The sequence below is a fragment of the Vibrio sp. 10N.286.51.C3 genome, assembly GCF_003050065.1.
GTDB classification, from domain to species: domain Bacteria; phylum Pseudomonadota; class Gammaproteobacteria; order Enterobacterales; family Vibrionaceae; genus Vibrio; species Vibrio crassostreae.
Genome location: NZ_PIGC01000023.1, coordinates 1 through 57671 on the forward strand (window position 1 = coordinate 1; position 57671 = coordinate 57671).

General features: G+C 45.8%; 52 protein-coding genes and 1 rRNA gene (1 of these 53 running past the window's edge). 33 read left to right on the plus strand and 20 right to left on the minus strand.

Features of this window, described 5'->3' with window-relative positions:
* The 4 genes from CWO27_RS20295 to CWO27_RS20310 all read right to left on the minus strand — a co-directional run.
* A 16S ribosomal RNA gene (locus CWO27_RS20295) occupies positions 1-867 on the minus strand; the annotation flags it as partial.
* A gap of 530 nt (positions 868-1397) precedes the next feature.
* Complete coding sequence (gene hemG / locus CWO27_RS20300) at positions 1398-1925, minus strand: menaquinone-dependent protoporphyrinogen IX dehydrogenase (protein WP_102432948.1); 528 nt, start codon at positions 1923-1925, stop codon at positions 1398-1400.
* Positions 1926-1934: 9 nt separating this feature from the next.
* Complete coding sequence (locus CWO27_RS20305; protein WP_012602960.1) at positions 1935-3392, minus strand: TrkH family potassium uptake protein; 1458 nt, start codon at positions 3390-3392, stop codon at positions 1935-1937.
* A gap of 34 nt (positions 3393-3426) precedes the next feature.
* A complete protein-coding gene (locus CWO27_RS20310; protein WP_102432947.1) occupies positions 3427-4050 on the minus strand; it encodes a YigZ family protein in 624 nt (207 codons plus the stop codon).
* A 227-nt stretch (positions 4051-4277) separates the two neighbouring features.
* On the opposite strand from CWO27_RS20310, the gene fadB reads away from it, so the two are divergent.
* The 3 genes from fadB to acuI all read left to right on the plus strand — a co-directional run bounded on the left by fadB (position 4278) and on the right by acuI (position 8860).
* Entirely contained in the window at positions 4278-6449 is a 2172-nt protein-coding gene (gene fadB, locus CWO27_RS20315) for a fatty acid oxidation complex subunit alpha FadB (protein ID WP_102432946.1), read from the plus strand.
* A 26-nt stretch (positions 6450-6475) separates the two neighbouring features.
* Complete coding sequence (fadA, locus tag CWO27_RS20320; protein ID WP_017058821.1) at positions 6476-7639, plus strand: acetyl-CoA C-acyltransferase FadA; 1164 nt, start codon at positions 6476-6478, stop codon at positions 7637-7639.
* 240 nt (positions 7640-7879) lie between these two features.
* Entirely contained in the window at positions 7880-8860 is a 981-nt protein-coding gene (gene acuI, locus CWO27_RS20325; protein ID WP_019825590.1) for an acrylyl-CoA reductase (NADPH), read from the plus strand.
* 135 nt (positions 8861-8995) lie between these two features.
* Here acuI and CWO27_RS20330 read toward each other — a convergent pair whose 3' ends face one another.
* Together CWO27_RS20330 and CWO27_RS20335 are read right to left on the minus strand one after the other, a co-directional pair.
* Positions 8996-9937: a LysR family transcriptional regulator gene (locus CWO27_RS20330; protein ID WP_048657790.1), complete on the minus strand. Its 942-nt coding sequence runs from the start codon at positions 9935-9937 to the stop codon at positions 8996-8998.
* A 156-nt stretch (positions 9938-10093) separates the two neighbouring features.
* Positions 10094-10279, minus strand: coding sequence for a hypothetical protein (locus CWO27_RS20335; protein ID WP_048657791.1), 186 nt, complete (start codon positions 10277-10279; stop codon positions 10094-10096).
* Positions 10280-10428: 149 nt separating this feature from the next.
* Here CWO27_RS20335 and tusA point away from each other — a divergent pair, with 149 nt between their 5' ends.
* Positions 10429-10680: a sulfurtransferase TusA gene (gene tusA / locus CWO27_RS20340; RefSeq protein WP_004736675.1), complete on the plus strand. Its 252-nt coding sequence runs from the start codon at positions 10429-10431 to the stop codon at positions 10678-10680.
* An 83-nt stretch (positions 10681-10763) separates the two neighbouring features.
* Here the strand turns inward: tusA and CWO27_RS20345 are convergent, their stop codons facing one another.
* A complete protein-coding gene (locus CWO27_RS20345) occupies positions 10764-11018 on the minus strand; it encodes a hypothetical protein (RefSeq protein ID WP_017058818.1) in 255 nt (84 codons plus the stop codon).
* A gap of 151 nt (positions 11019-11169) precedes the next feature.
* Positions 11170-11724: a TMEM165/GDT1 family protein gene (locus CWO27_RS20350; RefSeq protein WP_017058817.1), complete on the minus strand. Its 555-nt coding sequence runs from the start codon at positions 11722-11724 to the stop codon at positions 11170-11172.
* A gap of 420 nt (positions 11725-12144) precedes the next feature.
* On the opposite strand from CWO27_RS20350, the gene glyQ reads away from it, so the two are divergent.
* The 4 genes from glyQ (at position 12145) to CWO27_RS20370 (ending at position 18922) form a co-directional block, all read left to right on the plus strand.
* Positions 12145-13059 carry a glycine--tRNA ligase subunit alpha gene (gene glyQ / locus CWO27_RS20355; RefSeq protein WP_017632669.1) on the plus strand — a complete coding sequence of 305 codons (915 nt, stop codon included), beginning with the start codon at positions 12145-12147 and terminating at the stop codon, positions 13057-13059.
* Positions 13060-13061: 2 nt separating this feature from the next.
* The gene (glyS, locus tag CWO27_RS20360) at positions 13062-15128 is read left to right on the plus strand and encodes a glycine--tRNA ligase subunit beta (protein WP_102432944.1); all 2067 of its coding nucleotides are present in this window, start codon (positions 13062-13064) and stop codon (positions 15126-15128) included.
* A 202-nt stretch (positions 15129-15330) separates the two neighbouring features.
* Positions 15331-17418: an alpha-amylase gene (locus CWO27_RS20365; RefSeq protein WP_102432943.1), complete on the plus strand. Its 2088-nt coding sequence runs from the start codon at positions 15331-15333 to the stop codon at positions 17416-17418.
* 253 nt (positions 17419-17671) lie between these two features.
* Positions 17672-18922: a valine--pyruvate transaminase gene (locus tag CWO27_RS20370; RefSeq protein WP_102432942.1), complete on the plus strand. Its 1251-nt coding sequence runs from the start codon at positions 17672-17674 to the stop codon at positions 18920-18922.
* A gap of 106 nt (positions 18923-19028) precedes the next feature.
* Here the strand turns inward: CWO27_RS20370 and CWO27_RS20375 are convergent, their stop codons facing one another.
* The 5 genes from CWO27_RS20375 to dnaA all read right to left on the minus strand — a co-directional run bounded on the left by CWO27_RS20375 (position 19029) and on the right by dnaA (position 26038).
* Positions 19029-19463, minus strand: coding sequence for an Hsp20 family protein (locus tag CWO27_RS20375; RefSeq protein ID WP_009848140.1), 435 nt, complete (start codon positions 19461-19463; stop codon positions 19029-19031).
* Between the two features lie 403 nt (positions 19464-19866).
* Positions 19867-22284, minus strand: coding sequence for a DNA topoisomerase (ATP-hydrolyzing) subunit B (gyrB, locus tag CWO27_RS20380; protein WP_017058811.1), 2418 nt, complete (start codon positions 22282-22284; stop codon positions 19867-19869).
* A 17-nt stretch (positions 22285-22301) separates the two neighbouring features.
* A complete protein-coding gene (gene recF, locus CWO27_RS20385) occupies positions 22302-23381 on the minus strand; it encodes a DNA replication/repair protein RecF (protein ID WP_019825571.1) in 1080 nt (359 codons plus the stop codon).
* Between the two features lie 53 nt (positions 23382-23434).
* Positions 23435-24535, minus strand: a complete 1101-nt coding sequence (gene dnaN, locus CWO27_RS20390; protein ID WP_017058809.1) for a DNA polymerase III subunit beta — start codon at positions 24533-24535, stop codon at positions 23435-23437.
* Positions 24536-24616: 81 nt separating this feature from the next.
* Complete coding sequence (gene dnaA / locus CWO27_RS20395; RefSeq protein WP_019825569.1) at positions 24617-26038, minus strand: chromosomal replication initiator protein DnaA; 1422 nt, start codon at positions 26036-26038, stop codon at positions 24617-24619.
* A 310-nt stretch (positions 26039-26348) separates the two neighbouring features.
* Here dnaA and CWO27_RS20400 point away from each other — a divergent pair, with 310 nt between their 5' ends.
* The 23 genes from CWO27_RS20400 to glmU all read left to right on the plus strand — a co-directional run bounded on the left by CWO27_RS20400 (position 26349) and on the right by glmU (position 46548).
* Positions 26349-27098 (plus strand): amino acid ABC transporter substrate-binding protein, encoded by a 750-nt coding sequence (locus CWO27_RS20400; protein ID WP_009848135.1) that lies wholly within the window; start codon positions 26349-26351, stop codon positions 27096-27098.
* Between the two features lie 135 nt (positions 27099-27233).
* Complete coding sequence (locus CWO27_RS20405) at positions 27234-27905, plus strand: amino acid ABC transporter permease (protein ID WP_009848134.1); 672 nt, start codon at positions 27234-27236, stop codon at positions 27903-27905.
* Positions 27902-28639, plus strand: coding sequence for an amino acid ABC transporter ATP-binding protein (locus tag CWO27_RS20410; RefSeq protein ID WP_048657813.1), 738 nt, complete (start codon positions 27902-27904; stop codon positions 28637-28639). Before CWO27_RS20405 ends, CWO27_RS20410 begins: the two co-directional genes overlap by 4 nt.
* Positions 28640-28846: 207 nt before the next feature.
* Entirely contained in the window at positions 28847-28981 is a 135-nt protein-coding gene (gene rpmH, locus CWO27_RS20415; RefSeq protein ID WP_004735800.1) for a 50S ribosomal protein L34, read from the plus strand.
* 45 nt (positions 28982-29026) lie between these two features.
* Positions 29027-29350 carry a ribonuclease P protein component gene (gene rnpA, locus CWO27_RS20420; protein ID WP_017055478.1) on the plus strand — a complete coding sequence of 108 codons (324 nt, stop codon included), beginning with the start codon at positions 29027-29029 and terminating at the stop codon, positions 29348-29350.
* Positions 29317-29574 (plus strand): membrane protein insertion efficiency factor YidD, encoded by a 258-nt coding sequence (gene yidD, locus CWO27_RS20425; RefSeq protein ID WP_004735802.1) that lies wholly within the window; start codon positions 29317-29319, stop codon positions 29572-29574. Before rnpA ends, yidD begins: the two co-directional genes overlap by 34 nt.
* Positions 29575-29576: 2 nt before the next feature.
* Positions 29577-31199: a membrane protein insertase YidC gene (gene yidC / locus CWO27_RS20430; RefSeq protein ID WP_048657814.1), complete on the plus strand. Its 1623-nt coding sequence runs from the start codon at positions 29577-29579 to the stop codon at positions 31197-31199.
* 130 nt (positions 31200-31329) lie between these two features.
* Positions 31330-32691: a tRNA uridine-5-carboxymethylaminomethyl(34) synthesis GTPase MnmE gene (mnmE, locus tag CWO27_RS20435; RefSeq protein WP_048657844.1), complete on the plus strand. Its 1362-nt coding sequence runs from the start codon at positions 31330-31332 to the stop codon at positions 32689-32691.
* A 50-nt stretch (positions 32692-32741) separates the two neighbouring features.
* Positions 32742-33176: an FMN-binding protein MioC gene (gene mioC / locus CWO27_RS20440; protein ID WP_102432941.1), complete on the plus strand. Its 435-nt coding sequence runs from the start codon at positions 32742-32744 to the stop codon at positions 33174-33176.
* Positions 33177-33658: 482 nt separating this feature from the next.
* Positions 33659-35554 carry a tRNA uridine-5-carboxymethylaminomethyl(34) synthesis enzyme MnmG gene (gene mnmG / locus CWO27_RS20450; RefSeq protein ID WP_102432389.1) on the plus strand — a complete coding sequence of 632 codons (1896 nt, stop codon included), beginning with the start codon at positions 33659-33661 and terminating at the stop codon, positions 35552-35554.
* Positions 35554-36186 (plus strand): 16S rRNA (guanine(527)-N(7))-methyltransferase RsmG, encoded by a 633-nt coding sequence (gene rsmG / locus CWO27_RS20455; RefSeq protein WP_017107525.1) that lies wholly within the window; start codon positions 35554-35556, stop codon positions 36184-36186. Before mnmG ends, rsmG begins: the two co-directional genes overlap by 1 nt.
* Before the next feature lie 14 nt (positions 36187-36200).
* The gene (locus CWO27_RS20460; RefSeq protein WP_019825554.1) at positions 36201-36974 is read left to right on the plus strand and encodes a ParA family protein; all 774 of its coding nucleotides are present in this window, start codon (positions 36201-36203) and stop codon (positions 36972-36974) included.
* Positions 36975-36997: 23 nt separating this feature from the next.
* A complete protein-coding gene (locus CWO27_RS20465) occupies positions 36998-37879 on the plus strand; it encodes a ParB/RepB/Spo0J family partition protein (protein ID WP_048662696.1) in 882 nt (293 codons plus the stop codon).
* 192 nt (positions 37880-38071) lie between these two features.
* Positions 38072-38461, plus strand: coding sequence for a F0F1 ATP synthase subunit I (locus tag CWO27_RS20470; RefSeq protein WP_017058798.1), 390 nt, complete (start codon positions 38072-38074; stop codon positions 38459-38461).
* A gap of 8 nt (positions 38462-38469) precedes the next feature.
* Positions 38470-39267: a F0F1 ATP synthase subunit A gene (gene atpB, locus CWO27_RS20475; RefSeq protein ID WP_017632650.1), complete on the plus strand. Its 798-nt coding sequence runs from the start codon at positions 38470-38472 to the stop codon at positions 39265-39267.
* Between the two features lie 51 nt (positions 39268-39318).
* Positions 39319-39576: a F0F1 ATP synthase subunit C gene (gene atpE, locus CWO27_RS20480; RefSeq protein ID WP_004411110.1), complete on the plus strand. Its 258-nt coding sequence runs from the start codon at positions 39319-39321 to the stop codon at positions 39574-39576.
* A gap of 58 nt (positions 39577-39634) precedes the next feature.
* Entirely contained in the window at positions 39635-40105 is a 471-nt protein-coding gene (gene atpF, locus CWO27_RS20485; RefSeq protein ID WP_010433231.1) for a F0F1 ATP synthase subunit B, read from the plus strand.
* 15 nt (positions 40106-40120) lie between these two features.
* Complete coding sequence (atpH, locus tag CWO27_RS20490) at positions 40121-40654, plus strand: F0F1 ATP synthase subunit delta (RefSeq protein ID WP_048618352.1); 534 nt, start codon at positions 40121-40123, stop codon at positions 40652-40654.
* Positions 40655-40667: 13 nt separating this feature from the next.
* Positions 40668-42209 carry a F0F1 ATP synthase subunit alpha gene (gene atpA / locus CWO27_RS20495; RefSeq protein WP_010433235.1) on the plus strand — a complete coding sequence of 514 codons (1542 nt, stop codon included), beginning with the start codon at positions 40668-40670 and terminating at the stop codon, positions 42207-42209.
* A gap of 48 nt (positions 42210-42257) precedes the next feature.
* Positions 42258-43124, plus strand: a complete 867-nt coding sequence (gene atpG / locus CWO27_RS20500; RefSeq protein ID WP_016794171.1) for a F0F1 ATP synthase subunit gamma — start codon at positions 42258-42260, stop codon at positions 43122-43124.
* 34 nt (positions 43125-43158) lie between these two features.
* The gene (atpD, locus tag CWO27_RS20505; RefSeq protein ID WP_048610850.1) at positions 43159-44562 is read left to right on the plus strand and encodes a F0F1 ATP synthase subunit beta; all 1404 of its coding nucleotides are present in this window, start codon (positions 43159-43161) and stop codon (positions 44560-44562) included.
* Between the two features lie 18 nt (positions 44563-44580).
* Entirely contained in the window at positions 44581-45003 is a 423-nt protein-coding gene (locus CWO27_RS20510) for a F0F1 ATP synthase subunit epsilon (protein ID WP_004735742.1), read from the plus strand.
* A 183-nt stretch (positions 45004-45186) separates the two neighbouring features.
* Complete coding sequence (gene glmU / locus CWO27_RS20515; protein ID WP_048662695.1) at positions 45187-46548, plus strand: bifunctional UDP-N-acetylglucosamine diphosphorylase/glucosamine-1-phosphate N-acetyltransferase GlmU; 1362 nt, start codon at positions 45187-45189, stop codon at positions 46546-46548.
* A gap of 112 nt (positions 46549-46660) precedes the next feature.
* Here the strand turns inward: glmU and punC are convergent, their stop codons facing one another.
* Complete coding sequence (gene punC, locus CWO27_RS20520) at positions 46661-47872, minus strand: purine nucleoside transporter PunC (protein WP_102480826.1); 1212 nt, start codon at positions 47870-47872, stop codon at positions 46661-46663.
* A gap of 163 nt (positions 47873-48035) precedes the next feature.
* Between punC and punR the strand changes: the two genes are divergently transcribed.
* Positions 48036-48950, plus strand: a complete 915-nt coding sequence (gene punR, locus CWO27_RS20525) for a DNA-binding transcriptional activator PunR (RefSeq protein WP_048657821.1) — start codon at positions 48036-48038, stop codon at positions 48948-48950.
* 99 nt (positions 48951-49049) lie between these two features.
* Here punR and ilvA read toward each other — a convergent pair whose 3' ends face one another.
* Genes ilvA through ilvG form a run of 5 tightly spaced genes read right to left on the minus strand, consistent with a single transcriptional unit; the run spans position 49050 to position 55385 of the window.
* Complete coding sequence (ilvA, locus tag CWO27_RS20530) at positions 49050-50594, minus strand: threonine ammonia-lyase, biosynthetic (RefSeq protein WP_107899435.1); 1545 nt, start codon at positions 50592-50594, stop codon at positions 49050-49052.
* Between the two features lie 2 nt (positions 50595-50596).
* Positions 50597-52438 carry a dihydroxy-acid dehydratase gene (gene ilvD, locus CWO27_RS20535; RefSeq protein WP_048610861.1) on the minus strand — a complete coding sequence of 614 codons (1842 nt, stop codon included), beginning with the start codon at positions 52436-52438 and terminating at the stop codon, positions 50597-50599.
* Between the two features lie 33 nt (positions 52439-52471).
* Positions 52472-53440 carry a branched-chain amino acid transaminase gene (locus tag CWO27_RS20540; protein ID WP_048657823.1) on the minus strand — a complete coding sequence of 323 codons (969 nt, stop codon included), beginning with the start codon at positions 53438-53440 and terminating at the stop codon, positions 52472-52474.
* A gap of 12 nt (positions 53441-53452) precedes the next feature.
* Entirely contained in the window at positions 53453-53737 is a 285-nt protein-coding gene (gene ilvM, locus CWO27_RS20545; RefSeq protein ID WP_017055442.1) for an acetolactate synthase 2 small subunit, read from the minus strand.
* A 1-nt stretch (position 53738) separates the two neighbouring features.
* On the minus strand, positions 53739-55385 hold the full coding sequence (ilvG, locus tag CWO27_RS20550; RefSeq protein ID WP_048657824.1) for an acetolactate synthase 2 catalytic subunit: 1647 nt from the start codon (positions 55383-55385) through the stop codon (positions 53739-53741).
* A 472-nt stretch (positions 55386-55857) separates the two neighbouring features.
* Here ilvG and CWO27_RS20555 point away from each other — a divergent pair, with 472 nt between their 5' ends.
* Entirely contained in the window at positions 55858-57381 is a 1524-nt protein-coding gene (locus tag CWO27_RS20555; protein WP_107899436.1) for a YifB family Mg chelatase-like AAA ATPase, read from the plus strand.
* Positions 57382-57496: 115 nt separating this feature from the next.
* On the opposite strand, the gene CWO27_RS20560 is transcribed toward CWO27_RS20555, so the two are convergent.
* Positions 57497-57671, minus strand: the end of a protein-coding gene (locus tag CWO27_RS20560; RefSeq protein WP_107899437.1) for a DUF2860 domain-containing protein. 779 nt of this gene lie beyond the right edge of the window; 175 of the gene's 954 nt are visible here — the last part of the coding sequence; its start codon lies off the right edge, out of view; the stop codon is at positions 57497-57499.

Genomic DNA, 57671 nt, shown 5'->3' on the forward strand with positions numbered 1-57671 from the left:
GAAAGCCACGGCTCAAGGCCACAACCTCCAAGTAGACATCGTTTACGGCGTGGACTACCAGGGTATCTAATCCTGTTTGCTCCCCACGCTTTCGCATCTGAGTGTCAGTGTCTGTCCAGGGGGCCGCCTTCGCCACTGGTATTCCTTCAGATCTCTACGCATTTCACCGCTACACCTGAAATTCTACCCCCCTCTACAGCACTCTAGTTCACCAGTTTCAAATGCAGTTCCGAGGTTGAGCCCCGGGCTTTCACATCTGACTTAATGAACCACCTGCATGCGCTTTACGCCCAGTAATTCCGATTAACGCTCGCACCCTCCGTATTACCGCGGCTGCTGGCACGGAGTTAGCCGGTGCTTCTTCTGTTGCTAACGTCAAGAGATGCAGCTATTAACTACACCCCCTTCCTCACAACTGAAAGTACTTTACAACCCGAAGGCCTTCTTCATACACGCGGCATGGCTGCATCAGGCTTTCGCCCATTGTGCAATATTCCCCACTGCTGCCTCCCGTAGGAGTCTGGACCGTGTCTCAGTTCCAGTGTGGCTGATCATCCTCTCAGACCAGCTAGGGATCGTCGCCTTGGTGAGCCATTACCTCACCAACTAGCTAATCCCACCTAGGCATATCTTGACGCGAGAGGCCCGAAGGTCCCCCTCTTTGGCCCGCAGGCATTATGCGGTATTAGCCATCGTTTCCAATGGTTATCCCCCACATCAAGGCAATTTCCTAGGCATTACTCACCCGTCCGCCGCTCGACGCCCATTAACGCACCCGAAGGATTGTTAGTGTCGTTTCCGCTCGACTTGCATGTGTTAGGCCTGCCGCCAGCGTTCAATCTGAGCCATGATCAAACTCTTCAATTTAAGATTTTGTGACTCAACGAATACTGACTTCAAAACTAATATTTACCGAAGTAAACATGTAATTCTAAAGCTATTACCATTCCAACAGAATGGTAATGAATTGACTGTGCCGAATAACTACAAATAGTTAAACGTATTGGTCACTCAGTTCATTGAAATCAATTTTGATTCCGAAGAATCTGTTTTATCTAACGATAAAACGTTTTGATATTCATCAACGAGTGCCCACACAGATTGATAGGTTTAAATTGTTAAAGAGCTTTTCCTTTTTGAGCTTCGCTCAAATCGGACGGCCATTTTAGCGATTTAAGTTTTAGTGTCAACCACTATTTTCAAAACTTTTTTCAAGCGCTTAGCTTGGCTAATTTGACCTGCTGATTCGTTTTGGTTTCTTACGAAGCCTTCCCGTTTCAACGAGGTCGCATTATAGAGATTTCGATCACACTGGCAAGCCCTTTTTGAAGTTTTTCTCGTTTTTTTATTCGTTCGATTAAAAAGAGCACAAAACGCCTCAAAAGTAGGCTTTTCTCTTACATCTCTTGCAGTTTCTTAGAGAATAAAGAGACTTTTTCCCAGTTCGTGTACTCAACTTCCTTGGTTGTATCCGTTTCTCCACCTGTCATATTCATAATGAAGCGAATCATGGTTTTATCGAACCAGTTATAACGAGGGTAATAGAGGGCGCCAGCAAACACACCAATCAAAGTAGGTTGCCACGGGGACTTAAGAAGGAACTTCTTAATGTAAGCACTTCCTTCTGGCGTATCTTTTCCTTGGTCTTCTTTACGCGCTGTTAAGTTAACGCAAAAGAAAGCAACCTTGTTTGATTGCAGATGAGCAAGGTTGGCATCAATAAACTGATATAGCTTCTTATTAAGGTGGCCGTAACGAATAGATGCACCAATCAAAACTCGGTCGTATTGAGCAAAGTCAACATTACCAACAGTGTGTAAATCTTGAAGCTCACATTCGAACCCATTCATTTCTTCTTTTATATAGTTCAAGATTTTCTTGGTCTGCCCTTCACGGCTTGAATACAAAAATAGAGCTTTTGCCACAATATGTCCTTAGCTACGCCAAAACGTAGGGGTCAATAAAATTAATAAGGTGAATATCTCTAAACGGCCAAACAGCATAGATACGATCAACACCCATTTAGCCTTGTCATTCACATCGCCGAAGTGCATTGCCACTTCACCTAAGCCTGGACCAAGGTTATTCAATGTTGCCGCCACAGCAGAGAAAGCACTCAGCTCATCCATCCCCGTAGCAATAAGAGCCAACATACAAACTACAAAAACTAATGCGTATGCAGAGAAGAAGCCCCAAACCGCATCAACGACACGTTGTGGTAGCGCCGAACCACCAACCTTGATGGTATAGACAGCACGCGGGTGGACAAGACGCTTCATTTCACGAGCACCCTGTAAAGTAAGCAGTAATATTCGAATGACTTTCATACCGCCACCCGTTGAACCTGCACAACCCCCTATAAAAGAAGAGAACAGAAGCAGCACAGGTAAGAATAACGGCCATTCAGAAAAACCGGTGGTGGTGAAGCCTGCGGTTGTTGAAATAGATACTGTCTGGAACAACGCCTGATCGAAAGCATCATAATACGAATCGTAAGAGTGGTGATTCAGCAATAATAAGAAACAAACTAAGAACAGCACTACTTGAATAAAGATAAAAGCGCGGAACTCAGGATCTTTCCAGTAATACTTAGGATGCACACCGCCTGAAGCAAATGCCGCAAAGTGCAGAGAATAGTTACATGCAGATATAAGAAGGAACACGACCGTAATCATATTGATCGCCGGGCTATTGAAATAACCCATACTCGCATCGTGAGTCGAGAAACCACCAATCGCAATAGTAGAGAAGCTATGGCTGATCGCATCAAAGAAACTCATCCCTGCTAGCCAGAACGCCACTGCACAAGCAATCGTTAGACTCAAATAGATGTACCAAAGTGCTTTTGCCGTTTCAGCAATACGCGGGGTCATCTTGCTGTCTTTTACTGGACCCGGGATTTCAGCACGATATAGCTGCATACCACCGATACCCAGAACAGGAAGGATGGCTACCGCCAATACGATGATACCCATACCACCAAACCACTGCAGGAATTGGCGGTAAAATAGAATTGCTTTAGGTAGATCATCGAGGCCAACAATTACGGTTGCACCTGTCGTCGTTAATGCAGAAAACGATTCAAAAAAGGCATCAGTAACGGAAACACTCGGATTATCTGCGATCAAAAACGGCAGCGCACCAGCACTACCGATTACCGTCCAGAACAACACCACAATGAGAAAGCCATCTCGCGCCTTCAATTCATGTTTATAACGTCGGTTTGGAAACCAGCAAGTTGCTCCACAAAATAATAGAACGAAGAAAGTCGTCACAAATGGCACACCCGCACCATCTCTATAGATCAGTGCGACGAGCGCAGGTGCGAGCATTGATACACTAAAAAGTGCTAATAATAATCCGACGATTCGAATAATTGAGCGAAATTGCATGAGCTATTGAACGAAGCGAAATGCTTCACACTTCCTAGTTGTCTTTGACTTTCGTTACCAGTGCCTTGGCACCGCTTTTATTGATCATGGTTTGGGTAAACGAATCTACCTGAAGGAGCTCGATTTCAATAATAAGCTCAACTTGAACACCATAATCCGCTTGGACTTCAACAGCCTGATGCTGAGCCATAATGGATTGCGCGATTGGCACAAAGCCATAGTCTAACTCTAGCCGTAATTTTGTGGTTATTTTTTTCTCGATAGTTTGAAGCAGCTTAAGAGCTTGTTGTACTCCACCACCATATGCCTTTACTAGGCCACCCGTTCCAAGCTTGATTCCGCCAGAATAACGAGTAACAACAGCCGTCAGTTCACCAACACCAGAACCAGACAGTTGCGCCAAGATAGGCTTACCCGCAGTACCCGAGGGTTCGCCATCATCACTAAAGCCCCACTTCATCGAGTCTTCAGGTCGCCCTACAGCAAAGCCCCAACAATTATGTCGCGCTGATGAATGCTCTTTTTTTACCTGTTCTACGAACTGTTTAGCAGCTTCTACACTTGGAGTATGAGCAAGATGAGTAATGAAGACGCTCTTCTTGATCTCTTCTTCAAACCGAGCCGACGCTGACGGTATTAAATAGGGCTGTTCATTCATATCGTTAACTTAATTAATAAGAGCGGCGAAGTGTATCACGCGTGAATAATAAGGGTTAGAGGATCTGTGCCATCGCACAATGTTAAACAATTGTTTAAAAAATGTATTGAAATTCACCAAGCAGAGGTACAGACTAGAATGACTGGTCTTACCAGGTATTCTACAATAATAGAAAGATAACAAGATTCTCTCAAACAATCGTGGATTGTATGTCATGGAGATAGACAATGATTTACCAAGCTAACACCTTACAGGTAAAGGAATTACAAGATGGTATTGCAGAACTTAGCTTCTGTGCTCCGGCCTCTGTAAACAAACTCGACCTTGCTACTTTAGAATCACTAGACAAAGCGTTAGATGCTCTTAATGCTCACGCTGGATTACGTGGTTTAATCTTAACTTCAAACAAAGACGCGTTCATCGTAGGCGCAGACATCACTGAATTTCTTGGCCTATTTGCTAAGCCAGAAGCAGAACTTGATGAATGGTTAAGATTCGCTAATTCAATCTTCAGCAAGCTAGAAGACCTTCCTGTCCCAACTCTTTCAATGATGCGTGGCCATGCCCTTGGCGGCGGCTGTGAATGTGTACTCGCTACCGATTTCCGTATCGGTGACAAGACCACCAGCATAGGCCTACCAGAAACCAAACTTGGCATCATGCCTGGCTTTGGTGGTTGTGTGCGTCTGCCACGTGTTATCGGTGCTGACAGTGCAATGGAAATTATCACGCAAGGCAAAGCATGCCGTGCAGATGAAGCACTTAAAGTTGGCTTGTTAGATGCGATTGTTGAAACAGACCAACTATTAGAATCAGCGATTAACACTGTTTCTCTAGCAGCCAATGAAAAACTCGATTGGCAGCTACGTCGTAAACAAAAAACATCAGCGCTTTCATTAAGCAAACTAGAAGCGATGATGAGCTTTACCATGGCGAAAGGCTTAGTTGCTCAAAAAGCCGGACCTCATTATCCAGCGCCAATCACTTCTGTGATTGCAATTGAAGAAGCGGCACGAAGCGATCGTGATGCTGCACTCGATACCGAACGTAAGCACTTCGTCAAGCTAGCGAAATCAGAAGAAGCTAAAGCACTAGTCGGCTTATTCCTAAATGACCAATACATCAAAGGCCTAGCGAAGCAAGCGGGTAAGTCTGCAAACAAAGCAACTGAGCGTGCAGCCGTACTCGGCGCAGGCATCATGGGCGGCGGTATTGCTTACCAATCAGCGTTAAAAGGCGTGCCCGTGATGATGAAAGACATCGCACAAGCGTCTCTTGACCTTGGTATGAACGAAGCTTCTAAGCTGTTGAATAAACGCTTATCACGCGGTCGCCTAGATGGATTCAAGATGGCAGGCATTCTGTCTTCTATTACTCCAAGTCTGCATTATGCAGGTGTTGAACAATCAGATGTGATTGTGGAAGCGGTTGTAGAAAATCCTAAAGTAAAAGCAGCAGTGCTGAGTGAAGTTGAAGGTCTCGTGGGTGAAGACACAGTTCTTACATCAAACACCTCAACGATTCCGATCAACCTGTTAGCGAAATCTTTGAAGCGCCCAGAAAACTTCTGTGGCATGCACTTCTTTAACCCAGTGCATCGCATGCCTTTGGTTGAGATCATCCGTGGCGAGCATACTTCAGAAGAAACCATTAATCGCGTAGTCGCTTACGCAGCGAAGATGGGCAAATCCCCTATCGTTGTTAACGACTGCCCAGGCTTCTTCGTAAACCGTGTACTTTTCCCTTACTTTGGCGGTTTCAGCATGTTGCTACGTGACGGTGCTGATTTCACTAAGATCGATAAAGTGATGGAGCGTAAGTTCGGTTGGCCAATGGGCCCAGCTTACTTGCTAGACGTTGTGGGTCTAGACACAGCACACCACGCACAAGCTGTAATGGCACAAGGTTTCCCTGAGCGTATGGGTAAAGAAGGTCGTGATGCGATCGACGCACTTTACGTTGCTGAAAAATACGGTCAGAAGAACGGCAGCGGTTTCTACACATACAGCGTAGACAAACGCGGTCGTCCTAAGAAGACCTTCTCTGAAGACATTCTTCCTATCTTGGCTGACGTATGCCAACAGCCGCAAGACTTTGATGACCAAACAATTATCCAGCGCGTGATGATTCCAATGATCAACGAAGTGGTGCTTTGTCTAGAAGAAGGCATTATCGCGACACCGCAAGAAGCGGATATGGCACTGGTTTACGGTTTAGGCTTCCCTCCATTCAGAGGCGGCGTATTCCGCTACTTAGACAGTGTGGGCATTGGTAACTTCGTTGAAATGGCGAAAGGCTACCAAGACTTAGGTGCAATGTACCAAGTTCCTCAGCTATTGCTTGATATGGCAGCGAAGGGCGAAAGCTTTTACGACAGCCAACAAGCCAGTTCTCTGTAACCCACATTTGGAAAAGGAATAGCAAAATGAAAAATGTAGTTGTTGTTGATTGCCTTCGTACCCCAATGGGACGTTCCAAAGGTGGAGCTTTCCGTCACACTCGTGCTGAAGATCTGTCGGCACATTTGATGAAAGGCATTTTAGAGCGCAACCCAGAAGTAAACCCTGTCGAAATTGAAGATATTTACTGGGGTTGTGTACAACAAACGCTAGAGCAAGGCTTCAACGTTGCACGTAACGCTGCCTTGCTTGCTGGCCTACCGATTGAGATTGGTGCGGTGACGGTCAACCGTTTATGTGGTTCATCTATGCAAGCTCTGCATGATGCAACCCGCTCTATCATGGTTGGTGATGCTGAAATCTGCCTGATCGGTGGTGTGGAGCACATGGGCCACGTACCAATGAACCACGGTGTTGATTTTCACCCTGGCATGTCGAAACACGTAGCGAAAGCTGCCGGTATGATGGGCCTAACCGCTGAGATGCTAGGTAAAATGCACGGTATTAGCCGTGAAGACCAAGATGCATTCGCAGCACGATCACATGCTCGCGCTCAAGCAGCAACAGTTGAAGGTCGTTTCAAAAATGAAATCCTGCCAACAGAAGCTCACGCAGCAGACGGTTCACTGTTCACTCTGGATTACGATGAAGTCATTCGCCCAGAAACTACGGTTGAAGGCTTATCTCAGCTTCGCCCGGTATTTGACCCAGCAAACGGTACGGTGACAGCAGGTACTTCATCAGCATTGTCTGATGGTGCTTCTGCAATGCTTATCATGAGCGAAGAGAAAGCCAACGCACTTGGCCTTAAGATTCGTGCTCGCGTGAAGTCGATGGCTATCGCAGGCTGTGATCCTTCAATCATGGGTTACGGCCCAGTACCAGCAACCCAAAAAGCACTAAAACGTGCAGGCCTAACCATTGAAGATATGGGTGTAATTGAGCTAAACGAAGCGTTCGCGGCGCAATCTCTTCCATGTGCGAAAGACCTAGGTCTACTGGATGTGGTTGATGAGAAAGTAAACCTTAACGGCGGTGCGATTGCTCTTGGTCACCCACTAGGCTGTTCTGGTTCTCGTATCTCGACGACCCTAATCAACCTGATGGAAGCACAAGATGTGAAATACGGCTTAGCGACCATGTGTATTGGTTTAGGCCAAGGTATTGCAACGGTATTTGAACGCCCATAGCGATCACTGACGGTAATACTTGAAGGGTAATTTTTTGTGCAGCTATATTTATATAGCTGCACTTTTTATTACTCGACATCCTACAATACATAGATTCGTTCAGCGAACTTAACGAAAGAAAATCACTACTTACATCTATGCACAAAACGCATAGATTCAATGTTGATGTTTCATTATTTTTTCTCGGATGATTCAACTAAAGTTACTTCAGTTTCCTAATATTCCTCCACGGAGCAGATCATGTTTAAAGCACTTGTACTAAACCAAGAAGACAAAAAAACTATCGCGTCAGTTTCTCAAATTGAAGAGTCTCAATTACCAGAAGGTAACGTGAAGATTGATGTTAGCTACTCTTCTTTGAACTACAAAGATGGTTTGGCGATTACAGGTAAAGGGCGCATTGTTCGCAACTTCCCTATGGTTCCTGGTATCGACCTTTCTGGTGTGGTTTCACAATCTGATGACCCACGCTACAAAGCGGGCGACGAAGTTGTTCTAACTGGTTGGGGTGTTGGTGAAGGTCACTGGGGCGGCATGGCTGAGAAAGCAAGCCTAAACGGTGATTGGTTAGTACCAATGCCTGCAGGTCTTGACGCTAAGAAAGTAATGGCGATTGGCACAGCTGGCTTCACTGCGATGCTTTGTGTGCAAGCTATCGTAGATGCAGGCATCAAACCTGAAGACGGTGAAATCCTAGTAACAGGTGCAAGTGGCGGTGTAGGCAGTGTATCTATCACTCTACTAAACCAACTGGGTTACAAAGTAGCAGCAGTTACTGGCCGTGCTTCTGTAAACGGTGAACTACTGAAATCATTAGGCGCAACACGTATTGTAGAGCGTGCTGAACTAGAAGAACCAGCGAAACCACTAGAGAAACAACTGTGGGCTGGCGCTATCGATACCGTAGGCAGCAAAGTGCTTGCGAAAGTATTGGCGCAAATTGATTACAACGGTGCGGTTGCGATGTGTGGTCTAGCAGGCGGTTTTGACTTACCAACAACGGTAATGCCATTCATTCTGCGTAACGTTCGCCTACAAGGTGTGGATTCAGTAATGTGCCCTCGTGAAAAACGTATTAAAGCGTGGGAGCAACTGGCTGAGCTACTACCAGAATCTTTCTACGCTCAAGCAACCAAAGAAGTGTCTTTAGACGGTGCTATTCAAGCTGCAGAAGACATCACTAACGGTCAAATCACTGGTCGCGTAGTCATTAAACTATAGATTCTCAAACACAAGGTTATCAAACCTTAAGCGCCACCTTTAAGCTTGGATAACCCAAAACAACAAAGGGCTGATTTGTATCAGCCCTTTTGCGTTTTTGTCATTCGGGTCAAGTGAACCCAGACTCATTCCTAGTTAACCCAAGCCGACATCGGCAATTCGCTTTTGAATCAACTCACCACATTCCTCTTTGACCACTCTTCTCAACCATTGTTGTGAAGCAGAAGAGTCGCAACGCGAGTGCCAGATCAGTGAGTAATCAAACGGCATAAACTCGAATGGCAGCGGCTTGACGACTAAGTCATAACGCTCAGCGACCAAATAAGCCAAATCAGCAGGTACAGTGATCACCAACGGCATTCTATCAACAATCGCCAATGCGGCTTCAAGGTGATAAGCACGCAACACCATTTTTCGAGGCTGTTGATTAGCTAACGCGTTGTCTAATAAAGCCTTAACACCATCACTGATCGCAATCATCGCATGCGGGAGTGATACATAGTCTTCAAGGCTTAAAGGCTGGTCCGCCAATGGATGATTTTTAGATAACAGACACGACACACCAACCGGCCCCAAGACCTCTTGATGAAGTGGTGCAATGCTGCCACTCGGACGACAGATCGCCATATCAACGCGTTCGGTGCTGAGTTGCTTAAACAAATGTTCATGCTGCAGCGGTGCAAACTCCAAAGAGATGTTCGGCGCTTGCTCATAAATCTTCGGTAGTGCATAAGGTAGGATGGTTTGCATCGCGTAGTCAGTGGTCGCAATCAGGAAGCGCTCACTGCAGTAGTAGGGGTCAAAATCACTCGGGCTAAGTAATTGGCGGAATGATTCTAAAGGCTGATCAATGCGTTGGCTGATCTCAAGTGCTTTTTTGGTGGGGATAAGGTGCTGACCTTGTCGCGTAAACAAGGGATCGTTGAGTAACTCTCTTAAGCGCCCTAATACTCGGCTGGTTGCCGACTGACTTAAGTTAAGACGAATCGCGGCCTGGCTAACACTACCCTCTTCAATCAATACCTTTAAAGCGACCAATAAATTCAGGTCTCTACGATAGATATCTTCTAATTCCACACCACTTACCTAGCTGTATACGATTGTCATTGATCACTAAGTTGTTTATAGCATGCTTTAGATAAAAAAAATCCCGCAATTACGCGGGGAAGCCCAAGAAAATCTGGGGATAGTGTCGGAATGTTGTCGTATCGGAATTTGCTTGTTGTATTCGGGTTAGTGCTCTCGCTCTTCGGCTATACCTTGCCAACGGCGCATCTCCACCCAAATACCAATAATCGTTGCTACTATGCCAAAAATAGGCATCAGTGAGGTCTCTGTCGATGAACGTAGTACTAACGCACAAAAAGAAATAAAACAGAGAACCGAATAAATTGTTAATCTATCTAATCCTGTCAACATCGCCACTCCTTAGCTAGTTGCCTTTGTTTCGAGTTGTTATCAACTTGTTAACTAAGTTATAGGAAATGATTCTGTTTGCCAAGCACTTATTGCATATTTTTTCTGCAGACGTATTATTCACTCGTTAGATAGATATAGAGATACAAACCATGACATTCAAACCTGAACTGGCAACCCATACTTTAGAAGCTGAAGGCCTGCGTTGCCCAGAACCAGTAATGATGGTCAGGAAGACAATTAGAAACATGCAGGATGGCGATGTGTTACTGGTAAAAGCTGACGATCCTTCGACAACTCGAGATATTCCGAGCTTTTGCCGATTCATGGATCACCAGTTGGTAGGCCAAGCAACAGAAACGTTGCCTTACCAGTATTTGATCAGAAAGGGATTGGAGGCGTAGCGCCCCACCGACTATCAAGTATCAAAAAAGCCGCTGGTACCTTATGTTCTTAAATAGAACTCAGAGTACCAGCGGCTTTTTGTTTATTCGCTTCTAGACTTGTTTTGCAGATGCTCCAGCTGATGCTGAATTTCTCGGATATCTTTGCGCATCGGAATAATATGCGCGACCCGAATCCAAGCCTCTACCGCAAGCGCAGTCATGATGATGGCACCCGCGACCATTGGTAGCCACATGTCCGTCAACACCATGCCTAATAGTGTAAGTGCAAGACCAAAGGTAAATAGATAACTTTGGCTTTGTGGAGTAATACCCATATAACGCGTCAACATAATCATGCCCTCGTGTTCTTAACTCACAAGATTAAAATATCATGACAAGTATGACAGTTATATGTCCGTTCGCTCGATAAACCCCACAATACTGTAAGAGTATGACCTACAACACATTACTCTACTAATTGAGTATGATTAGCCTCAATACCACCTATTAATAGAAAGCCGCAGCAATAGCCAAACCAACGAACAACAAGGCCGTGATCTTACGAATCAGGTCAAGCGGCATCTTGTCTGCCGACAATTTACCGATGATCACCACAGGCACATTCGCCAATAACATACCAATGGTAGTACCCAAAATCACCCACGCTAATGCATCCGCATATTGAGCCCCTAGGATAGAGGTCGCAATCTGGGTTTTATCACCGATCTCTGCAATAAAGAAAGCGATAAAACTGGCGACAAACGGGCCTCGGTTTGAGATCTGTTCATCGTCATCTAACTTATCCGGAATCAGAATCCACCCCGCCATCGCAATGAAACTGACCACCAGCACCCACTTTAAGACTTCAGGAGATAAGTAATCTGCGACCACAACCCCGAGCCATGCTGCAAGGGCATGATTGGCAATGGTGGCAAAGAAGATAGCCGCGATGATAGGTATCGGCTTGCGATATCGACTGGCTAATAAAAGAGATAGCAACTGAGTCTTATCACCGATCTCGGCTAAGGCGACAGTTGTAATTGAAATTGCTAAAACGCTCACGACATGCTCATTTGGGATGGAGATTATTATATTTAACCATAGACAAACCTCGCGCCCCATCCCGGTTCACGATGCTTGTCTAAGGTCTTGCTAAGCGCCACCAAGGTGGTGGTTGCCTCGAACGCCATGATGATTTTGCATCAATTATGTTGACGGACGAACTCATTCAATAGGATATGAATAAGTAAGCTACTCCCCAAAGACCGCGAGATTTTAATCACCCACGCTTTCAAACACAAGTGTCAAACTTATCAAAATATCCACTTGTGCCGAAAAACAAACATTAAAGGCAAAAAAATCCACTAAACGACATTTTAGACCACTAATTAAACAAGATTACCCCTACTCGCTTTACGAATATCTCGGTATACTCAGAGGTTATTTTTCTCATTCATTTAAAAGAATCGCGCGAACCTGACTATGCAAAAATACGATATCAAAACCTTCCAGGGAATGATCCTCGCGCTGCAGGATTACTGGGCTCAAAACGGTTGTACCATTGTTCAACCTCTAGATATGGAGGTAGGTGCAGGCACCTCTCACCCAATGACATGTCTACGAGCACTTGGCCCAGAGCCAATGTCTACAGCTTACGTTCAACCTTCTCGTCGTCCGACCGATGGCCGTTACGGTGAAAACCCTAACCGTCTGCAGCACTACTACCAATTCCAAGTAGCGCTAAAACCATCGCCAGACAATATCCAAGAGTTGTACCTAGGCTCCCTAGAGGTTCTTGGTGTTGACCCACTTGTTCACGACATTCGCTTCGTTGAAGATAACTGGGAAAACCCAACACTAGGCGCATGGGGCCTTGGTTGGGAAGTATGGCTAAACGGCATGGAAGTAACACAGTTTACTTACTTCCAACAGGTTGGCGGCCTTGAGTGTAAGCCTGTAACAGGTGAGATCACTTACGGTATCGAGCGTCTAGCAATGTACATCCAGGAAGTAGATTCTGTTTACGACCTAGTATGGAACGTAGCACCAGACGGTTCTAACGTGACTTACGGTGACATCTTCCACCAAAACGAAGTTGAGCAATCAACATACAACTTCGAGCACGCAGACGTAGATTTCTTATTCACTTTCTTCGATCAGTGCGAGAAAGAGTGTAAAGAGCTACTTGAGCTTGAGAAGCCACTTCCGCTTCCAGCTTACGAGCGCATTCTAAAAGCAGGTCACGCATTCAACATCCTTGATGCGCGCAAAGCTATCTCTGTAACAGAGCGTCAACGTTACATCCTTCGTATCCGCAACCTGACTAAATCAGTTGCTGAGGCGTACTACGCGTCACGTGAAGCGCTTGGCTTCCCAATGTGTAAGAAGGACAAATAATCATGGCGAAGAATTTTCTAATTGAACTGGGTACGGAAGAGCTTCCACCAACAGCACTTCGTTCTCTAGCAGAAGCCTTTGCTTCTAACTTTGAAGCAGGTCTTAAAACGGCTGAGCTTTCTCACGAAGGCATCAAGTGGTACGCAGCGCCTCGTCGTCTAGCACTTAAAGTAACTGCACTGGCTGAAGGCCAAGCGGACAAAGTGGTTGAGAAACGTGGTCCTGCTGTTTCTGTGGCATTCGATGCTGAAGGCAACGCGACCAAAGCGGCACAAGGCTGGGCTCGTGGTAACGGTATTACTGTTGAGCAAGCTGACCGCCTGAAAACAGACAAAGGCGAGTGGCTTCTTTTCAAACAAGAAGTGGCTGGCAAACCTGTTCAAGAATTGGTGATGGACATTGCTGCGAAAGCACTGGCTGGCCTACCAATCCCTAAAGCAATGCGCTGGGGTAACTCAGACATTCAATTTATCCGTCCAGTAAAAACATTGACAGTACTACTAGGTGATGAGCTTGTTGAAGGCGAAATCCTAGGCGTAGCATCTGCTCGTACTATCCGTGGCCACCGTTTCATGGGCGAACAAGAATTCACAATTGACTCTGCTGACCAATACCCTGCGATCCTAGAAGAGCGCGGTAAAGTAATGGCAGATTACGAAGCGCGTAAAGCGATCATCCTTGCTGATTCGCAAAAAGCGGCAGCTGCGGTTGGCGGTACAGCTGACCTAGAAGATGACCTTGTTGAAGAAGTAACGTCTCTGGTTGAATGGCCAGTAGTACTTACAGCGAAGTTTGAAGAAGAGTTCCTAAAAGTACCTTCTGAAGCTTTGGTTTACACCATGAAGGGTGACCAAAAGTACTTCCCTGTTTACGACGAAAACAAGAAGCTACTTCCTAACTTTATCTTCGTATCAAACATCGAGTCTAAAGAGCCTCGCCACGTTATCGAAGGTAACGAAAAAGTTGTACGTCCACGTCTTGCTGATGCTGAATTCTTCTTCAACACAGACCGTAAGCGTCCGCTTATCGACCGTCTTGCTGAGTTAGACCAAGCTATCTTCCAGAAGCAGCTTGGTACTATCAAAGACAAAACAGACCGCATCACAGAACTTGCTGGCTACATCGCTGAGCAAATCGATGCTGACGTTGAGAAATCTAAGCGCGCAGGCCTACTGGCTAAGTGTGACCTAATGACATCTATGGTATTCGAATTCACGGATACACAAGGTGTAATGGGTATGCACTACGCGACTCACGATGGTGAAGACGAGCAAGTTGCACTAGCACTTTACGAGCAGTACATGCCTCGTTTCGCTGGTGACGACCTACCAAGCACGGGTATCTCTTCAGCAGTTGCAATGGCAGACAAGCTAGACACTATCGTAGGTATCTTCGGTATTGGCCAAGCACCAAAAGGTTCTGACCCATTCGCTCTACGTCGTGCATCACTAGGTGTGCTACGTATCATCGTTGAAAACGGCTACAACCTAGACCTAACGGATCTGATCGGTAAAGCGAAAGAATTACTAGGCGACAAGCTTACTAACGAAAACGTAGAAGCTGACGTTATCGACTTCATGCTAGGTCGTTTCCGCGCATGGTACCAAGATGCTGGTTTCAGCGTTGATATCATCCAAGCGGTACTAGCACGTCGTCCAACTAAGCCAGCTGACTTTGACCAACGTGTTAAAGCGGTTTCTCACTTCCGTGAACTGGAAGCAGCAGAAGCACTAGCAGCAGCGAACAAGCGTGTAGGTAACATCCTTGCGAAATTCGATGGCGAGCTACCAGCTGAAATCGACCTAACGCTTCTTCAAGAAGACGCAGAGAAAGCACTGGCTGAAAACGTTGAAGTAATGACGGAAGCACTAGAACCAGCATTCGCGACAGGCAACTACCAAGAAGCCCTAAGTAAGCTTGCTGATCTACGTGAACCGGTTGATGCATTCTTCGATAACGTAATGGTTATGGCTGATGACGAAGCGCTTAAGAAGAACCGTCTAACGCTACTGAACAACCTACGTAACCTGTTCCTACAGATTGCTGACATCTCTCTACTGCAAAAATAAGCACGAGTGAGACAGTTGCTCTCAGTCATACTCTGAGCAACCAAAGGTAAATACCCAAAGGGAAGCGAAAGCTTCCCTTTTTGTTTTTGTGAACCAAGCATTTGTTTGTAGAGGTGTTATTGATTATCTGAATGAATCAGCGCTCAGACTGTAGAGGGCATTGTTTGCTATAACTGACCTGTTTATTCAGGGGAAGGGAACAATGAAAAAAACAGTACTCGCGCTTTCAATACTCGCACTCAGCGCATGCAGCCAAACCAGTGATGACAGCTTATTGCTGACGATCGATAACAACACTGTCGTATTTGAATCGACAGGAAAAGGCACTGTTATCGCTGAACAGGAACTCGCTAAAGGTAGCTATACCTTCTCTATCAGCGATACTCAAAATACCTGTGGCACTAACTATGCGCTGGCCGAAGAGAGTCGTATCAAGTTCAATAAACCCCTTCGCCTAGACGACTGCACCGATAAATCTGAAATCGCTATTAAAGTCTTTCGCGCTAACACCTATCAATTTACGCTCAACCCACAGACCAATGAACTCACGGTTCAGGTAAAGCCAAAGCAGAAGCAAGTACAAAGCTTTGCCTGTCCAGTACCCAGTGACCAACCAACCACCATAGATGTTACTCAAACCTTTGATGATGGCACCGTGGTAAGAGACGCTCTTTCAGGCAAACAAGTCACAGTGACTAATGGCAGCGTCACCATGCAACCTGCAGAAAACAGCCAAGGTGTTCTGCTGCTGGAGAGAGTAGAACCAGAAACCAAGGCTGACTTTAGTTGGGACAACGCTACGGTCTACTTCGTCATGACCGACCGTTTCCACAACGGCAACCCTGATAACGACAACAGCTATGGTCGCAGCCAAGACGGACAAGACGAAATCGGCACCTTCCACGGTGGTGACTTGGCAGGCTTAACCGAAAAACTCGATTACATAGAATCACTCGGTGCTAATGCTATCTGGATAACGTCTCCGTTAGAGCAAATTCACGGCTGGGTTGGCGGCGGTGATCGCGGTGATTTCAAACACTATGGCTACCATGGTTACTACCACCAAGATTGGACCAAGCTTGATGACAACATGGGTACCGAAGACGAGCTGAAAACCTTCATCGATACCGCGCACAGCAAAGGCATTCGTGTTGTTTGGGACGTGGTAATGAACCACACGGGATACGCGACGCTTGCCGACATGCAAGAGTTCGACTTTGGCAAACTCAACCTAACTGATGAAGAAGCCAAACAAACGCTTGGCGAAAACTGGACGGACTGGCAACCAGAAGCTGGCCAGAACTGGCACTACTTCAACAACTACATATCTTACAGCGACAAAGAAGCGTGGGAAAAGTGGTGGGGCAAAGCTTGGCTGCGCAGCGATATTGGCGCTTATGACTCTCCAGGTTACAACAACCTCACCATGTCTTTGGCGCACCTGCCCGATTTCAAAACAGAATCGACAGAGACAACCGGGCTGCCTAACTTCTATCGCAATAAACCCACCAGCGCGACTGATGAACTCAAAACACCTCGTGAACATCTGATCACTTGGTTGTCTGACTGGGTGCGCGAATATGGTGTTGATGGATTTAGGGTCGATACTGCCAAGCACGTTGAACTGGACGCCTGGGCAGAGCTTAAAGAGAGCACTAACCAAGCACTAGCTGAGTGGAAACAGAACAACCCAGACAAAGCCTTAGATGATTTACCTTTCTGGATGACTGGCGAAGTGTGGGCACACAGTGTAGTCAAATCAGATTACTTTGCTAACGGCTTTGATTCGATCATCAACTTTGAATTCCAGAGCGACATCGCCCCTAAGGCGCTGAAGTGTCTATCCGATCTTGATGCTGATTACCTTCGCTACGCAGACAAGATCAACAGTGACAGCGAGTTCAATGTGTTGAGTTATCTCTCGTCTCACGACACCTCACTATTCTGGACACAGCACGGCAGCGACTTTGCCAAGCAGACCAAAGCCGCGAATGCACTGATGCTTGCTCCGGGCGCGGTACAGATCTATTACGGTGATGAGATAGCCCGTGACTTTGGCCCAACAGGTTCCGATCCAATGCAAGGCACCCGTTCAGACATGCCTTGGGATCAAATCTCCGGCGAACGTGCAGAGTTGCTAGAACATTGGCAAGCGCTTGGCCAATTCCGCCAACGCCACCCAGCTGTCGCGCAAGGTAAGCACATCATCCGTAACAGCAAGGGTTATTACGCCTTCGAACGCCAATACCAAGATGACAAGGTGTTGGTTGTGTATACAGGTTCGAAGTAAACACGCACGGTTCTCAAACGAATTTAATCAAAGGGAAACTTCGGCTTCCCTTTTTTGATCACTAAAAGCGCGTTCAATAAGCAAGCTGTCACTCATTAGCCAAACTTTATAGAAGTTTTTTTCGTGTTAGAGCATTTGGCGCTATGCGTCGCAAAAACATTGCGGTATGTTCAAGGAATACACTGATGGCAGGCATAAGGTCTGCCTTACTGACACATAACAAGCAATCACAATGAATTAGGTAAAATAAGTAATGCAGTTCTCTAAGTTTGGTGAAAAGTTTAATCGATACTCTGGAATCACTCGTTTAATGGATGATTTGAATGATGGCCTGCGCACTCCAGGCGCAATAATGCTCGGTGGTGGTAACCCAGCCGCTATCCCAGCCATGCTCGATTACTTTAACCAAGCCAGTGCCGACATGCTCGCCAATGGAGAACTCATCGCCGCCCTCGCCAACTACGATGGTCCGCAGGGCAAAGACAGCTTCATCAAGTCGTTAGCGGCAATGCTGAAAGAGACCTATGGTTGGGACATCAGCGAAAAGAACATCAGCCTGACTAACGGCAGTCAAAGTGGCTTCTTTTACCTATTCAACCTTTTAGCAGGTCAACAGCCTGACGGCTCACATAAGAAAATCCTACTGCCGATCGCACCGGAATACATCGGCTACGGCGACGCGGGTATTGATGACGATATATTTATCTCTTACCACCCAGAGATCGAGCTGCTAGAAAACCGGCAGTTCAAATACCACGTCGATTTTGAACAACTAAAGGTTGATGACTCAGTCGCGGCTATCTGTGCATCTCGTCCAACCAATCCAACAGGCAACGTACTGACCGACGATGAAGTACGTAAACTGGATAAGCTCGCGCGTGAAAACAATATCCCGCTACTGATCGACAATGCTTACGGCCTGCCGTTTCCAAACATCATCTTTGAAGATGTCGAACCGTTCTGGAATGAAAATACGATTCTGTGCATGAGTTTATCTAAGCTTGGTTTGCCGGGTGTGCGTTGCGGTATCGTGATTGCGAGTGAAGAAGTAACCCAAGCACTAACCAACATGAATGGCATCATCAGCTTAGCACCAAGCAGTGTTGGGCCCGCTATCGCCAACCACATGATTGAGAACGGTGACCTGCTGCGCTTGAGCAGTGAAGTGATTAAGCCTTTCTATAAAGAGAAATCTTTACGTGCAGTAAAACTACTACAAGACGCTATCGATGACCCACGCTTCCGTATCCATAAACCTGAAGGCGCTATCTTCTTATGGTTATGGTTTGATGAGCTACCAATCACCACAATGGAACTGTACGACCGCCTTAAAGCTCGCGGCGTATTGATTGTTCCGGGCGAATACTTCTTTATCGGCCAAGAAGATGAGTGGGATCATGCTCACCAGTGCTTACGCATGAACTACGTACAAGATGATGAAGCGATGCAGAAAGGTATTGCGATCATTGCTGAAGAAGTGAAAAAGGCTTACTCAGAGCAGTAATAAGAGCTTTTAGCTTACTGTAGGCCAAATACAAAAAGAGCACCTCATGAGGTGCTCTTTCACTTTTACTTCCCGATATTTTTTAGCTCTAAGGAGCTAACAGTAATTAACCTTCTAGTAGGCTATTACCATTAATAGCAATCTTACGTGGTTGCATCGCTTCTGGGATTTCGCGTTCTAGGTCGATGTGAAGAAGACCATTTTCCATGCTTGCACCTACCACTTTTACGTAGTCAGCCAGTTGGAATTTACGCTCAAAATCGCGCTCTGCAATACCTTGATATACGAAGGTTTTCTCTGCTTCTGCTTTACGCTCACCTTTCACAATTAGCATGTTCTCTTTCTGAGTCAGATCTAATTGATCATCAGCAAAACCAGCAACGGCCATAGTAATACGGTAGTTGTTCTCGTCTTTTTGCTCGATGTTGTATGGAGGGTAACCGCCAGAAGAGTTCTTCGATGTGTTCGCTTCCATCATGTTGAATAGACGATCGAAGCCGATTGCGTTGCGGTAAAGTGGAGTGAAATCTACAGTTCTCATAATGCTATCCTTTTAGTAAGCAATAGTCTTAGCTGCGAATTTTACTGAGATCGAACCTGTGTGTGACCCAGTAAACAGCTAAGAGATTCAATTCGCATTCCTCGGGTTTCACCTCTATTGGCAACAACGCTGGGACATGACAATGAATCAATTTTTAAGTTGTGTGCTGCTAAAGTTATCCTCTGTTGAGCGATACTTCGTCAGCGGTAATGAAGGTTCTGTTTCTTCTCTTTTGAGCAAGACAGTCATCCTCTTCATAAATAGATATATGGATTGAACAAAATAGTTTCAAGGGATTATTTTCAATAATTTTTCCAATTTAATACTTTTCAATACCTTACAGACACAAAAAAGCACCGCCAATAGGCAGTGCTTTTCATAATTTTAATCATTTAGATTTGGACTACACATCCAAATTGGCAACTTTAAGCGCATTCTCTTCGATGAAGTTACGACGCGGTTCTACTTGGTCGCCCATCAACGTTGTAAACAACAGATCAGCACCAACAGCATCTTCAATCGTTACTTGCATCATACGACGAGTTTCAGGATCCATTGTCGTTTCCCAAAGCTGATCCGGGTTCATCTCACCTAGACCTTTGTATCGCTGTAGGCTTAGACCACGACGAGACTCTTTCACTAACCAGTTCAGAGCATCAACGAAGCTAGAAACTTCTTGAGTACGCTCACCACGCTTAATGTAAGCGCCTTCTTCAATCAAGCCATCAAGTGCTTCAGAAAGATCCGCTAGCTTACCAAACTCTTTAGAGTTAATAAGATCGATGCTCAGTAGGTGTTCATGAGTCACACCATGAGTACGAACCACAATCTTAGGAACGCTTAAGCCTAGCTCTTCGTGTTTTTCAACTTCAAGGCTGTATTGGCTCGCACCTACTTCTTTCGCGTTTAGCTGCTCAACAAGCTGCTTACCCCAAGCTTCAACTGCCGCATCATCATGACACTGCTCAGCCGTTAGACGAGGAACGTAAATCAGTTCGTGAACCAATGCACGTGGGTAACGGCGGCTCATACGATCAACAAGCTTGATGCCTGCATTGTATTGCTGAACAAGCTTCTCTAAACCTTCACCTGCAAATGCTGGCGCTTCAGGGTTAACGTGCAGTTCTGCATTGTCTAGAGCCAAAGATACTTGATACTGGTTCATTGCATCTTCATCTTTAATATACTGCTCTTGCTTACCCTTCTTCACCTTGTAAAGTGGCGGTTGAGCAATGTAGATGTAGCCACGTTCAATCAGCTCTGGCATTTGACGGTAGAAGAACGTCAGTAGCAGAGTACGGATGTGAGAACCATCGACATCGGCATCGGTCATGATGATGATGTTGTGGTAACGCAGTTTATCTGGGTTGTATTCGTCACGGCCAATACCACAACCAAGAGCTGTGATTAGCGTTGCTACTTCTTGAGAAGACAGCATTTTATCGAAACGTGCTTTCTCTACGTTAAGGATTTTACCTTTCAGCGGTAGGATTGCTTGGTTCTTACGGTTACGACCCTGCTTAGCTGAACCGCCAGCAGAGTCTCCTTCCACAATATATAGTTCAGACAGTGCAGGATCTTTTTCCTGACAGTCAGCAAGCTTACCTGGAAGACCCGCTAAATCTAATGCGCCTTTACGACGAGTCATTTCACGAGCTTTACGCGCTGCATCACGAGCACGTGCTGCATCAATAATTTTAGAACAAACTGTTTTCGCTTCACCTGGGTTCTCAATCAGGAACTCAGACAACTTCTCACCCATTGTAGATTCAACGGCAGACTTCACTTCTGAAGAAACCAGCTTATCTTTAGTTTGGCTTGAGAACTTAGGATCAGGCACTTTAACAGAAACAATCGCTGTCAAACCTTCACGAGCATCATCACCAGAGGTCGCAGTCTTCGCTTTCTTAGAGAAGCCTTCCTTGTCCATGAAGCTGTTCAGAGTACGCGTTAGCGCCGCACGGAAACCAGCTAAGTGAGCACCACCATCGCGTTGAGGGATGTTGTTGGTGAAACAGTAGATATTTTCTTGGTAGCCGTCATTCCACTGCATCGCAACTTCAACGGTAATACCGTCTTCACGCTCAGAGTTGAAGTGGAAGATTTTTTGGATGATTGGCGTTTTGTTGGTATTAAGGTGCTCAACAAACGCTTGGATACCGCCTTCGTATTCGAAGTGATCCATTTTGTCTTCTTCGCGCTCATCAATTAGCTTAATTGATACACCTGAGTTCAAGAATGATAGCTCACGTAGACGCTTAGCTAAAATGTCGTAATGGAACTCGATGTTAGTGAAGGTTTCTTCACTCGGCCAGAAACGAATCTCTGTACCTGTTTTATCCGTGTCACCGATAACCGCTAGTGGCGCTTGAGGCTCACCGTGGCTGTAGGTTTGAGTGTGGATTTTGCCACCACGGTGGATAGTAAGAGTAACTTGCTTAGAAAGTGCGTTAACTACTGAAACACCAACACCGTGCAGACCACCAGATACCTTGTACGAGTTATCATCGAACTTACCACCAGCGTGAAGAACCGTCATGATTACTTCTGCTGCTGATACGTTTTCTTCTGGGTGCAATTCTGTTGGAATACCACGGCCGTCATCGCTTACAGACACAGAACTATCTTCATGGATAGTTACAATGATGTCATTACAGTGACCAGCTAGCGCTTCATCAATAGAGTTATCTACCACCTCAAAAACCATGTGGTGCAGACCGGTACCATCATCCGTGTCGCCAATGTACATTCCAGGACGCTTACGTACCGCATCCAGACCCTTCAGTACTTTAATACTCGATGAATCGTAATTATCTGACATAGTTACTCTCTGACTAATTATCCTTGCTCTATTTTGCCATGTTCCACATGAAACATCCTGCTATTTTCGTCATGCATATCTGCAATCTGATCAGCGGTAATAGAGCTTACAAAAACTTGAGCCTGGGTCGCCTTCAAACACTCAGCAAGACGTGCTCGGCGTTGGCTATCTAATTCGGAAGCGAAGTCATCTATTAAATAGATGCACTGCTTACCTGTCATTTGAGTGAGGTGTTGCCCTTGTGCTACTCGTAGCGCGCACACCATCAACTTCAATTGACCTCGTGACAAGACATCTTCCACTGGAGTGCCGTTCACTTTTATCTTCAGATCCGCTTTGTTGGGTCCACTAAAGGTGTAACCAAGTTGCTGATCCCTTTCAAAATTCTTTTCTAATATCTCGGCGTATGGGGTGTCTTTGTCCCAGCCACGATAATAGTTAATCTTTATCTCAAACTCAGGAAGGAAGGTCGCACAGATCTCTTCGGCGACTTCTTTGAGCTGATCAACGTAGGTGGCACGCCACTGACTGATGCTTTCAGCTAAACGGGCCAGTTCTTGGTCCCAATAGCTCAGCTCTCGATAGTGGGTTGCCGTTTTCAATAAGGCGTTTCGCTGCTTATTGAGGCGCTTTACCCTACCCCACGCATCATAAAAGCCCGACTCACTGTGGAAGACTCCCCAATCAATGAATGCTCGGCGATGCTTAGGTCCATCTGTCAGTAAATCAAACCCTTCGGGGTGAATCAACTGCAAAGGTAAGACTTGAGCTAACTGAGCCAACTTTTGCCCAGTTTGACCGCTTATTTTAACCTCTGTCGTGCCATCGCGCTGCTTATTAATGCCAATTGGCAGCTCAAATTGATCCGAGGTCATAAAACGGCCGTGTACAAACAGCTCACTACACTCGTTTTGTATGATACGACCGGTAAGTGAACTCTTGAATGAGCGACCGTGTCCGAGCAGATACACCGCTTCAAGGACGCTGGTTTTGCCGCTTCCGTTAGCCCCTATAAGAAAGTTAAAGCCTGATGACGGTTGAATGTCACAGGCTTCAATATTTCTAAACTGCTTAACGATTAAGCGCGATAAAGGCATAACGTCTTCATATTAATCTTCAATCACGACTCGGTAGGTCAACATGGGGCAGCTTATAAGCGAATTGGCATAACAACGTACATCGCGCTGTCATCTTGTGCGTTCTCAATAAGAGCACTCGCATTGGCGTCTGACATTGAGATACGAACCTGTTCACAACGCAGTGTGTTCAGAACATCCAATACGTAGCTTACGTTAAAGCCAATCTCTAGAGCATCACCGTCGAAGTTAACATCGAGTACTTCTTCTGCTTCTTCTTGCTCTGGGTTGTTCGCGGTAATACGCATCTCGCTATCTGCAAGATTAACGCGAACACCACGGAATTTTTCATTCGATAGAATCGCAGCACGAGAAAATGCTGAACGTAATTCATCACAGCCAGCTTCAAGTGTCTTGGTGGTATTTTGCGGCATTACGCGGCGATAATCAGGGAAACGACCATCTACTAACTTAGAAGTGAAGACATAGTTGTTCACTTCCGCACGCACGTTAGAGTTACCGATTTGTAGTGTTACTGGCTGTTCAGGTGCATCCAATAGCTTCACTAGCTCTTGCACACCTTTACGAGGAACAATGATCTGCTTCTGAGCAAAATCCGCACCCAGTTGTGCTTGAGATACTGCCATACGGTGACCATCGGTCGCCACGCTGCGCAGGATAGAGCCTTCAATCTCAAACAACATACCGTTGAGGTAGTAACGAACATCTTGGTTCGCCATTGAGAATTGCGTTTTCTCGATAAGACCGCGAAGTTCAGCTTGTGTCACTGACACTTCAACTTCACTGCTCCAGTCTTCAATATTAGGAAAATCTGCCGCAGGTAATGTTGCTAATGAGAAGCGGCTACGACCAGAGCGAACCTGAATACGGTCACCATCCAATACCACAGTGATCACTGAGTTATCTGGTAATCCACGGCAGATATCTAGGAATTTACGTGAAGGTACGGTAATGCTGCCCGCTTCGAAATCACCTTCAAGCGTTACACGGCTGATCAGTTCAACTTCTAGATCCGTCGCTGTCATCGACAACACGTTATCTTCTACTTTAATCAGTAGGTTTCCTAGAATTGGAAGCGTTGGCCTGCCACCGAGTGCGCCAGATACTTGTTGTAATGGCTTAATCAGGTGACTACGTTCAATGGTAAATTTCATATCTTGCTCTTACGGTCTAAATGGCACTGCGTAATAGTACGTGGCCAAGATTCTGCTTATTAAGGTTAAGAATACTGTGTATTAAGAAGAAAGGGTACGAATCAGGTTCGAATAATCTTCTTTAATGTCGTGGCTCTCTTCACGCAGCTGAGCAATCTTACGACAAGCATGCAGTACCGTCGTGTGGTCACGACCACCGAATGCATCGCCAATCTCAGGCAAGCTGTGGTTTGTTAGCTCTTTCGCCAGTGCCATCGCCAATTGGCGTGGACGAGCAACAGAACGAGAACGACGCTTAGACAATAGATCAGCGACTTTGATTTTGTAGTACTCGGCTACTGTCTTTTGAATGTTATCAATAGTGACCAGTTTTTCTTGCAGTGCAAGTAGGTCACGCAGTGCTTCACGCACGAAGTCAATCGTGATCGGACGGCCAGTGAAGTTTGCATTGGCAATAACACGGTTCAATGCGCCTTCCAGCTCACGAACGTTAGAGCGCAGGCGCTTGGCAATAAAGAACGCCACTTCATCCGCAAGGTGAATTTGGTGGTCTTCTGCTTTCTTCATCAAGATCGCAACACGCGTCTCAAGCTCTGGTGGCTCAATCGCAACCGTCAAACCCCAGCCGAAGCGAGATTTAAGACGATCCTCTACCCCGTTGATCTCTTTTGGATAACGGTCAGACGTTAGGATGATCTGTTGGTTACCTTCAAGCAGCGCGTTAAAGGTATGGAAGAACTCTTCTTGAGAACGCTCTTTATTGGCAAAGAATTGGATGTCATCTATAAGCAATGCGTCAACACTACGGTAGTAGCGCTTAAATTCTTCGATCGCGTTGTTTTGCAGGGCCTTTACCATATCCTGAACAAAACGTTCTGAGTGCATGTAAACCACTTTCGCATTTGGCTTATTATCAACAATGGCGTTACCCACCGCATGCAACAAGTGCGTTTTACCTAAACCAGTGCCGCCGTATAGGAACAACGGGTTGTAGGCTGTTCCTGGGTTATCAGAAACCTGACGTGCCGCAGCCAAACCCAGTTGGTTCGACTTACCTTCAACAAAGTTATTGAACTTATGTTTTGGGTTCACGTTTGAGCGGTGATTCAAATCAACCGCGACAGGCTCTTCATCACGCCAAATATTATGGACAGGCTTGCGAGCTTGTAATTGCGCAGGTGCTGATGACTCAGCGGCCACATCGGCTGCAGTACGAGTCTGAGTCGGTGCTGGTGTCGCAGGCTTTGGTGCAATCACACGCTTGCTTCCCACTTCAAAATGAAGATGTGGGATATCGTTGCCGCAATATTCTTGCAGCAAACGGTTAATGCTATTTAGATACTTATCACGAACCCAATCGAGTACGAAACGGTTCGGTGCAAATAGAGTTAGAGTATTGTCATTGAGCTCCGCTTGTAACGGACGAACCCACATACTGAATTCTGTAGCTGGTAACTCTTCTTGAAGCTGTTGCAAACACTGCAACCAAAGCGAAGATGACACGGTGCCCCCACTCTATTTAAGTAATATGAAATGACTGCTAATTTTACCTGTTGATAAGTCAGATCACCAGCAATTGATCACAGATCCAGTGAATAAGATCCAAGTTATTCACAATAAATTTGTAATTAATCGGTGGATCCACACATCTTGCCCCTAATTTACTCACACAATGATCCACTTATGCCCGGATCCTTGCTAGTTATCCCCAAATTGGGAATTCAATCTGGTTATGGTTAATAACATCTGGTTATTTATTCTATTGAGCATTTTCCCAGTAACATCCAACCCTATAAATATAAGGAGTTACCAAATGAATAACTGGATTAAGGCTGCAATTGCGGCTATCGCACTCTCTGCTGCTACTGTTCAAGCTGCGACTGAAGTTAAAGTCGGCATGTCTGGTCGCTACTTCCCGTTTACGTTCGTTAAGCAAGACCAGCTACAAGGTTTTGAAGTAGATTTATGGGATGAGATCGGTAAGCGTAACGATTACAAGGTTGAATACGTAACGGCAAACTTCTCTGGTCTGTTTGGTCTTCTTGAAACGGGTCGCATCGATACTATTTCAAACCAAATTACAATGACAGATGCACGTAAAGCGAAATACCTATTCGCAGACCCATACGTAGTAGACGGCGCACAAATTACCGTTCGTAAAGGTAATGACAGCATTAAAGGTATCGAAGACCTAGATGGTAAGACGGTTGCGGTAAACCTAGGCTCAAACTTTGAACAACTGCTTCGCAGCTACGACAAAGATGGCAAGATCAATGTGAAAACCTACGATACAGGTATTGAACATGATGTCGCATTGGGTCGTGCAGATGCATTCGTAATGGATCGCCTATCAGCATTAGAGCTTATCAAGAAGACAGGTCTACCATTACAACTAGCTGGTCAGCCATTCGAAACCATTGAAAACGCTTGGCCTTTCGTGGACAACGATAACGGCAAAAAACTGCAAGCAGAAGTAAATGAAGCATTAGCAGCAATGCGCGCAGATGGTACGCTAGAAAGTATCTCTCAGAAATGGTTTGGTGCGGACATTACTCAGAAGTAATTACTCACTTTCTCCATTCAAGGCCCACTGCTTTATACAGCGGTGGGCTTTTTGCTTTTGTGCACTGATTAAAAAACCTGATAGAACAGTACTTACATATAGAACAACACTTCCAATAAAAATACGAGATAGATTATGGGATTTGACTTTAATTACATGCTAGAGCTGTTGCCGATACTACTAAAGTATTTAGGCACCACGATGGAGATGGCGACTTGGGGCTTGTTCTTTGCTCTGATCCTGTCTCTGATACTGGCGAATATTCGTGTATTCAAAATCCCAGTACTCGACCAACTGAGCCAGCTTTACATTAGCTTCTTCCGAGGCACACCACTGTTGGTGCAGCTGTTTCTCCTTTATTACGGCTTACCACAAGTCTTCCCGTGGATGGTTGGATTGGATGCCTTCAGCGCCGCTGTGATTGGCTTAACCCTGCACTTTGCCGCGTATATGGCAGAAAGTATTCGTGCCGCGATTATCGGTATTGATCGCAGCCAGATGGAAGCCAGCCTTTCGGTCGGTATGACAACCAGCCAAGCGATGCGCCGAGTGATCTTACCGCAAGCAACTCGCGTGGCACTGCCATCATTGATGAACTACTTCATCGACATGATCAAGTCGACTTCACTAGCCTTCACCCTAGGTGTCGCCGAAATCATGGCTAAAGCTCAGATGGAGGCTTCTTCTAGTTTCCGCTTCTTCGAGGCTTTCTTAGCGGTAGCGCTGATTTACTGGGGCGTGGTGGTTATCCTCACTCGTATTCAAATTTGGGCCGAAGTGAAACTGAATAAGGCGTATGTACGATGATCAAATTACAAAATATCCACAAGCAGTTTGGTGACACCGAAGTTTTGAAAGGGATCGACCTAGAAATCAAGCAAGGTGAGATAATTGTCATCATAGGTTCAAGTGGGACTGGTAAATCTACTTTACTGCGTTGTGTGAACTTTCTAGAGCAAGCCGATCAAGGCACTATTTCGATTGATGATATTAATGTCGATGCTCAGAAACACACCAAAGCAGAGGTGCTGGCACTGCGTCGTAAGACCGGTTTTGTGTTCCAAAACTATGCCCTGTTCGCTCACCAAACCGCGAGACAGAATATTGCTGAAGGTTTAATTACCGTTCGTGGTTGGAAAAAGCAGCAAGCCCATGAAAAAGCACAACAAATACTTGATGATATTGGCTTGGGAGACAAAGGTGAGAGCTACCCAGCCGCGCTCTCTGGTGGCCAGCAACAACGGGTGGGTATTGGCCGTGCAATGGCACTACAACCCGAGCTTTTACTGTTTGATGAGCCGACTTCAGCGCTCGATCCTGAGTGGGTTGGCGAAGTTCTTAACCTAATGAAAAAACTGGCAAATCAGCATCAAACCATGCTGGTGGTTACCCATGAAATGCAGTTCGCTAGAGAGGTCGCAGACCGAGTTATCTTCATGGCTGACGGCCATATTGTTGAGCAGGGATCTCCACAGGATATTTTTGGTAATCCACAGGATCCTAAATTAAAAAAATTCTTAAATAAGGTTGGGATCGACTAAGGATCCTTGTGATTTTAGTTATTCTACGTATAATCCCCCGACCGGAATTTTAGTTAACCCAATCATTGACACTTTTTGTGACAGTGATTACAATTCCGCCTCTTTGTTGAGAGGCGTCGGTTTTCCTTTCTTATATAAAGAAGAGAAAAAATGCCCACGCCGGGTTTAACAAAAACCTAAAACTACTGATCAGTAAGGTAATTACAAATGAAACGCACTTTTCAACCTACAGTTCTAAAGCGTAAGCGTACTCACGGTTTCCGTGCTCGCATGGCTACTAAGAACGGTCGCGCAACAATCAATGCACGTCGTGCAAAAGGCCGTAAGCGTCTTTCTAAGTAATCTTTGATTATTTTGAATAAGCTAGCCTTCGGTCGGGAGTTACGCTTGTTAACTCCCGAACATTATCAAAATGTCTTCAAGCAAGCTCATCGAGCTGGCTCCCCTCATTTCACCATCATTGCCCGAAATAACTCTCTTTCAAATCCTCGTCTTGGATTAGCCGTTCCGAAAAAGCAGATTAAAACCGCCGTGGGTCGTAATCGATTCAAGCGTCTTACTCGTGAAAGCTTTCGTAACACTCAACACAAACTTCCTAACAAAGATTTTGTTGTAATCGCTAAGAAGAGCGCGCAAGATTTAAGCAATGAAGAAATGTTCAAGCTACTCGACAAATTATGGCTTCGCCTGTCTCGCCCTTCGCGTGGATAGCGCTAATACCCATCTATTTTTATAGATGGTTTATTAGTCCACTCATCGGCCCACGCTGCCGATTTACTCCAACCTGCTCTTTATATGCGATAGAAGCGTTGAAAGCTCACGGTTTTGTAAAAGGGTGTTGGTTATCAGGCAAACGTCTATTAAAATGCCATCCTTTGAACGAAGGGGGCTTTGACCCCGTTCCACCAGTCCAAAAACAAGACAGAGATAAATAACGATGGATTCTCAACGTAATATCCTGTTAATCGCATTGGCTTTGGTTTCTTTCCTACTGTTCCAACAATGGAACGTAGCTCAGAATCCAGCACCACAAGCGGTTGAGCAGGCACAATCTGGCAGCACCCTACCAGCGCCATCTTATGCAGATGATCTAGACCCGGCTCCTGGTCAAGTTTCTTCTTCTGCTAAAACTATCACAGTAACAACTGATGTACTGACTCTGTCAATTGATACGGTTGGTGGTGATGTCGTTAAAGCAAACCTAAACGATTACTCTGCTGAGTTCGATTCTGAAGACACTTTTGTTCTTCTTAAAAACGAACCTGGTCACCAATTTATCGCTCAAAGCGGTCTAGTGGGTCCTCAAGGTATCGATTTAAGCAGCACAAACCGCCCAAGCTATACAGTTTCAGCAGACAGCTTCACGCTTGCTGATGGTCAGGATGAACTACGCATCCCAATGACTTACCAAGCGAACGGCCTTGATTACACAAAAACATTCGTACTTAAACGCGGAAGCTACGCGATTGACGTTGAATACGATGTAATTAACAACTCTGGCAATAACGCAACATTCGGCATGTACGCTCACCTACGTCAAAACGTTATGGATGACGGTGGTAGCCTAACAATGCCAACTTACCGTGGTGGTGCTTACTCTACGGAAGATACGCGTTACAAAAAATACAGCTTCGACGATATGCAAGATCGCAACCTGTCTCTTAACCTAGCAAACGGTCAAGGTTGGGCAGCGATGATTCAGCACTACTTTGCAAGTGCTTGGATTCCACGCGACGAAGCAGGCAGCAACCTTTACACTCGTGTCATTGGTAACCTTGGCGACATCGGTGTTCGCATGCCGAACAAAACCATTGCTACTGGCGACGAAGCAAGCTTCAAAGCAACGCTTTGGGTTGGTCCTAAACTTCAAGACCAAATGGCTGCTGTTGCACCAAACCTAGACCTAGTAGTTGACTACGGTTGGTTATGGTTCATTGCTAAACCACTTCATACTCTGCTTTCATTCATTCAAGGCATCGTTGTGAACTGGGGTCTGGCAATCATCTGTCTAACTTTCATCGTTCGTGGTGCTATGTACCCACTAACGAAAGCTCAGTACACGTCTATGGCGAAAATGCGTATGCTTCAGCCTAAGCTGACTGCAATGCGTGAGCGTATTGGCGACGACCGCCAACGCATGAGCCAAGAAATGATGGAGCTTTACAAGAAAGAGAAAGTAAACCCACTAGGTGGCTGTTTACCTATCCTTCTGCAAATGCCTATCTTCATTTCGCTATACTGGGCACTAATGGAGTCTGTTGAACTGCGTCACTCACCGTTCTTCGGTTGGATTACTGACCTTTCTGCACAAGACCCATACTACATCTTGCCACTTCTGATGGGTGCTTCAATGTTCCTAATCCAGAAGATGAGCCCGACAACTGTAACGGATCCAATGCAGCAGAAGATCATGACCTTTATGCCGGTTATGTTCACATTCTTCTTCCTGTTCTTCCCTTCAGGTCTAGTTCTATACTGGCTAGTATCGAACATCGTAACTCTGATTCAGCAAACGCTTATCTACCGCGCGCTGGAAAAGAAAGGCTTACATTCTAAGTAAGTTCGATAATAGAAAGAGATAAAGAAAGGCGACCAAAAGGTCGCCTTTTTGTTTTTAGCTGATTACAATTCAGCTAATTGATTAATCGTGAGCGCCCCTTTTTGGCTTTCACATGCTAGCAGGCACAACTATGACTACAGATACGATTGTTGCTCAAGCGACTGCACCCGGCCGTGGCGGCGTCGGTATTATTCGCGTTTCAGGCCCACAAGCAGCCCAAGTTGCGCTTGAAGTTACCGGCAAAGTACTGAAACCACGTTACGCTGAGTACACCCCTTTTAAATCTCACGATGGTTTAGAGCTAGACCAAGGTATCGCGCTTTACTTTCCTAACCCGCACTCGTTTACTGGCGAAGACGTATTAGAGCTACAAGGCCACGGTGGTCCTGTGGTAATGGATATGCTCATCAAACGCATCCTTGCGATTCCAGGGCTACGCGCAGCACGCCCAGGTGAGTTCTCGGAGCGTGCCTTCTTGAACGATAAGATGGATCTAACCCAAGCAGAAGCGATTGCCGACCTCATTGATGCCAGTTCAGAAGAAGCGGCGAAATCAGCCCTGCAATCGCTGCAAGGTGAGTTCTCAAAACGCATTAATACGCTGGTGGACTCTCTGATTCACTTACGCATCTATGTTGAAGCCGCTATCGACTTCCCAGAAGAAGAGATTGATTTCCTTGCTGACGGTAAAGTAAGTGCTGACTTACAAGCTATCATCGACAATCTCGAAGCGGTTCGCCAAGAAGCCAATCAAGGTGCCATTATGCGTGAAGGCATGAAGGTGGTGATTGCAGGTCGTCCTAATGCCGGTAAGTCGAGCTTACTGAATGCATTATCGGGTAAAGACTCCGCGATTGTGACTGATATTGCTGGTACCACCCGTGATGTACTGCGTGAACATATCCATATTGATGGTATGCCACTGCACATTATTGATACCGCAGGCCTGCGTGAAGCCTCGGATGAAGTCGAAAAAATCGGTATTGAACGCGCTTGGGAAGAAATTACTCAAGCCGATCGCGTTTTATTTATGGTCGATGGCACCACTACCGATGCAACCGACCCGAAAGATATCTGGCCCGATTTCGTTGATCGTCTGCCGAATAATATCGGAATGACCGTGATTCGTAACAAAGCCGATCAAACAGGTGAAGATCTCGGAATTTGCCATGTTAATGATCCAACTCTGATTCGACTATCAGCAAAGACTGGGCAAGGCGTTGATGCACTGCGTAATCATTTAAAAGATTGCATGGGCTTTGCGGGTGGCAATGAAGGTGGCTTCATGGCACGTCGTCGCCACTTAGATGCCCTAGAACGCGCATCTGAGCACCTAGATATTGGTCAGCAACAGTTAGAAGGCTATATGGCAGGTGAAATCTTGGCAGAGGAGCTGCGTATAACGCAGCAACACCTTAATGAGATTACGGGTGAGTTCAGCTCCGATGACCTACTCGGCCGTATCTTCACCTCTTTCTGTATTGGTAAATAACCCTTAAAGGCCGGCTCATGCTGGCCTTTTTCTTTAGTAAGGACAGCTTAATGATCCACATTATTACAGGTAGCACCTTAGGTGGTGCTGAGTACGTTGGCGATCACCTTAATGATCTTCTTGAAGAACAAGGTCATGAGATAACCCTTCATAATCAGCCTGAATACGATGATATCCCCCAACAAGGCTTTTGGTTGCTGGTGACTTCAACTCATGGTGCGGGTGAATTTCCAGATAATATTAAGCCGTTTATTGACGCATTGACCCAGCAATCTCCAGATTTAAGCCAGATTCGCTTTGCTGTCGTGGCGCTGGGTGATTCGAGTTACGATACCTTCTGTTTGGCGGGAAAATCAGTCCACAGCCAGATGAAAGAGCTCGGTGCTCAGCCTATTTCTGACTGTTTTACTATCGATGTATTGGAAACTCCGGTACCAGAAGACGCAGCAGAAGCCTGGTTTAACGATCATAGCGACCAGTTTTAACCTCTCTCTTTTCTCAAAAAGCGGCTTATGCCGCTTTTTTTGTCTCTGAACATCGCGATTGTGAATAACTTTTTTTCAAAAACATCGAAAATTAGCGATCTATTTTCAATTTCTGCTGTGGATAAGATCATACATATACGGTGATTAACCTATAGTTATCCAAATAACAAGTTTTAGGTTAATTTCCTCCTGTGAATAAGTAGCCATTTTGATCCCAGCTAATCCTCATCCTGATCAAAGTTAGATCACATCATTTGATCCAAAAAAGATCCATGATCTCGTTGATCATTTTCGACTTATCCACAGATACCCTCGATCCTAATAATAGATCTAATAAAAGATCTCCTTAAAGATCTTATCTATATTAATTAAAAACAGCTTTTTCGAAAAATCCCAAAAACGTTTTCTCAGGCTATGAAAACAGGTAGAATATCGCTCCTTTTTATCAATCTAGAAAACGTTTGAATACCTGAGGTCGGTTCATGCTTTATCACGAAAAATTTGACGTCATCGTTGTTGGTGGTGGCCATGCAGGAACGGAAGCCGCACTCGCATCTGCACGTACTGGTCAAAGTACGTTATTACTTACTCATAATATCGATACACTAGGACAAATGTCTTGTAACCCAGCCATTGGCGGGATCGGTAAGGGCCACTTGGTAAAAGAGGTCGATGCAATGGGTGGATTAATGGCGCAAGCTATTGATCATGCAGGTATTCAGTTCAGAACATTGAATGCATCAAAAGGCCCTGCGGTTCGTGCTACTCGTGCACAAGCTGACCGCGCACTTTACAAAGCCTTTGTTCGCAACGTTCTTGAAAACACGCCAAACCTGACTTTGTTCCAACAGTCGGTTGATGACTTGATCGTTGAACAGGATCAAGTGGTAGGTGTGGTTACACAAATGGGCCTTAAGTTCCGCGCAAGCGCTGTGGTTCTGACTGTGGGCACATTCCTAGGCGGCAAGATCCATATTGGTATGGAAAGTTCTTCGGGCGGCCGTGCTGGCGATCCACCATCGATCGCACTGGCTGACCGTCTTCGTGATCTTCCATTCCGAGTTGATCGCCTGAAAACAGGTACACCTCCTCGTATCGATGCGCGTAGCGTTGATTTTTCTGAGCTTGAGGTTCAGCACGGTGATAACCCGACACCTGTTTTCTCGTTCATGGGTAGCCGAGCTCAACAACCTCGTCAAATTCCATGTTACATCACGCATACCAATGAAAATACGCATGACGTGATTCGCGCCAACCTTGAGCGCAGCCCGATGTACGCAGGTGTGATTGAAGGAATTGGTCCTCGTTACTGTCCTTCGATTGAAGACAAAGTAATGCGTTTTGCTGACAAGAACAGTCACCAAATTTTTATTGAGCCCGAAGGTCTAACGACTCATGAGCTATACCCGAATGGTATCTCTACCAGTCTGCCGTTTGATGTACAGGTTCAAATTGTTCGTTCGATGAAGGGTTTTGAAAATGCTCATATCGTTCGCCCTGGCTATGCGATTGAGTACGATTTCTTTGATCCTCGCGACCTTAAGCTGACTTACGAAACTAAGTTTATCAAAGGTCTATTCTTCGCGGGTCAAATCAACGGTACCACTGGCTACGAAGAAGCAGCAGCACAAGGCCTGATGGCGGGTCTGAACGCAAGTTTGTTTACTCAAGGCAAAGAAGGCTGGAGTCCGCGTCGTGACCAAGCTTACATGGGCGTGCTTATTGACGACTTATCTACCATGGGTACCAAAGAACCTTACCGCATGTTTACGTCTCGTGCGGAATACCGTTTGCTGCTTCGTGAAGACAATGCCGATATCCGCTTGACTGAAAAGTCGCGTGAACTTGGCCTAGTCGACGATGCTCGTTGGGCTCGTTTCAACGAGAAGATGGAAAACATGGAGAAAGAGCGTCAACGTCTGAAAGAGACTTGGATTAACCCAAAATCTGAAGATATTGATCAACTGAACCAAATTCTTAAAACACCAATGTCTCGTGAAGCGAGCGGTGAAGATCTTCTTCGTCGTCCTGAAATGACTTATTCACAGTTAACTGCATTGGATCGTTTTGGTCCTGCACTGGAAGATCAACAAGCATCTGAGCAAGTTGAGATCCAAGTGAAGTACGATGGTTACATTCAGCGCCAACAAGACGAAATTGAAAAATCACTGCGTCATGAAAACACCAAACTGCCTGCTGATATCGATTACAGCAAGGTAAAAGGACTTTCTAACGAAGTGGTTCTTAAATTAACGACAGCTAAGCCTGACTCAATTGGTATTGCTTCGCGAATTTCAGGTATCACACCTGCAGCAATCTCAATTCTATTGGTTTACTTGAAAAAACACGGCCTGTTGAAAAAAGGTGAGGAAGCATAATGAGCGTATTACGCGAAAAACTGGATCACCTGATTGGCCAGACTGAACTTGAAGTATCTGAAAAGCAACGTGGCCAGTTGGTTGGCTACGTTGAGTTACTGAATAAGTGGAACAAAGCTTATAACCTAACGTCAGTTCGTGACCCGCAAGAAATGATGGTGAAACATATCTTAGATAGCATCATTGTTAGCACTCACTTACAAGGTAAGCGCTTTATCGATGTTGGCACGGGGCCTGGTCTTCCTGGGATTCCGCTCTCAATCATGAATCCAGACTGCGAGTTTTACTTGCTAGACAGCTTAGGTAAGCGTATTCGTTTTATCAAACAGGTGATTCATGAGCTGGGTATCGACAACGTGGTACCGGTTCAAAGTCGCGTTGAAGAATTTCAACCAGAAGAAAAGTTTGATGCAGTGCTCAGTCGTGCATTTGCGTCAATGACAGACATGGTAGAGTGGTGTCACCATTTACCTAAAGAGCAATCCGGTGTATTTTTGGCTCTTAAGGGACAACATCCTAGAGACGAAATCGACCTGTTACCTGAATGGTGTTCAGTGACAGACATTAAAGCTTTGCAAGTGCCAGAGCTTGATGGAGAGCGTCATCTAGTTACTTTATCGCGTCAGGGATAATCAGCGAGGCCATAGTGGGTAGAATCGTAGCAATTGCCAACCAAAAGGGCGGCGTAGGAAAAACAACAACTTGCATTAATTTAGCAGCATCAATGGCGGCAACAAAACGCAAGATATTGGTTGTTGACCTCGATCCTCAAGGTAATGCCACTATGGCGAGCGGTGTCGACAAGTATCAAGTTGAAGCAACTGCTTACGATTTGTTGGTTGAAGACACCCCATTTGATGAGGTAGTTTGCCGGAGTACATCTGGCAATTATGACCTCATCGCCGCTAACGGTGATGTTACTGCGGCAGAAATCAAGCTGATGGAAGTGTTTGCTCGTGAAGTTCGTTTAAAAAATGCACTCGAATCCATTCGCAATAACTATGATTTCATCTTTATTGATTGCCCACCCTCATTAAACCTTCTTACAATCAACGCGATGGCTGCGGCCGACTCCGTATTGGTTCCTATGCAATGTGAATACTTTGCTTTGGAAGGTTTGACTGCATTGATGGATACCATCAGTAAGCTAGCGGCTGTTGTAAACGAGAACCTGAAGATCGAAGGTCTTCTGCGTACTATGTACGATCCTCGCAACCGCTTATCGAACGAAGTATCTGATCAACTCAAAAAACACTTTGGTAGCAAAGTCTACCGAACTGTGATCCCTAGAAATGTGCGTCTGGCAGAAGCCCCGAGTCACGGCAAGCCAGCAATGTACTACGACAAATATTCCGCAGGAGCTAAGGCTTACCTTGCTCTTGCTGGCGAAATGTTGCGTCGTGAAGAAGTCCCAGTATAGGTCCAACCAAAGGAATTCGCTCAATGTCTAAGCGTGGTTTAGGAAAAGGGCTAGATGCATTGCTTGCAACTAGCTCATTGGCTCGTGAAAAACAGCAAGTTGCTTCTCATAGTCAGGCGTTGTCGGCTGATGGTGAGCTTATTGAACTGGCTGTTGGTTGCTTGAAGCCTGGTGTATATCAACCGCGTAAGGATATTGCGCCTGAAGCGCTAGAAGAGCTGGCAGCATCAATTCAATCTCAAGGCATTATCCAACCGATCGTAGTTCGCCCATTGGCGCACGACCAGTTCGAGATTATTGCTGGTGAACGTCGTTGGAGAGCGGCTCGTCAAGCTGGCCTTAAACAAGTGCCATGTTTGGTCAAGAGAGTCGAAGACAAAGCCGCTATCGCGATGGCGTTGATTGAGAATATTCAGCGTGAAGATCTGAATGTTATCGAAGAAGCACAAGCGCTAGAGCGCCTACAGAACGAATTTGAGCTGACACACCAACAAGTCGCTGATGTGATCGGTAAATCGAGAGCAACGGTGAGTAACTTATTACGTCTAAATCAGCTCGAAAATGAAGTGAAAGGTTTAGTTTCCAATAAACAACTGGAAATGGGGCATGCTCGAGCACTGCTTGCGCTTGAAGGTGATACCCAGGTTGAAGCAGCAAATACTGCGGCAACCAAAAAAATGACCGTGCGTCAAACTGAGCAACTTGTCAAAAAGTGTTTAAAACCAGACGTTGAAGCTGAATCGAAGCCTGAAGACACAGAAGCTATCGAACTTTCACGAAGACTCACGGAAAAATTGCAAGCAAACGTTTCAGTTACTCGTTCTGTTAGTGGTAAGTCAAAAGTGACGATTACTCTTGATGAGCCTCACAAATTAGAGCAACTTATTGCTAAACTAGAGTACTAAATGAGATAATTGATTTAGGTCAATTATGTAATAAACAAGTAATTTCGTACAAAAGTTGTCGGTTTGTATGCAAAAATGTAAATGATTGCTGCGTTGTTATTGCAATCAATTTGGCTGAACGTATAATTTTCGCCAATTTCTCAGCACGCTTTTAAGCGAGTAGTAAAGAAGGCTTAAAAGAGGAACGAATACATGGTAGCGGCGTTAGCAAGACCAGGACGAGTGCTTGCAAAGCAAATGTTATTGATCGAGCTTAGCGCGGTTATATTAGTGGCGATAGGGTTAGGTTTAGCTGTTAATCCTGATTGGGGTTTTGCTGCATTAATCGGTGGCGGTATTTTTGTCATCGCAAATGCAGTTTTTTGTGTGTGTGCTTTCCTATTTAGTGGAGCTCGTGCAACTAAGTTAGTTGCGGCGTCGTTCTATGCAGGCGAAGCGCTAAAAATCCTTATCACAGTTTTACTATTCTCTATTGTCTACATGTATATGCAGGTGGAATTAGTTCCCCTCAAACTGACCTATTTACTGGTTCTAGGTATTAATATCTTTGCGCCAGTGCTTTTCATTAACAATAAAAAATAGGATGAGTTATGGCTGCGCCAACAGCATCCGGATACATTGAACACCACTTACAAAACCTTTCTTTAGCTAAGTTTGGTCTTGTAGAGGAGACAAGTTTCTGGAACGTACATATAGACAGTCTGTTTTTTTCGGTGTTGACAGGGATGTTATTCCTTTGGGTTTTTCGCTCAGTCGCTAAGAAAGCAACAGTAGGTGTACCTGGTAAGCTTCAGTGTTTTGTTGAAATGGTAGTGGAATTCGTTGGTGACAACGTTAAAGAAACTTTCCATGGCCGCAACCCTCTGATTGCCCCACTAGCACTGACTATATTCTGCTGGATTATCTTAATGAACTTGATGGACCTAGTGCCTATCGATTTCTTACCATATCCTGCAGAGCATTGGCTAGGTATCCCTTACTTGAAAGTGGTTCCTACAGCTGATGTAAATATAACAATGGCAATGGCTTTAGGTGTTTTTGCTCTGATGATCTACTACAGCATCAAAGTGAAAGGTCTAGGCGGATTTGCTAAAGAATTGGCACTGCATCCATTTAATCACCCAATCATGATTCCATTTAACTTGGTACTTGAGGTAATTTCGTTATTAGCGAAGCCACTATCTCTAGGTATGCGTTTATTTGGTAATATGTTTGCGGGTGAGGTGGTGTTTATTCTTATCGCGGCAATGCTACCGTGGTACTTACAATGGGTAGGTGCACTACCTTGGGCTATCTTCCATATCTTGGTTATTTTGATTCAAGCGTTTGTTTTCATGATGTTGACAATCGTTTACTTATCAATGGCTCATGAAGATAGTGATCACTAAAAAAAATTTTTAAGCTTTATTCTAACTATTAATGTTAATCGGAGAACGTAAATGGAAACTGTACTAAGTTTTTCAGCAATCGCTGTTGCTATTATTGTTGGTCTTTGTGCCGTAGGTACTGCAATTGGTTTTGCTATTCTTGGTGGTAAATTCCTAGAAGGCGCTGCGCGTCAACCTGAAATGGCTCCAATGCTACAAGTTAAGATGTTCATCATCGCTGGTCTACTGGATGCTGTTCCAATGATCGGTATCGTAATCGCACTACTATTCACGTTTGCTAACCCATTTGTTGGTCAACTAGCAGGCTAATTAACTCTCAATAGTTAATTAAATTTTTGTAGTTGATTCTTAACGAGGGGTAGCTGTTGTGAATATGAACGCAACTCTGTTAGGTCAAGCAATTGCTTTTTCATTGTTTGTTTGGTTCTGCATGAAATATGTATGGCCACCAATCATGCAAGCAATTGAAGAACGTCAGAAAAAAATTGCTGACGGTCTAGTAGCCGCTGAACGCGCTGCTAAAGACTTGAACCTGGCACAAGCCAACGCTTCTGAGCAAATGAAAGAAGCAAAGCGCACTGCAACTGAGGTTATTGATCAGGCAAACAAACGTAAAGCTCAAATTATTGATGAAGCACGCGAAGAAGCTCAGGCAGAACGCCAGAAAATCTTAGCGCAAGCTGAAGCAGAAATTGAAGCAGAGCGTACACGTGCCCGTGATGACCTGCGCAAACAAGTCGCAACTCTGGCTATAGCTGGTGCTGAGAAAATCCTTGAACGTACAATCGATAAAGATGTACACGATGATCTTCTTAACAACATTACTGCAAAACTTTAAAGCAAGGGGCTGTATATGTCTGATTTGACTACAATCGCACGCCCCTATGCTAAAGCAGCGTTTGACTTTGCGGTAGATAAAGGTGAGCTAGACCAATGGGGTCAGATGCTTACTTTTGCTGCCGAAGTGGCACAAAATGATGATGTTCATAATTTATTAAGCGGTTCTATGACTGCTGAAAAATTAGCTGAAGTATTCATTGTAATTTGTGGCGAACAATTTGATGAATTCGGTCAGAACTTAATTAAAGTGATGGCAGAGAATGGCCGCTTAATGGCTTTTCCTGATGTTTGTAAAGAGTTCTTTATACTCAAAAAAGAGTATGAGAAAGAGATCGACGTTGAAGTTACTTCAGCGGTAGAACTTTCTGAAGAACAATGCGCAGAGATCAGCAGCAAATTGGAACAGCGCTTAGCGCGCAAAGTTCAGCTGAATTGCAGTATAGATGAGACTCTACTTAGTGGAGTTATTATTCGAGCCGGAGACCTAGTCATCGATAACTCAGCGCGCAGTCGTTTAGACCGCCTGAGCGATGCATTGCAGTCTTAATGGGGATTGGAGCATGCAACTTAATTCCACTGAAATTAGCGATCTAATTAAACAACGTATTGAATCTTTCGACGTTGTTAGTGAAGCTCGCAATGAAGGTACTATCGTTTCTGTAAGCGATGGCATCCTTAGCATCCACGGCCTAGCGGACGTGATGCAAGGTGAAATGATCGAACTACCGGGTGGCCGTTACGCTCTAGCACTAAACTTGAACCGTGATTCGGTTGGTGCTGTTGTAATGGGCCCGTATGCTGACCTACAGGAAGGCATGAAAGTTACAGGTACTGGTCGTATTCTAGAAGTACCAGTAGGTCCTGAAATGCTTGGTCGTGTTGTAAACACGCTAGGTGAGCCAATTGATGGTAAAGGTCCAATCGAAGCTAAATTGACTTCGCCTGTAGAAATTATCGCACCAGGTGTAATCGACCGTAAATCGGTAGATCAACCTGTTCAAACTGGTTACAAGTCTGTTGACTCAATGATCCCTATCGGTCGTGGTCAACGTGAACTAGTAATCGGTGACCGTCAGACTGGTAAAACAGCAATGGCGATCGATGCGATTATTAACCAAAAAGATTCTGGTATTTTCTCTATCTACGTAGCTATCGGCCAAAAAGCGTCGACTATTGCTAACGTAGTTCGCAAACTAGAAGAGCACGGCGCACTAGCAAACACTGTTGTTGTTGTTGCATCTGCTTCTGAATCTGCAGCGCTGCAATACCTTGCACCGTATGCTGGTTGTGCGATGGGCGAATACTTCCGTGATCGCGGTGAAGATGCACTGATTGTTTATGATGATCTATCTAAGCAAGCTGTAGCTTACCGTCAAATCTCGCTACTACTTAAGCGTCCACCAGGTCGTGAAGCGTTCCCAGGTGATGTTTTCTACCTTCACTCTCGTCTACTAGAGCGTGCTGCTCGTGTAAGCGAAGCATACGTAGAAAAATTCACTAACGGCGAAGTGACAGGCAAGACTGGTTCTTTAACTGCTCTTCCTATCATCGAAACGCAAGCTGGTGACGTATCTGCATTCGTACCAACGAACGTAATCTCGATTACTGATGGTCAGATCTTCCTACAAACTGAGCTATTCAACGCGGGCGTACGTCCAGCTGTTGATCCAGGTATCTCAGTTTCTCGTGTAGGTGGTTCGGCGCAGACTAAAATCATCAAGAAGCTATCTGGCGGTATCCGTACTGCTCTAGCTCAATACCGTGAACTTGCAGCATTTGCTCAGTTCTCTTCGGATCTTGATGAAGCGACTAAGAAGCAGCTAGACCACGGTCAAAAAGTTACAGAACTGATGAAGCAGAAGCAATACGCTCCTATGTCTGTATTTGACCAAGCTCTAGTAATCTTCGCTGCAGAGCGTGGATACCTTCAAGACGTTGAACTTTCTAAAGTTCTAGATTTTGAAGCTGCTTTACTGTCGTTTGCTCGTGGTCAATATGCCGATCTAGCAACACAGATCGACACAACGGGTGCTTTCAATAAAGAAATCGAAGCTGAGCTGAAGAAGCTTGTTGACGATTTCAAGGCAACCCAGACCTGGTAATTGGTAGGTGGTCTTAGGGCCACCTCATACCATTAACGGAGAGTAACGATGGCCGGCGCAAAAGAGATACGTAATAAAATCGGTAGTGTTAAAAGCACACAGAAGATTACGAAAGCAATGGAAATGGTAGCAGCTTCAAAAATGCGTCGTTCTCAAGACGCAATGGAAGCTACTCGTCCATATGCAGAAACAATGCGTAAAGTGATCGGTCATTTGGCTAATGGTAGCCTCGAGTATAAGCATCCTTATCTTGAGGAACGTGAAGCCAAACGTGTTGGTTACATCATCGTTTCTACAGACCGTGGTCTTTGTGGTGGTTTGAACATTAACTTGTTCAAGAAAGCCATGAACGACATGAAAGATTGGTCTGAGAAAGGTGCTGACGTTGAACTTGCAATTGTAGGTTCTAAAGCGACAGCATTTTTCAATAACAGCGGCGCGAAAGTAGCAGCTCAAGTTTCTGGTCTGGGCGATCGTCCAAGCCTTGAAGACTTGATTGGCTCTGTAAGCGTTATGCTGAAGAAATATGATGAAGGCGAATTAGATCGCCTGTTCGTAGTGTTCAACAAGTTTGAAAACACTATGGTTCAAGAACCAACGATCGATCAATTACTTCCTTTGCCTAAATCAGATAGCGAAGAAATGAAACGCAGTCATTCTTGGGACTACATTTATGAGCCCGAGCCAAAACCACTACTAGATGCACTATTGGTTCGCTATGTCGAATCTCAAGTGTACCAAGGTGTGGTAGAGAACCTTGCTTGTGAGCAAGCGGCTCGAATGATTGCAATGAAATCAGCAACAGATAACGCTGGTGACATTATTGATGACTTAGAACTTGTGTATAACAAAGCGCGTCAAGCGGCGATTACACAAGAACTTTCTGAGATCGTTTCAGGCGCAGCTGCGGTTTAAGCTTAGGTAAAACTAAATAGTTAGAGGATTAACGATGGCTACAGGTAAGATCGTACAGATCATCGGTGCGGTAGTCGACGTAGAGTTCCCACAGGGTGAAGTACCTCGTGTATACGACGCTCTGAATGTTAATGAAGTACAAGAACGTCTAGTTCTTGAAGTTCAGCAACAACTTGGCGGTGGCGTAGTTCGCGCAATCGTAATGGGTAGCTCTGATGGTTTACGTCGTGGTTTGACAGTTGAAAATACTGGCGCTCCAATCTCAGTACCAGTAGGTACTAAGACATTGGGTCGTATCATGAACGTCCTAGGTGACGCGATTGATGAGTGTGGTGAAATCGGTGCTGAAGAGCATTACGCAATTCACCGTGAAGCTCCAAGCTACGAAGAGCAGTCTAACGAGACAGCTCTTCTAGAAACTGGTGTTAAAGTAATCGACTTGATTTGTCCATTTGCTAAGGGTGGTAAAATCGGTCTATTCGGTGGTGCTGGTGTAGGTAAGACCGTTAACATGATGGAACTTATCAACAACATCGCACTTCAACACTCAGGCCTATCTGTATTTGCAGGTGTAGGTGAGCGTACTCGTGAAGGTAACGATTTCTACTTTGAGATGCAGGAAGCAGGTGTTGTAAACATCGAAAAACCTGAAGAATCAAAAGTAGCGATGGTTTACGGTCAGATGAACGAGCCACCAGGTAACCGTCTACGTGTTGCACTGACTGGTCTAACAATGGCAGAGCGCTTCCGTGACGAAGGTCGTGACGTTCTACTGTTCGTTGATAACATCTACCGTTACACACTAGCAGGTACTGAAGTATCAGCACTTCTAGGTCGTATGCCTTCTGCGGTAGGTTACCAACCTACACTAGCTGAAGAAATGGGTGTTCTACAAGAGCGTATCACGTCAACTAAATCTGGTTCTATCACGTCTGTACAGGCGGTATACGTACCAGCGGATGACTTGACTGACCCGTCTCCAGCAACAACGTTCGCTCACTTGGATGCAACGGTTGTACTTAACCGTAACATCGCATCTATGGGTCTTTACCCAGCGATCGACCCGCTAGATTCTACTTCACGTCAACTGGATCCATTGGTAGTTGGACAAGAGCACTACGACATCGCTCGTGGCGTTCAGTCTACTCTTCAGCGCTATAAAGAGCTGAAAGATATCATTGCTATCCTAGGTATGGACGAGCTATCTGAAGAAGATAAGCAAGTTGTATCTCGTGCTCGTAAGATTGAGAAGTTCCTAACTCAGCCTTACCACGTAGCGGAAGTATTTACAGGTGACCCAGGCGTTTACGTACCTCTTAAAGAGACTCTACGTGGCTTCCAAGGTCTTCTATCTGGTGAATACGATGACATTCCAGAGCAAGCGTTCATGTACTGTGGTGCAATTGACGAAGCTATCGAGAATGCTAAGAAGCTATAAGGCTAACTAGGAGGCGATATGGCAGCAATAACCTTTCACCTAGACGTTGTAAGCGCAGAGAAACAAATTTTCTCAGGCCTTGTTGAGACGTTTCAGGTGACCGGTAGTGAGGGTGAGCTTGGTATTTTCCATGGTCATACTCCACTGCTGACCGCTATCAAGCCTGGTATGGTGCGTATTGTTAAGCAGCACGGCCACGAAGAAATCATTTATGTTTCTGGTGGTATGGTAGAAGTTCAGCCTGGTACAGCGACTGTACTGGCTGATACAGCTATCCGTGGTGAAGAGCTAGACGCAGCAAAGGCGGAAGAAGCTAAACGCAAGGCTGTGGAGAATATCCAAAATCAGCATGGCGACATAGACTTCGCACAAGCGGCCGGTGAACTGGCTAAAGCCATTGCTCAGTTACGAGTTATCGAACTGACAAAACAGCGTCGTTAATCTTTTTTAAGATTATAGACTCTGAGATAAAGGCGACCTAAGGGTCGCCTTTTTGCATTTTTAGATTCTCAAAAATGCTTCTTTTACGTATCACTACTGGTTAAATGGTTATTGCGATTTAATTTTTTGGCCAAAAACGGTTACAATATCGGCTTAATAAAAATAACGTTGGATAGGTTTACAATGAAGTTTAGCGCGGTAATTCTCGCGGCGGGCAAAGGCACTCGCATGTATTCAAACACACCAAAGGTTCTGCACACACTTGCAGGTAAGCCAATGGTGAAGCATGTTATTGATACCTGTAATGGTTTAGGCGCTCAAAATATCAACCTGGTTTACGGCCACGGTGGTGATCAGATGAAGGCTACTCTAGCTGAAGAATCTGTAAATTGGGCACTGCAAGCTGAACAGCTAGGTACAGGCCACGCGGTGGATCAAGCATCTGCACATTTCGCTGATGATGAAAAAGTATTGGTACTGTACGGTGATGTTCCACTGATCTCACCTGAAACCATTGAAAACCTATTAGACGCCCAACCAAACGGTGGCATCGCGCTACTTACGGTCGTGTTAGACAACCCAATGGGCTACGGACGTATTATTCGTCGTAATGGCCCTGTTGTGGCTATCGTTGAGCAGAAAGATGCAACCGATGAGCAGAAGCTTATCAAAGAGATCAACACCGGCGTTATGGTTGCTACTGGTGGTGATCTGAAGCGTTGGTTGTCTGGCCTAAGTAACGACAACGCACAAGGCGAATACTACCTGACTGACGTTATTGCTGCGGCTCACGATGAAGGTCGTGCAGTTGAAGCTGTACACCCAGTAAGCCCAATTGAAGTGGAAGGCGTGAACGACCGCTCTCAACTTGCTCGTCTAGAGCGCGCTTACCAAGCTGAGCAAGCTGATAAGCTATTGAAGCAAGGCGTAATGCTTCGCGACCCAAGCCGTTTTGATCTGCGTGGTGAACTGCAGTGCGGTATGGATGTTGAGATTGATACTAATGTTATCATCGAAGGCAGCGTAAGCATTGGCGACAACGTGGTTATCGGCACCGGTTGTGTCTTGAAAGACTGTGAGATCGATGACAACACCATCGTGCGTCCATACAGCGTAATTGAAGGTGCAACGGTCGGTGAAGACTGTACGGTTGGTCCTTTTACTCGTCTACGTCCTGGCGCTGACATGCGTAATAACTCGCACGTCGGTAACTTCGTAGAAGTGAAAAATACTTGTCTTGGTGAGGGTTCGAAAGCGAACCACTTAACGTATCTAGGCGATGCTGAAATTGGCCAGCGTGTAAACGTGGGTGCGGGTGCAATTACTTGTAACTACGATGGCGCGAATAAGTTTAAGACCATCATTGGCGACGACGTATTCGTTGGTTCAGATAGCCAATTAATAGCGCCTGTTACGATTGGTAATGGTGCTACCGTTGGTGCTGGCTCTACAGTAACGCGCGATGTTTCTGAAAATGAGTTAGTTATCAGCCGTGCTAAAGAACGTAAGATTGCTGATTGGAAACGTCCAACTAAGAAAAAGTAGTCCCGTAATAAACAAGATGATTTAGTTAGAGCTACTGGTTTCTTTCTAAATAGCCATCGATATAAAAAAAGAGCGAGTAATCTCGCTCTTTTTGTTTTCGTTAACTTAGGAACTAGTCTTGTTTCTCGTCAGCGACCACTCGAGAGTTGTCTGGTGTCGCGAAGTGTTCAGAAAGCTCTTTGTTCGAAACAATATAGCCAACCCACAATGCACCTAAACAAATCACAACTGCAATACCCGTTGCGCTTAGTGCTTGGCTAGCCATTGCCGCGACCAATGCACTTGATAGGCCACTGATACTGATTTGCAGACTATTTTGTAGACCAGCAGCTGTTGCTGGGCTTTGCTTGGCACTTGATAGGGCACGGTTTACTACGATTGGGTAAAGTGCGCCATTTGCTACAGCAATCAAACAGAAAGGTGCAAGTAGAGGCCAGATTGACGTTAGTTCCCACTGTGATGCGATGAAGATAAGCATTGCAGCAACACTGAACAAACCAATCAGATTTCTTAGCACCACGCCATCTCCATACTTCTTCACCGCTTGCTTACCGAAGTAACCACCCGCCATGAATGCGATCGTTTGTGGGATGAAGCTCAAACCGATGTCTTTTGCTTCGTAGCCTAATTGAGCCATGATCTCTGGCATGCCCGTTAGGTAAGCGAAGAACGCTGCAGATGCCGAAGCAAACATTAAAACATTACCCATGTAAGGCTTTGATTTAATAAGCATCTTGATGTCTGTCTTAATCGATGTCTGTTTTACTTCAGGTGCTTCTTTTGGTTGAGCCATTGTGGTTGCAACTAGCAGTGCACCCATCAAGGTCAATGTGATGAAGATACTGTGCCAGCCAAAGCTATCCGCCAGTAACACACCTAACTGAGGTGCTAGTGCAGGAGATAACGCAACCAAAGGCATGATGGTTGCAAAAATTTGCTGGCTGCTACTTTGCGAGTAACGCTTGATAACCATGGCTTGCCAGATTACCGCCGGAGCACATACACCGATTGCTTGAATGAATCGTAGTGTCAGTAGGTGCCATACCTCGGTGCTGAATGCTAAGCCGAATGAAGCTGCCGTAAAGATCACAAGACCAACCGCCAGCGTATTGCGGTGACCATACTTGTCACTTGCCAGACCCCAAAGAAGCTGACCCATTGCCATACCGCCAAGGAATACGGTTAGAGATAGAGCAATCTGCTCCGGGCCGGTTGCGAAATCAACTTCCATTGCCTTAAATGCAGGAAGGTACATATCGGTCGCAATAAAGCCAAGCATTGAAAGAACAGCAAGGTAGACCAATTGAAATTTAGAAATATTCATAAGATGCCATTAAGCTAAAGGTAATGATGTTTTTATCATCAAAAAAATTGTTTGATATACAGAGGTGAAAGCCCCTGTTTATTTATGTTGACATTCTATTTTTCAGACCTGATAAAATAAAACGCTAAAATATGTGGTTATCAATCAAAAAATTTGAAGGCTTATGTTCTCTAAATCCTCTTTAGAAATGCTCGACACAGTGGCGCGCTTGGGTAGTTTTACCGCAGCTGCTGAACAGTTGCACAAAGTACCATCGGCGATCAGCTACGGTGTTAGACAGGTTGAGCAAGAACTGGATGTGCTACTTTTCAGGCGTTTACCGAGAAAGGTAGAGCTGACACCTGCAGGTGAGTTGTTCATTGAAGAGGCTCGTGCATTGCTCAGACAGATGGAAGAGGTCAGTGCCCAGACTCGACGAGCAGCGCGTGGTTGGAAGAAAACCTTGCGCCTAACGCTCGATAACGTGGTTAAGCTCGATAAGATGAAGCCGATGATTGAAGAGTTCTACCAAACCTTTGAGTTTGCAGAGCTCCAGATCAACATGGAGGTGTTCAACGGCTCTTGGGAAGCCATTGCACAGGGCAGAGCGGATATTGTTATTGGTGCTACTTCTGCGATTCCAGTTGGTGGTGACTTTGAGGTGAAAGATATGGGGCGCTTGGACTGGGCGTTTGTGATGTCGCCAAGTCACCCGTGTGTGCGAGAGCAAAACCTCAATGAAGAATTCGTGAGTCAGTTCCCTGCAATCTGTTTGGATGACACCTCTAGCGTACTGCCTAAACGCCACACCGGCCATTATGGCAACCAAAGGCGCTTGTTGTTACCTAACTGGTATAGTGCGATTGAGTGCCTTAAGAATGGTGTTGGAGTGGGCTACATGCCAAGACATATCGCTGCTCCTATTATTGAGCAGGGTTTGCTGGTGGAGAAAATCTTGCCTGAACCAAGCCCGCAGAGCCATTGTTGTTTGGTGTGGCGAAAAGACGATAACCATAAATTGATCGAATGGATGGTGAAGTACCTAGGATCGAGTGAGCAACTTCACCAAGATTGGTTGGATCATCGTAAGGCGATCTAATGATCGATTTGAAAGTGATCTTTTGGGTGCTTGGCCTGAATTGTCGCCAATAAAAAGAGCGAGTAAAAACTCGCTCTTTTTGGTTCGATAGCTTAACTCTTAAGACAAGAAGAACTTGTAAGAAGGGTTATCGGTTTCGTCTTTACACTGATAGCCAAGCTCTCGTAGGTGTGTCGAGAACTGAGCCAAATCATCATCACCAAGTTCGAAGCCACACAATACGCGACCGTAATCGGCGCCGTGGTTACGATAATTGAACAGGCTGATATTCCAGTGAGTACCTAAGGTATCAAGGAATTTAATCAATGCACCTGGATATTCTGGAAACTCGAAGCTGTACAGACGTTCTTGCAGTGGCTTCGATGGTTTGCCGCCAATCATGTAGCGAATGTGCAGTTTTGCCATCTCATCATCAGACAGATCGACAACTGGGTAGCCGCCTTCACGTAGGTCATTAATGATGTGATCGAGCTCTTCTTGACCACCTTGCAGACGTACACCAACGAAGATATTCGCTAGGCTTTCGTCGTTGTGGCGGTAGTTAAACTCCGTCACCGCTCGGCCGCCAATAATATTACAGAACTCTAGGAATGCACCTTGTCGCTCTGGAATAGTCACCGCAAGTAGACCTTCTCGTTTTTCGCCCAACTCACAACGTTCAGACACATAGCGCAAACCGTGGAAGTTGGTGTTAGCACCAGACAGTACCGTTGCCAGTTGCTTGCCTTGCAGTTGGTTCTGCTCAGCAAACTTCTTGAGACCAGCCAGAGCCAGCGCTCCCGAAGGTTCAGCAATCGCACGAGTGTCTTCAAAGATGTCTTTTACCGCAGAGCAGATCTCATCGCTAGACACGGCAATATGACCATCGATGTACTGTTGGCATAGGCGGAAGGTCTCTTCGCCAATGCGCTTAACCGCAACGCCATCTGCAAACATGCTGACCTGATCCAGTACCACTGGCTCACCGGCATCGAGAGCTGCTTTCAAGCAAGATGAGTCTTCTGGTTCAACCGCGATGACTTTAATTTCTGGCATCAGCTGTTTAACCAGCACAGCAACACCAGCAGCTAAGCCACCGCCACCAACAGGCACAAAGATGTAATCCATGTGACCATTCTGCTGCAGCATCTCCATGCCCATAGTGCCTTGTCCAGCGATCACCAATGGGTGATCAAATGGAGGCACAAAGGTGTAGCCGTGTTCAGCAGAAAGGCGTTCAGCCTCTGCCTTCGCTTCATCAAAGTTGCTGCCGTGCAGAACCACGTTACCGCCAAAGCCACGTACCGCATCAACCTTGATATCAGGAGTGGTTTTTGGCATCACAATCGTGGTTTGAATACCAAGTTTAGAACCGGACAGCGCCATACCTTGAGCGTGGTTACCCGCCGATGCAGCAATCACACCAGCAGCTTTCTGTTGCTCTGAAAGGCTTGATACCATGTTGTAGGCACCACGTAGCTTGAACGAGTGGACCGGCTGACGGTCTTCTCGCTTTAGCTGAACCTGATTACCAATGCGCGCGCTTAAACGCGGCATCTCTTGCAGAGGTGTTACGATTGCCGCTTCGTAAACCGGCGCTCTCAGGATCTGACGCAGATAGTCTGCGCCAGTTTGTTTTTTGGGGCTGGAGGTGTCATCACTCATAGTTAGCCCTCAAGCTTAGACTTATCACGCACGGCGCCTTTGTCGGCACTGGTTGCCATGCTTGCGTAAGCTTTCAGTGCGAATGAAACTTCACGCTGACGGTTTTCTGGTTTCCAGCCTAGTGCGTCTTGCTTAACACGACGCGCTTCTAGCTCAGCTTCAGGCACATCAAGTGTGATTGAGCGGCTAGGGATGTCGATAGTGATGATGTCGCCAGTATTCACTAGACCAATAACACCGCCACTTGCTGCTTCTGGAGAAGCGTGACCGATAGACAGACCCGAAGTACCACCAGAGAAACGTCCGTCCGTTAGAAGCGCACAAGACTTACCTAGACCCATAGATTTTAGGTAAGTAGTTGGGTAGAGCATTTCTTGCATGCCCGGACCACCTTTAGGACCTTCGTAACGAATAACAACCACTTCGCCGGCTTTTACTTTACCCGCTAAGATACCGTCTACTGCCGTGTCTTGGCTTTCAAATACGATTGCAGGACCTTGGAATTTCAGGTTCTCCTCATCAACACCCGCGGTCTTGACGATACAACCATCAACGGCGATGTTACCTGAAAGTACCGCTAGGCCACCTTCTTGGCTGAATGCGTTCTCTTTGGTACGAATACAACCATCGACACGGTCATCATCAAGGCGATCCCAACGACAATCTTGTGAGAAGGCTTTAGTCGTACGAATGCCCGCAGGGCCTGCACGGAAGAACTTAAGCACGGCTTCGTCTTCGGTCTGCATGATGTCGTATTGAGCTAGCTGCTCTTGCATGCTTAGGCCAAGTACAGTGCGTGTTTGGTTGTTTAACAGGCCAGCACGGTCTAGTTCACCTAGGATAGCCATTACGCCACCAGCACGGTGAACGTCTTCCATGTGGTATTTAGGTGTTGAAGGAGCAACCTTACATAGGTGTGGAACACGGCGAGACATCTCGTCGATATCACCCATATCAAAGTCAATCTCACCTTCTTGAGCCGCCGCTAAAAGGTGAAGAACTGTGTTACTTGAACCACCCATTGCGATATCTAGCGCCATTGCATTATCAAAGGCTGCGCGGTTAGCGATGTTGCGTGGCAGTGCTGATTCGTCATCTTGCTCGTAGTAGCGCTTAGTTAGGTCAACGATGCGCTTACCTGCATTGATGAATAGCTCTTCACGGTCAGCGTGCGTTGCTAGCATAGAGCCGTTACCTGGTTGAGATAGGCCAAGTGCTTCAGTTAGACAGTTCATTGAGTTAGCCGTGAACATACCTGAACATGAACCACATGTTGGACATGCAGAACGCTCTACTTGCTCACTTTGCTCATCAGAAATGGTTGGATCGGCACCTTGGATCATTGCGTCAACAAGGTCTAGCTTGATGATTTGATCTGAAAGCTTAGTTTTACCTGCTTCCATAGGGCCGCCAGATACAAAGATCACTGGGATGTTTAGGCGCATTGCAGCCATCATCATTCCCGGAGTGATTTTGTCACAGTTAGAGATACACACCATTGCATCCGCACAGTGTGCATTGACCATGTATTCTACTGAGTCTGCGATAAGCTCACGTGATGGCAGTGAGTACAGCATGCCGCCGTGGCCCATTGCGATACCATCATCCACTGCGATGGTGTTGAATTCTTTAGCGATACCACCCGCTTTCTCGATTTCACCCGCAACCAATTGACCCATGTCTTTAAGGTGAACGTGGCCTGGAACGAATTGAGTGAACGAGTTTACAACCGCGATGATTGGCTTCCCGAAGTCATCATCTTTAACGCCAGTTGCACGCCATAAAGCGCGCGCACCAGCCATGTTGCGTCCGTGGGTAGTCGTTGCTGAACGATAGATTGGCATTGCTTAAATCCTTATAAAATATTTGGCTGTTGCTTACTTAGTTGTTTGCGTTTGGTTTTCTGAAGCTTGGTCTGCTGGGTACACATAGTCTAACCAGCCCCACTTATCTTCAGTGGTTCCATTGAAGAGACCAAAGTAAGCCGCTTGAACTTTTTCAGTGATAGGACCGCGTTTGCCTTCACCTACTGTAATTTTGTCTACACTGCGAACCGGAACGATTTCCGCTGCTGTGCCTGTCATGAAGACTTCGTCAGCAAGGTATAGTGCTTCACGAGCAATGTTCTCTTCACGGATCTCATAACCCATGTCTTTTGCTAGTGTCATGATCGAATCACGAGTGATACCCGGTAGAATTGCGCTGGTCGCTGGTGGCGTTGATAGCACGCCATTACGTACTACAAAAATGTTTTCGCCAGCACCTTCAGAAAGGTAGCCATCAACACTCAGAGCGATACCTTCATCGTAACCATGACGGCGAGCTTCGCCACCAACCAGTAGTGAAGATAGGTAGTTACCACCGGCTTTTGCTGCGGTTGGGATCGTGTTTGGAGCTGCACGGTTCCAGCTAGAAATCATTGCATCAACGCCGTTTTCTAGCGCTTCTTCGCCTAGGTACGAACCCCAAGGGAAAGCAGCGATGATCAATTCCATCTCGGTATTTTCTGGCGGGCAGACACCTAAACCAACGTTACCTACGAAACCTAGAGGGCGGATGTACGCTGACTCTAGCTTATTTTGGCGTAGCGTTTCGCGAGTTGCTTCCATAATTTCTTCCTCAGTGTAAGGAATAGGGAAGCGGTAGATTTTTGCTGAGTCTTTTAGGCGCTTAGCATGCTCAGGGTGACGGAAGATAACCGGCCCCTTTGGTGTGTTGTAGCAACGAACACCTTCAAACACAGAAGTACCGTAGTGCATTGCGTGAGTCAGGACGTGAACGTTCGCCTCTGCCCAAGGAACCATCTCACCGTTAAACCAAATATAGTCTGCTGTTTTAGCTGTCATGTTTACGGTTCCCTATGCGTTTATCTTTTGTTGTAAGTTGTTGTTTGGCAGTTCATTACGGCTGATAGAGATAACGTCAACGGTACGCACATCCCACAGCTTCTCGATTTGATTGACCAAGAAAGAGATCGGACGGTCACTGTCTACGATGATCTCAACACTCGCCACTTTGCTTTCGTGGTTTTGAGTGCCCGCAACTTGCTTAACAATGAAGCCACGGTGGCGGATAACACGAAGAACACGCTCTAGTAGTACAGGCTTATCATCGGCTTTGATGTCTAATAGGTATCTTTTCATGTTATGTGTTCTCCAACATCTCACTGTTTGAAGCACCTGGCGGTACTAGTGGCCATACGTTTTCTTCTTCATCGATAAGAACATGAAGTAGGTAAGCGGTTTTGCTCTCTAGCATCTCTTTCAATGCTGGTTCTACTTCTTCTTTACGAGTGATGGTTTTGCCCGGGATGTCGAACGCTTTCGCGAGCATCACGAAATCAGGGTTGTCATCCAAGATAGTTTCACTGTGGCGGCCATCAAAGAACAGCGATTGCCATTGGCGAACCATGCCCAAGCGAGAGTTATTAAGCAGTACCATCTTCACTGGGATCTGACGACGCTTTAAGGTGCCAAGCTCTTGAATGTTCATCATGAACGAGCCATCACCAGAGATTAGAATCGATTGGTCATCAGGACGACCAACCGACGCACCCATAGCCGCTGGTAAACCAAAGCCCATGGTGCCTAAACCGGCAGAGGTAATGAAGTTTTGTGGATCGCGAGGCTGAATGTGCTGGGCTGCCCACATCTGGTGTTGGCCAACATCGGTCGAAACGATAGAGCTTGCTGGCATCATGTCAGATAATTGTTTTAACAGCAGTGGAGCAAAGATCAGATCGCCAGGGTGGTCGTAACGCCATTTGAATGAGCTACGAAGCCCTTCAGAGTGGTGAACCCAAGAGGAGATGTCTTGGCTTAGCTCTAGTTGAGGCATGATCTTGTTGATGTCACCGCGAATTGGCGCGTTGGCCAGACGCAGTTTGCTGAACTCTGCTGCATCGATATCGATATGGATAACCTTCGCGTGTGGCGCAAAAGTATCGAGTTTGCCTGTTACTCGGTCATCAAAACGGGCACCGACAACAATCAGTAGGTCACTCTCTTGAACTACAAGGTTAGCGGCTTTAGTGCCGTGCATACCCAGCATGCCAAGGTAGTGTGGGTCATCACGTTCGATAGTTCCCAAGCCTTTTAGTGTGCTTACGGCTGGCATTGGGTTAAGGCGTAAAAACTCACGAACCGCATCGGTTGCTTTAGCAAGTTGAACACCACCACCTACGTATAAAACAGGACGGGTTGCTTGAGATAAGAAGTACTGCGCCTGTTCAATGGCATCAGTTGTTGAAACAGGAATTGCGGGTGGAGTAAATTCAGGAAGAGAGTTAACTGGAGCTTCAGCCAGTTGAACATCTTTAGCGATATCGACGATAACCGGGCCAGGACGACCAGACTTCGCAACCACAAACGCTTCAGCGAGGGTTGGAGCAAGATCTTCAATATCAGTCACTAGGTAGCTGTGTTTAGTACATGACAGAGACATACCAATCACATCCATTTCTTGGAATGCATCGGTACCAATGTGGGAACTTGCAACCTGACCTGTGATTGCAACCATTGGGATAGAGTCCATAAAGGCATCAGCAAGGCCAGTGACTAGGTTGGTTGCACCTGGGCCAGACGTTGCCATACAAACAGCGACATCTTGTGTTGCTCGAGCCATGCCGATCGCGGCCATAGCAGCGCCTTGCTCATGACGACATAGGATATGTTCAACCCCGCCGTCATAGAGTGCATCGTAGATTGGCATGATGGCACCACCTGGGTAACCAAATACGGTCTCAATTCCTTGTTGCTTGAGTGCGGATACGACTAGTTCTGCGCCTTTCATCGGAATTCTCCCGTATTACCTTTATTTTGGTAACTGTTTCCTTTGTCTCTGCACATCTTGTGCTCCCATTCTTCCTGTAAATCGGCAAAGCCGAAAATGCTCAAAAATATAAAAATCGAATGTTTAAATTAGAAAAAACCCCCGGACTTGTCAGTGCGGGGGTTTTTTCTAATTCGTGGTTACTTTCTTCCCACTCGCCCCCGCGCAGTCTTAATAATGACTACGATAATCAGGTTAATCAGTGCGTAAATGCGAGCGTTAAAAATCATAATATTCGAGTTTTCTCGTTTATTGTCTTCAGTAAATGTCTACATCTCTAGTGTTATCACACAAATCTGCCGCATGACAAGGAAAATGTCATTCTTTTTTCACATTAAAACACCATTCCACCAAGCTATATAACAACCTTATAGCTTTGGTGAGCAACGAATATCCAGAGCGAATACTTTTAAATCAAAGACAAAGGAAAGTTATGGGACTCGCGATAATTCATAGTCGAGCTAGTGTGGGTGTAGAGGCGCCAGAAGTGACCGTTGAGGTGCATATAAGCAACGGAATGCCTGGTTTTACGCTGGTAGGTCTACCTGAAACAACGGTCAAGGAATCTAAAGATCGAGTGAGAAGCGCGATCATCAATTCCCGCTTTGAGTTTCCATCCAAAAGAATCACGGTCAACCTTGCCCCTGCCGATTTACCCAAGGAAGGAGGTCGTTTCGACCTGCCAATCGCGCTTGGGATTTTAGTGGCATCGGATCAGCTACCGACATCAAAAATAGCTCAGCATGAATTCATCGGTGAGTTGGCGTTGTCAGGAGAGTTGCGTTCAGTAAAGGGCGTGTTGCCAGCGACGTTAGCCGCCGATAGCGTCGAACGATGCTTAGTTGTCCCACATGATAACGGTGATCAGGCAGCGTTGGTGGGCAAGGGAGCCCATAAATCAGCGCAAACCTTGTTGGAGGTTTGCGCTGACATGTGTGGACAGGCTCAGCTTGGCCTATATCGAACGGAGCATCATCAGGCTGATGTTTCAGTGCTTCGCGACCTTCAAGATATTATCGGTCAACAACAAGGCAAGCGAGCTCTGGAGATAGCAGCCGCTGGCAACCATAACTTACTGTTCCTTGGCCCTCCGGGAACCGGAAAAACCATGCTCGCTTCTCGGTTACGCGATTTGTTACCGGAGATGAGTGATGACGAGGCGATGGAAACCGCATCGGTGGCCTCGCTAACGCAGCAAGAGATCAATCAATACAATTGGAAGCAGAGGCCATTTCGTTCACCTCACCATTCGAGTTCGATGGCTGCATTAGTGGGAGGTGGGTCAGTCCCTCGCCCCGGTGAGATCTCTCTGGCGCATAATGGATTACTGTTTCTAGATGAGATGCCGGAGTTTGAACGCAAGGTGCTCGATTCACTGCGCGAACCGCTAGAGTCGGGCGAGATTATTATTTCACGCGCGGCAGGTAAGACTCGTTTCCCTGCTCGCTTTCAGTTGGTCGGCGCCTTGAATCCAAGCCCGACTGGTTATTACGAAGGCAATCAAGCACGCGCTAATCCGCAGATCATTTTGCGTTATCTTAATCGATTGTCTGGGCCATTGCTTGATCGCTTTGATATGTCGTTAGAGATCCCACTACTGCCTAAAGGGATGTTGGCTGAAGGTGGCGATCGTGGTGAAACCACCCAAGTCGTAAAACAAAGGGTCAAACAGGCTCGTCAAACCATGCTATCTAGAAACCATAAATCGAATGCACTGCTCGGTAGTCGAGAAATAGAGAAGTATTGCCCATTGCGACGTGAAGATGCGGAGTTTCTCGAGACTGCACTGCATCGATTGGGTCTGTCGATTCGTGCTTATCATCGAATCATTAAGGTAGCACGAACCATTGCCGACCTTGACGGTAACGAGCAGATCGAAAAGAAACACCTATCAGAAGCGCTTGGTTATCGAGCGATGGATAGATTATTGAAGCAACTCACGGCACAAGCTGTGTAGTCATGCCAATGGTAGTAAACAACTGGCCATTTATTTACAGTGATTGGTATACAAACAAAAAAGCCTGCTTCAGTGAGCAGGCTTTGGTTTGATAATTTATTGGCGCTGGCTGGAGTTAGAATTTGTAGTTCAAGCCAACTGAAACGATGTATTGAGACTCGTCGTAGAAGGTGATATTGGAATCGCTTGTGCCGTAACCCGCAAGAGATACGAATGACCAGTTTTCCCAATCCATGAATTGATCATATTCATAGGCGGCGAATAGATTGATGTTGTCGTCGCTGCGTTTC

Excerpts from the sequence above, each read along its gene's own strand:
- CWO27_RS20305 (WP_012602960.1), bottom strand. The coding sequence starts at position 3,392 with ATGCAATTTCGCTCAATTATTCGAATCGTCGGATTATTATTAGCACTT.
- CWO27_RS20310 (WP_102432947.1), bottom strand. The coding sequence starts at position 4,050 with ATGAATGAACAGCCCTATTTAATACCGTCAGCGTCGGCTCGGTTTGAA.
- fadB (WP_102432946.1), top strand. The coding sequence starts at position 4,278 with ATGATTTACCAAGCTAACACCTTACAGGTAAAGGAATTACAAGATGGT.
- fadA (WP_017058821.1), top strand. The coding sequence starts at position 6,476 with ATGAAAAATGTAGTTGTTGTTGATTGCCTTCGTACCCCAATGGGACGT.
- acuI (WP_019825590.1), top strand. The coding sequence starts at position 7,880 with ATGTTTAAAGCACTTGTACTAAACCAAGAAGACAAAAAAACTATCGCG.
- CWO27_RS20335 (WP_048657791.1), bottom strand. The coding sequence starts at position 10,279 with ATGTTGACAGGATTAGATAGATTAACAATTTATTCGGTTCTCTGTTTT.
- tusA (WP_004736675.1), top strand. The coding sequence starts at position 10,429 with ATGACATTCAAACCTGAACTGGCAACCCATACTTTAGAAGCTGAAGGC.
- CWO27_RS20345 (WP_017058818.1), bottom strand. The coding sequence starts at position 11,018 with ATGATTATGTTGACGCGTTATATGGGTATTACTCCACAAAGCCAAAGT.
- glyQ (WP_017632669.1), top strand. The coding sequence starts at position 12,145 with ATGCAAAAATACGATATCAAAACCTTCCAGGGAATGATCCTCGCGCTG.
- glyS (WP_102432944.1), top strand. The coding sequence starts at position 13,062 with ATGGCGAAGAATTTTCTAATTGAACTGGGTACGGAAGAGCTTCCACCA.
- CWO27_RS20365 (WP_102432943.1), top strand. The coding sequence starts at position 15,331 with ATGAAAAAAACAGTACTCGCGCTTTCAATACTCGCACTCAGCGCATGC.
- CWO27_RS20370 (WP_102432942.1), top strand. The coding sequence starts at position 17,672 with ATGCAGTTCTCTAAGTTTGGTGAAAAGTTTAATCGATACTCTGGAATC.
- CWO27_RS20375 (WP_009848140.1), bottom strand. The coding sequence starts at position 19,463 with ATGAGAACTGTAGATTTCACTCCACTTTACCGCAACGCAATCGGCTTC.
- gyrB (WP_017058811.1), bottom strand. The coding sequence starts at position 22,284 with ATGTCAGATAATTACGATTCATCGAGTATTAAAGTACTGAAGGGTCTG.
- recF (WP_019825571.1), bottom strand. The coding sequence starts at position 23,381 with ATGCCTTTATCGCGCTTAATCGTTAAGCAGTTTAGAAATATTGAAGCC.
- dnaN (WP_017058809.1), bottom strand. The coding sequence starts at position 24,535 with ATGAAATTTACCATTGAACGTAGTCACCTGATTAAGCCATTACAACAA.
- CWO27_RS20400 (WP_009848135.1), top strand. The coding sequence starts at position 26,349 with ATGAATAACTGGATTAAGGCTGCAATTGCGGCTATCGCACTCTCTGCT.
- CWO27_RS20405 (WP_009848134.1), top strand. The coding sequence starts at position 27,234 with ATGGGATTTGACTTTAATTACATGCTAGAGCTGTTGCCGATACTACTA.
- CWO27_RS20410 (WP_048657813.1), top strand. The coding sequence starts at position 27,902 with ATGATCAAATTACAAAATATCCACAAGCAGTTTGGTGACACCGAAGTT.
- rpmH (WP_004735800.1), top strand. The coding sequence starts at position 28,847 with ATGAAACGCACTTTTCAACCTACAGTTCTAAAGCGTAAGCGTACTCAC.
- yidD (WP_004735802.1), top strand. The coding sequence starts at position 29,317 with ATGGCTTCGCCTGTCTCGCCCTTCGCGTGGATAGCGCTAATACCCATC.
- yidC (WP_048657814.1), top strand. The coding sequence starts at position 29,577 with ATGGATTCTCAACGTAATATCCTGTTAATCGCATTGGCTTTGGTTTCT.
- mnmE (WP_048657844.1), top strand. The coding sequence starts at position 31,330 with ATGACTACAGATACGATTGTTGCTCAAGCGACTGCACCCGGCCGTGGC.
- mioC (WP_102432941.1), top strand. The coding sequence starts at position 32,742 with ATGATCCACATTATTACAGGTAGCACCTTAGGTGGTGCTGAGTACGTT.
- mnmG (WP_102432389.1), top strand. The coding sequence starts at position 33,659 with ATGCTTTATCACGAAAAATTTGACGTCATCGTTGTTGGTGGTGGCCAT.
- rsmG (WP_017107525.1), top strand. The coding sequence starts at position 35,554 with ATGAGCGTATTACGCGAAAAACTGGATCACCTGATTGGCCAGACTGAA.
- CWO27_RS20465 (WP_048662696.1), top strand. The coding sequence starts at position 36,998 with ATGTCTAAGCGTGGTTTAGGAAAAGGGCTAGATGCATTGCTTGCAACT.
- CWO27_RS20470 (WP_017058798.1), top strand. The coding sequence starts at position 38,072 with ATGGTAGCGGCGTTAGCAAGACCAGGACGAGTGCTTGCAAAGCAAATG.
- atpB (WP_017632650.1), top strand. The coding sequence starts at position 38,470 with ATGGCTGCGCCAACAGCATCCGGATACATTGAACACCACTTACAAAAC.
- atpE (WP_004411110.1), top strand. The coding sequence starts at position 39,319 with ATGGAAACTGTACTAAGTTTTTCAGCAATCGCTGTTGCTATTATTGTT.
- atpH (WP_048618352.1), top strand. The coding sequence starts at position 40,121 with ATGTCTGATTTGACTACAATCGCACGCCCCTATGCTAAAGCAGCGTTT.
- atpA (WP_010433235.1), top strand. The coding sequence starts at position 40,668 with ATGCAACTTAATTCCACTGAAATTAGCGATCTAATTAAACAACGTATT.
- atpG (WP_016794171.1), top strand. The coding sequence starts at position 42,258 with ATGGCCGGCGCAAAAGAGATACGTAATAAAATCGGTAGTGTTAAAAGC.
- atpD (WP_048610850.1), top strand. The coding sequence starts at position 43,159 with ATGGCTACAGGTAAGATCGTACAGATCATCGGTGCGGTAGTCGACGTA.
- CWO27_RS20510 (WP_004735742.1), top strand. The coding sequence starts at position 44,581 with ATGGCAGCAATAACCTTTCACCTAGACGTTGTAAGCGCAGAGAAACAA.
- glmU (WP_048662695.1), top strand. The coding sequence starts at position 45,187 with ATGAAGTTTAGCGCGGTAATTCTCGCGGCGGGCAAAGGCACTCGCATG.
- punC (WP_102480826.1), bottom strand. The coding sequence starts at position 47,872 with ATGAATATTTCTAAATTTCAATTGGTCTACCTTGCTGTTCTTTCAATG.
- punR (WP_048657821.1), top strand. The coding sequence starts at position 48,036 with ATGTTCTCTAAATCCTCTTTAGAAATGCTCGACACAGTGGCGCGCTTG.
- ilvA (WP_107899435.1), bottom strand. The coding sequence starts at position 50,594 with ATGAGTGATGACACCTCCAGCCCCAAAAAACAAACTGGCGCAGACTAT.
- ilvD (WP_048610861.1), bottom strand. The coding sequence starts at position 52,438 with ATGCCAATCTATCGTTCAGCAACGACTACCCACGGACGCAACATGGCT.
- CWO27_RS20540 (WP_048657823.1), bottom strand. The coding sequence starts at position 53,440 with ATGACAGCTAAAACAGCAGACTATATTTGGTTTAACGGTGAGATGGTT.
- ilvM (WP_017055442.1), bottom strand. The coding sequence starts at position 53,737 with ATGAAAAGATACCTATTAGACATCAAAGCCGATGATAAGCCTGTACTA.
- ilvG (WP_048657824.1), bottom strand. The coding sequence starts at position 55,385 with ATGAAAGGCGCAGAACTAGTCGTATCCGCACTCAAGCAACAAGGAATT.
- CWO27_RS20555 (WP_107899436.1), top strand. The coding sequence starts at position 55,858 with ATGGGACTCGCGATAATTCATAGTCGAGCTAGTGTGGGTGTAGAGGCG.